We start from the raw sequence: 55,690 nt of genomic DNA, 5'->3' as shown, positions 1-55,690 counted from the left end.
CTGCACCGCGTTGCACTGTTTGGGTGGGCCGCGGGTTTTGTGCTGCTCGGATTTGTTCTCGGTTCGGCTGGGCGCGGGATTGAAAGCCTCTTCGCGGACAATCCCGCACTTCACCAGGCGCTGGAGCGTCTCGGCGGGACCCAGACGGTCGTCGATGCGTATTTCGCGGGGATCATGGGCTTCCTGGGGCTGCTTGCCTCCGGTTACGCGATCGCGGGCGTACTGAAGCTGCGGGGTGAGGAAACCTCGTTGCGCGCGGAATTGCTGCTGAACGCTCCAGTGAGCCGGATTCGATGGGCGCTGGGACACATCGGCATTTCGCTTGTCGGCGCCGTGGTGCTTTTGATTCTCGGCGGGTCGGCGATGGGAGTTGCACACGGTATCAGCGTCGGCGACCTCTCCGGCCAGGTGCCCAGGTTAGCGGGCGCTGCGCTGGTTCAGCTTGCCGCGGTTATTGTGCTGGCAGCGATCGCCGTGGCCGCGTTCGGTTTGCTGCCCAGGTTCGCCTACTCGGTGAGCTGGACAGCCCTAGCTGCTGTTTTCCTGATCGGCCAGGTGGGTGCCGTGCTGGAACTCGGACAATGGGCCCTGAATGTGTCGCCATTCACCCATTTGCCACGACTGCCTGGCGGGGCTTTCGAGGGACTACCGCTGCTGGTGATGGCTCTGCTGGCCTTTTCGGTGACAACCGCAGGACTGGCCGCGTGGCGGCGCCGTGATATGACTGGTGCCGGGTAGTCGTTAGGCGTCGGCCGGTTTGTGCTGCGGGCGCGGCTGAGCTCGCGCAGCGGGAGTTGAACCGAAAGCGGCCTGGCTGTACAGCCATACGTAGAAGACCAGGGTCACCAGCCAGAGGATCAAAACTACGGTGTAGCCCACTGTCCACAGCCAGCCAGGAACATAGTCTTTGGTTTCGCGCTGCAGGAACTCGGGTTCGTAGATGAACTCGTAACGCTCGCCGGAGGTAGCCACGATCTGCCTACCGATGTCAGTCGTGATCTCCGGGTCGTCAGGGGCGTAAAGCGGCAGGTTGAGCATGATTGTGGGCGCCTGGTGCAGGCGGATCTGTGTCTTCCCGCCGCCATACATGGGCATCTCGTATTCGGAGCGGAACTGGCCGGGCTCGCCGGTCGGCAGCATCGCCACCCGCATTATCCCGGGAGCGCCGCTCGCCGGATCGGTGGGGAGCTCACCTTCGGTGCCGACCTTGCCCTGCCAGTAATAAGCATGCAGCCAAATCGCCCTATCGGATTCCGCGGGGTCCATCGTAATTGTCACGAAAGCACTGCAGATAGTGTCGCCGTCGCAGTCCTGACTCAACTCGACATCTGCGAACACGCCGTCCTTCATTGACGGGGGTGCGAACGCCGTCATGAGAGCGAGGAAAATGACGCCGCCCACAGCTACGTATCCGTTGCGCTGCCAGTAGTTCGGCGATCCGCCGATGGCCGGTGTCGGGGTTTGGTTTCGCAGCCAGTAGCTGTAGCAAGTCTGCAGTGGCCGGGATGCGAAGGTGATGTCCTGCAGCCGAGAGGTCACGTTTCCGCGTGCCTCGACCCGCTGCAGTTGCTGAGCGTGCCAATGCCCGATGAGTGCCCCGCCAATCGCGGCAGCCGTTCCTACCGACAACATCAGCGGCAACGTGTGCGACGGCAGCGGCTGCGGAATTGGCATATAGACGTGCGTCCAGAGCCATTCTGCGTAGAGACCGACGGTTCCGATCAGTGCCCCGCACACGAGTCCGAACACGATCCCGCGGGCGGGCGGAATCACCAGTGCGACTAGTTCAACGATGATCGCGGCGGGCAAGAACAGCAGCATCTGAGATACCAGCACGCCGGGTATCAGGCTGACCGTCACGATCAGGAACAGTTGTGCGACGAGATAGAAGGCCCACGCGAACAGTGCGCCACCGGGGCCGAAGTACCGGCGGCACGCGGTAAAGATCCACGCCGTAAGCAGACCCGCAAGGATGAACTGCGTGGCGGCGGGGAACTGCGGCAGCCCTAATTCGAACTCCGCTAGAAAGTAGAACGGGATGATGCAGGTCGCCAGCAGGAAGACCCCGCGAATCCGCCCGCCTAACCCCAGCGTTCCGGGTGCCCCAATTTGGCGCGCCTCCGAATGGAGCAGAACGCCACCAAGAACGCAGGTGACCGCTCCGCCAATCATCATCGTGTGGGTTGGCCCCCACTGCGTCACGTCCTGGCCGAAAAGACGGTGCCACAGATCGTCGAGAGGAAAGCCAAGGAGCGCAATGAGGCCTGCAGCCACGATCACCATGCTCCCCATCGGGGCGTGCCAGTCGTCGCGGATCCGGAAGGTGCGCGCGGGAAGATGCTTCGACACGAGCGTCATGCTGATCACGCCTGCGACGAAGAAGCCGACGATGCCGAAGAAAATGAAGTAGTGGGCTGGGTTTGCCAAGGGGCCGTCGTCCCGGCCATCCTGCATATGGATTGGAATGTCCCATGCGACACCGAATCCCGCAGACAGCAGCGCAGCGATCATCACGTACACCGGAAGACTGAACCAGCGCGGCATTCCTTCTTTTTTCGCTATCCAGTCAGCAGCTCGCCCGATGGCGGTGCGATGTCCGCTACGTTCCCGCAGCACGAACCACACCAGGGGCGTGAAGATAACGGCGTTTGCGATGAGCACGATGATGATCTGGTCCACCGCGGCTCCGCCAGCTCCAGGTAATGCCTCCTGAGCGAGGCTAAGAGCCGAGATTCGCTGCGACATGGCGTCCTCTTCTCCTGCGCGCCGATCCACCTCGTGGCGGGTTTTCCTCAGTATGACGCCGTGATGTCGGACTTGTGAGGCTTGTCACAATCTTTGCCACAAGGCGGCAAAACGTCAACGAAGTCGATCTCGGTGCACCGCGTCGCTCAGTGGCCGCCGGGACCGCCAGCCGAAACGCTCGAGATCCGGGGTGTGCTGGAATCCCGTTACGGGGCCAACACAGAGCCAGGCGACTGGACGCACTGGCGCGGACGCGCCTACGAAATCGGCAAGGAATTCCTCGTCGTAGAAAGACACCCACCCGACGCCCACTCTTTCAGCGACAGCCGCGAGCCACAGGTTCTGAATAGCGAGAACGGTGGAGAACAGCCCGGTGTCCTCGACAGTATGCCTGCCGAGAACGTGCGGCCCGCCGCGATCAGGATCGTAGGTAACCACGATTCCGGTACCGCTTTCCTGAATTCCTTCGATCTTGATCGGGTTGAACACATCACGCTGTTCCGGTGGCAGGGAAGCGGCAAATCGGTCCCGCCGGTGTTCGACGTGCGCTGCGAACTCGCGGAGCCGGCTGGGATCCTGCACGATCACGAAATCCCAAGGCTGGGTGTTGCCTACGCTGGGGGCCCGGTGCGCCGCGTCCAGGATCCGTGTCAGTGCCGCATCGCCGATCGTTTCTCCAGAGAATTCCGCGCGAACATCGCGCCGCAGGCGGATCGCGTCGTACACCGTCATGGTAGGAGCCATACGGCTATTCGAGCATGCGTGCGTGCGGTGTCTTACCCCCAGTTGACTCCTTCGCCCCGGTACGTGGGGACCGTACGCCACAGAGCTGCGCTACTGCTGTGCACCAGGTGGTATTCGTTAAACCTCTCGGCCAGTTCGCCGGCCTTGGCGTGGCGCATCCACACGCGGTCGCCGATGGCGAGGTCGCCCGCTCCGAATACGGGTGTCTGGACTTCACCCGCACCCTCCATGATGCCGAGGCGGAGTCCTTCCGGAAGCCATGGAACGGGGAGCCGGGAGCCGTCCGCGGCGCCGGACGCGAGGTAGCCGCCGGCGAAAAGTGTGGCGATATCATGACGCGGCTTTCGCACGACCGGCAGGGCGTACAGTAGCGCGGGCTGCGGCGTGAACCGTGTGTAGTGGTCGAACAACGCGGGGCCAACGAGGCCTGAGCCTGCGGCGATCTCGGTGACGGAGGGGTCTTGTCGCGTTGTTTCGACGCTGCCTGTACCGCCGCCGTTGACGAACTCGAGGTCAGCGAACGCTCGGACACGCTCGACTGCGGCACTGCGACGCTCGGCTAGTTCCAGAGCGGACGCCGATTGAATGCGGCGCAGCGCGAGCGACTTGAGGCCAGCATCCTTGTCGCCGACGCCGGCGATCTGGCCTTCGTACCCCATGACGCCGACGAGCGCATAGCCAGTCCTGGACGTGATCGTGGCAGCAAGTGCCGCGGCTGCGCCGGGCGTGTGAATCGGTGAGCGGCGGGCGCCGAGATGGAGGCCTTTCAGCGGTCGCCACGAAACATCCAGTTCGAGAGCAACCCGAATCACAGGGTGCCCGGGGTTCAGAACATCCTCGATGAAGTTGAGGTGTTCGCCCGAGTCCACCATCAGCGTGATGTGTGCCCGAGCCGCGTCGTCCGCTGCAAGACGAGCAAGTGCACTCCGGTCTACCGTCGGGTAAGCAACCAGGATGTCGTCGCTGGCGCTGTGTTCGTGCAGCCACAGCGCCTCGCGTAGGGAATATGCGAGAACTCCGCGCACACCAGGGTGATCGAGGGCCCGGGCGAGGAGGGTGCGGCAGCGCAGTGACTTGCTCGCTACGCGAATCGGGAGGCCCTCGGCGCGGCGCGTGAGATCCTGCAGGTTCATGTCGAATGCGTCGAGATCGACGATCGCGCAAGGTGGATCGATGTTGCGAGTGGCCGAGTCGTACGCGGCTCTGAGTTCGGCGCGGCTGCGGTTGTTTCGCGTCACAATTGGTTACCGTACGCGGAACACGGTGCGGTGAGGGAGATGTGCAGTGGTGACGCAGTGGCAGAACTGGGCCCGAACAGTGACGGCGTACCCGGCCCGTGTGCTGCGTCCGCGATCAGTTGAGGAACTGCGTGAGATCGTGCGGAGCGCGGCAGACGCAGGGACGACGGTGCGTGCCTGGGGAAGCGGGCATTCGTTCACGGCGACTGCGGCGACTGCGGACTGGGCTCTCGACCTCTCTGAATTTCGCGGGTTCACCGACGTCGATCTGCCGCGTCGGCAGGTGACAGTCAAGTCCGGTACGTGCCTGCAGGAACTCAACAACTCATTGCACGTACTTGGCTTGGCGCTTGCGAATCTGGGGGATATCGATACGCAGACGATCGCGGGTGCAATTTCGACGGGAACCCATGGGACAGGAGCGCGGTTGGGCGGCCTGGCAACGCAGGTTGTGGGCCTGGAACTCGTGCAAACCAGCGGGGAAATCCTGCGATGTTCGGCGGAGGTCAATCGTGAAACGTTTGATGCCGCACGGGTGAGTCTCGGCGCGCTTGGGGTGATCAGCACTCTCACATTGCAGTGCGTGCCACGCTTCGTGCTCGCAGCTGACGAACGCCCCGAACTGCTGGACACGGTGCTTGAGTCGATCGAGTACGAGGTGGAGAGCAACGATCACTTCGAGTTCTTCATGTTTCCTTACGGGCGCCGCGCGTTGGTGAAACGCAACAACCAGACCGATGCTGCAACCCGCCCGCTGTCCCGGGCGGCCGAATTCATCAGTTACGAACTTGTAGAAAACCGTGCTTTCGGTGCGATATGCCGATTGGGCCGTGCGCTCCCTGCTGTCGCGCAGCCGACGGGGCGGGTCATCGATGCTGTGCTGTCGCCGCGTATGTATCGGGACTGGTCATACCGGGTATTCGCGACGCCACGGCGGGTGCGGATGGTTGAGTCTGAGTACGCCATCCCCCGAGCGGCGCTAGCCGGTGTGCTCGCTGAGTTGCGGGCGTTGTATTCCCGGTTGGCCGAGCCGGTGATGTTCCCGGTCGAAGTGCGGTTTTCCGCTGCCGACGACGTTTGGCTTTCGCCCGCGTATGGGCGTGAGACCGCCTATGTGGCAGTGCACCAGTTTGACGGCATGCCGTATGAGAAGTACTTCCACGAGTTCGAGGCCATCGTGCGGGGCGCTGATGGGCGCCCGCACTGGGGCAAGATGCATTCGCTCGGTCGTGAGGCCCTGGCTGACCTGTATCCACGATTCCGCGACTTCACGCGCATTCGGGACGTTGTTGATCCGGACCGCATATTTCGTAACGTCTACACCGATCAAGTGCTGGGTTGAGATAAAGAAGCCGTAACGGTTACCGCCTTTCCGAAAGATTAAAGTGCCAGCTCAGTGGCTATTTTTAACATTTTCGTGCGCGTAATCACATTAATTAACAGCTGTCTCAGTGAAACACTGGTGTCACATCCCTCGATATCCGATGCGGAAGCGCTGCTGCCCGACTGGGCTGAGCGTGACGAGGGAACAGACCCGGGGGCGAAATGAAAGGGAGACAGTTGAAGACACGAAATCTGGCCATGGTTGTACCTGCTGCTGGCGCGGCACTGGCACTCGGAATGACGGGAGTGGCAGGAGCTGCCGTCATCCAGAACGCACCAGAAGTAGTTCCTGCCGTCGTTCTCGACGACCAGGGCGACACGCAGATTGAGCCGGAGTCGATCATGCTCGCTCCCGCGGACGGCAACGACGCGGTCAACTTCATCACCTGGCTGGTGTGGAATGACGGCATTGCTGTCGGCACAGGTGTGGAGCAGGTCAACACATGCGAACCCACCTGTGCGGAGGGCACCACCCTCAGCAAGCCTGTCGTGATCGTGCTGGACAATGTCGAGCCCCTCGACGACAGCGACGACGTGCACTTCACCGAAGCTCGCATTTCCGGTGTTGACGGATCACGAACGGTCGAATTGAGCTCCGTCGCGATCCTCCCGATCGACGACGCTGCCTAATCGGCGTCCGAGTCCCAACGCCCGGCCAGCACCACGGCCGGGCGTTTGTGCGTTCGCGTGACGATCCTGTAAGCGATTCCGCGGCACGCGCGTCAATTCCTACCGGATCGCGAGTGCTGGGCTACACCTGGTCCAACGGGATCTCGCTATCCTCGAGACGGGCAACGTCTATCGATCGTCCCGACCTGATCAGCGATGTGATTGCGTCGGTGACGTCCCAGACATTGACGTTCATGCCGGCGAGCACCCGATCCGCGCTATCAAGCCAGAACGCGACGAACTCGTGGGTGCTCAGATCCCCGCGGACACTGACTCGCGAGTACTCACCGCGTGGTGCGAAGCCCACGTACTCCATGCCTAAGTCGTATTGGTCGGTGAAGAAATAGGGCAGGTTGTCGTAGGTGGCGGGGTGCTCAGTGAGCGTCGCCGCCGCGACCCGCGGCTGATTGAGCGCGGTCGCCCAGTGTTCGACACGGATCCTCCTGCCCAGCAGCGGATGATCATGCTCCGCGATGTCACCGACCGCGACGATGTCAGGGTCGGAGGTTTGGAGGGCGCCGTCGACCAGGACGCCCTCGTTGACGTCGAGGCCGGCGTCTTTGGCAAGGCCAATGTTCGGCTGGGCACCGACCGCGATCAGTACCGCATCGGCGGGGATTGTGTCGCCTGCGGTCAGCCGAACACCGCTGGCCGATCCCTCCGATGTTGTTATCTCTTCCACACCACTGTCGAGGCGCAGATCCACGCCGTGTTCGCGATGCAACTCGGCGAAGACGGTCCCCATCTCTGGGCCGAGTGCACCAAGCAATGGAAGTTCAGCGGCTTCGACAACGCTGACGGCGACGTCCTTGGCTCGTGCCGCGGCGGCGATTTCGAGCCCGATCCACCCTGCTCCGATAATTACGAGACGCCCGCCCGCTCCGAGGACGCGAATGAGTTCCTCCGACTGTTCCACCGTGCGGAGGTAGTGCACACCGTCCGCATCCGCGCCGGGGACGGAAAGGCGACGTGGTGCGGAGCCAGTGGCGAGTGCCAGCCTTGCATACTCCAGCGTTGACCCGTCGGGAAGTGTCAGGGTTTTCGCCGACCGATCTATGCTGGTCACCTCAGTTCCCAGCATGAGCTCAACATGGTGGTCGCGGTACCACTGTGGCGGCAGCAGCGTGATGTCGTCGGTCGTTTTCTTCCCCTGGACGAACCCCTTCGACAAGGGTGGCCGGTCATAGGGGAGGTGCTCTTCAGCGCCGATCAGCACGATGCGACCGGGGTAGTCGCGGTCGCGCAGCGCTTCTGCAACTTTGGCGCCTGCTAGTCCGGCGCCGACTATGGCGATGGGAGGTTGAGTTGTCATGTCAGGCCTCGATCTCGTGGTGGCAGTCTCGTCAATGCCGACACTCCGACCCTACCGTGAGGGAGATCACTTCCGGCGTGTGAGTTCCCAGGAGGGGACGCCCAAAAACGCTGACGAAACGAGCGCGATCATCGTGTCTGACAGCCGGAGCAGGTCTGCGAGCCGCTCCTCTTCCGCAGCTTGCACGATGAGTTCGGTCAGCCCGCCGGTGACGGCGGTAGCCATTTCAGGAGAAAGCTCCCGGACCGCGGGATTTCGCTGGTATGCGCGCTCGGCGAGGCTGATCAGGAGTGCGACGAAGCTGCGCTGCATTTCTCGGCGTGCCTCGCGCGCTCGGGGCCCGGCACCGAGGGTCTCCACAAAATGTGTTTTTGTTGCAGCCGGGGAGTCGCTGAGCACCTGCAAAAGCGCTGTGATTGTTGATTCGATGCGTTCAGCCGTAGTTTCGCCGATTTCTGATGCCTTGCTGACAGTGGCGATGACGTCCGCGCGGAATTCCTCGTGACTTGCGAGGAGTGCGCTTTCTTTGTCGGCGAAGTGTTCATAAAAAGTACGGCGGGAAACATGAGCGAGCGCCACGACATCGGCGATTGTGGTGGCAGCGTAGCCCTTGGTCGCGACCGATTCGGTAAAGGCGGCGAGGACCCGGGTGCGCGCGGCATCACCTTTGCCGTTGGCAGCTGCTGCAGGCATAGGTTGCGCCTTCCTGTCGGGACCGGGGTTGGTATTTGATCGTACCAACCGGCCAGCGATCGAGTGGTGGAGAAGCCCTCCGAGCTGGGCATTCTTTGCCAGTTTGAAGACTGTGTGCAGCGTCACTTGCCAAGCGGTACTGTCACGTACCATACTGTGATTCGTAGCGGTACGAAGAAGTACCAGTGAAGCTGATCCTCATCCCAGGGCATTGTGGCCCAGATCTCAAACCCCACGCACCACAGGAGTAACACCCATGGCAACTCTCGCCCTCCCGTCGCAGATCTCCCCGGCCGCCCTCAGTGCCCTAGTCGAGCATGCGGTCCTGCCGCAAGCGCTAGCAGTCACAACCGCCGCACGCCGGGTACTTGTCGGCACGGACCTTCCACTCGAGGGGCGCAATGTCGTCATCACCGGCGGATCATCGGGTATCGGTGCTGCCGCCGCACTGAAAGTTGCCGAAGCAGGCGGCACCGTCATCCTCGTCGCCCGCAGCATTGACAAGCTCGACGCCGTCAAGCAGGAAATTGAAACTGCTGGAGGACGTGCCTACACGTATTCCTGCGACGTCACCGACAACGAGTCCGTCGATGCTCTTGTCGAACAGCTCGTGGCCGACCACGGCGAAATCCACATGCTCGTCAACAACGCAGGGCGCTCGATCCGTCGTTCGATCGCATTGTCCTACGACCGCTTCCACGACTTCGAGCGCACCATGTCGCTCAACTACTTCGCGGCGGTCCGGTTGATCCTCCGCCTGCTGCCGCACATGTCCGAGAACAATTTCGGCCACATCGTCAACATCTCGTCGATCGGTGCGCAAACCAACCCGCCTCGCTTCTCTGCGTACGTCGCGTCGAAGGCTGCACTTGACGCTTTCAGCCGAGTCGTCGCCAGCGAAGTGGTCGGCAAAGGGGTCGGCTTCACCACCGTCCACATGCCGCTCGTACGTACACCGATGATTGCCCCGACGTCGATGTACGACGCTTTCCCCACGCTTTCACCGGAAGAAGCAGCCGACATGGTGCTCCGGGCACTCGTGAAGCGTCCCAAAGAGATCGGTACTCCGATGGGCACATTTGGCGAACTCGCCTACACGCTCGCGCCGGGCCTCGTCGACAAGATCCTCCACCAGGCCTACAAGGTCTTCCCGGACTCACTGGCGGCTAAGGGCGAACTCGACGAAAGCCCAGAACGGCAGGGTCTTAGCCGCAGCGGCCAGATGCTTGCCAGGGCATCGATCCTCGTCCAGGATCAGCCGCTCTCCCGCGCTGCCAAGACCATGATGCGCCTGCTTCCCGGCATCCACTGGTGAAACTTCCCCTACTGCTGACAAAGGAAACAAACATGAAGACTGTCGAAAACAAAAAGGTCCTGATCACCGGCGCCGCAATGGGCATGGGAAAGCTGTATGCGCAGCTCGCGGCGAAGGAAAATGCGTCCGCGATAGTGCTGTGGGACATCAACGAGGTCGCGCTCAAGCAGACCACCGACGAACTGCGCGCGAACGGCGCGACGGTGCATCCCTACGTGGTCGATGTATCTAGCCAGGAAGCAATCGAGGAAGCCGCGGCACAGGTTCGTGACGAAGTGGGCGACATCGAGGTGCTCTTCAACAACGCCGGCGTGGTGCGCGGCAACGCCTATTTCTGGGAGACTGACAGCACCCGCGACACCGCATTCACCATGAAGATCAACGCTCTTGCGCCGATGATCATCACGCGGGAGTTTTTGCCTGGCATGGTCGCAGCTGAAGGTGAGTGCCGCGTCATTAACGTGGCGTCGGCAGCAGGCCTGACCGCGAACCCGCGCATGGCCTCCTACTGCGGATCCAAATGGGCGGCCGTCGGCTGGTCCGACTCTGTGCGCCTGGAACTTGAGCAAGCCGGCCATCGGCACGTCAAGGTCACCACTGTGTGCCCGTACTACATCAGCACTGGCATGTTCGACGGCGCGAAAGCTGCGCCGCTGCTCCCAATCCTCGAACCCGAAGCGGTTGTCACAGAGGTGTGGAAGCAGATGAAGAAGGGCGCACCCTTCGTGATCCTGCCGAAGACTGTGCTGCTCAGCGAGGCCTTCAAGGGGATCCTTCCCACGTCCATCCGCGACTTCGTCGCCGGCCGGGTACTCGGTGTCTACAAGACGATGGAGCATTTCACCGGCCGTGACCCGCAGAAGGTGTAACTCGATGACACTTCTGATGCCCCTCCCGGTAACTCCTGCACGGCTGCCTGCAGCCGCCGCGAACCTGAGCCACAAGGTGCTCTACCACGGGCTCGCCGACTTGCGGCCGATGCCGCGCGTGCTTATCAGCAGCGGCCCACAGCGTGCCGTATACCGGTATCTCCCTGCACCAGGAACCAGCGAGAGTACAGGCGCTCCAGTGCTTCTCGTCCCGCCGCTGGCGGTCCCAGATTCATGTTTCGATTTGCGGCGCGGTTGCAGCCTCGCGGAGCATCTCGTCGAATCCGGCCGACGTACCTACGTCGTCGACTATGGCCAGATCGGCTTCGGTGAACGAAATCTTGGCATCGAGCACTGGATCCACGACGTGCTCCCGCAGGCCATCCGCGCCGCGAGCAAAGACGCCGGGGGAGCGCCTGTGCACCTTGTCAGCTGGAGCCTCGGAGGTGTGTTCTGCCTGCTTACGGCTGCGGATCTGCCGAATCTCCCAGTCGCGTCCATCACGCCGATCGCCAGCCCGATCGACTTTGCCGCAGTGCCGCTCGTCAAGCCGATGCGGCCCCTCGTGGCGCTTACCCGTGGGCTGGTTCTCACCCAACTCGCTCGGACGCTTGGTGGGGCACCGAAGCCACTGGTAAAACGCGCCTTTCAAGTCAGCAGCCTGACGAAAAACGTCATCAAGCCCTTCACGATGCTGTCGAAGCTCGATGACCGCGAGTTCCTCGCGCAACTCGAAGCTGTTGATGCATTCACCGACCATATGACGGCGTATCCCGGCCGTACCTTCTCACAGCTCTACCATCTGCTGTTCCGCAAGAACAGCCTCGTCAACGGGCATCTGGATGTCGCTGACCGGTGCATCGACTTCGCCCGGATCCGTGTGCCGGTCATGGTGGTCGCAGGCAGCTGCGACGCGATCGCGCCGAGGAAGTCTGTCGAGAAGCTCGCGTCACTGCTGCCCGGTTCGCGGTATGTGCGGACCGAGGTCGCTCCGGGAGGCCACCTCGGAGTGCTCACTGGCCGCAACGCTCGGACCACCACATGGCCAGCACTCACGGACTTCCTGCGACAGGCCGACGAGATTCGCGCGCTGCGCTTCGATACAAACCCCTCGATGGCCGAGCTCCGATCAGCCATCGAATCGATCACCACTACTTCCCGTAAGGAGCCCGCATGCGTGAGCTGACGGTACCCGCGCGCGCACACATCGCCCGGCGCGAAAACTTGACCGACATGATTGTCCGCAACGCGCAGGACGAGCCGCAGTCCGTCTCGTTCCGACGGAAGGTCGGCAGTGACTGGCACGATGTGACCGCGGCCCAGTTCCTCACCGAGGTCGACGCGATGGCCAAGGGGCTGATCGCGAGCGGCGTGAACCCCGGCGATCGCGTTGCCATCCTCTCCCGCACGCGATACGAGTGGACGCTGCTCGACTTCGCGATCTGGAGCGCTGGCGCGATCACGGTCCCGATTTATGAGACGTCGTCCCCGGAGCAAGTGCACTGGATTCTGTCGGACTCCCGAGCCGTCGCGTGCATCGCGGAAACAGCCGCGCACGCCGAGATGGTTTCAGGGCTGATGGGGGACGTGCCGTCGCTCGAGCATTTATTCCAGATCGAAGGTGAGCTCGCCGCGGCCGCAGAAGGCCTGTTCGTGTTGGGCAGCCGTAGTGAAGGCATCGCGGACGTTGTTGTGCAGGCACGCAGGGATTCGCTCAACGCCGAATCGCTCGCCACGCTGATCTACACGTCCGGAACCACCGGACGGCCGAAGGGGTGCACGCTCACCCACGCGAACTTCCTCTCGGAAGTCGCCAATGTGACGATGCAGCTCGATGATCTCTTTGGGCGCCGTGACTGTGCGACGCTGCTGTTCCTGCCGCTGGCGCACGTTTTTGCGCGGGTGATCCAGCTAGGTTGTGTGTATCAGCGCGTCACGCTGGGGCACACCGCGGATGTGCGGGACCTCCTGGACGACCTCGCGGGGTTCCGGCCGACCTTCATTCTGGCGGTTCCGCGCGTCTTCGAGAAGGTGTACAACACCGCCGTTCAGAAGGCTGATGCCGCGGGCAAAGGCAAGATCTTCAACCGTGCCGCCGCCATCGCGATCCAATACAGCGAAGCACTCGATACAGGTGTTGTACCAGTTGGACTGCGAACCCGCCGTGCTCTGTACAACGCGCTCGTTTACCGGAAGCTGCGCAAATCCCTCGGCGGCCGGGCGACACATGCCATCTCCGGAGGCTCTGCCTTGGGCAGCCGTCTTGGTCACTTCTATCGCGGCATCGGCCTCACCGTCCTCGAAGGGTACGGGCTGACCGAGACAACCGCTGCGATCACGGTGAACCCGCCGCGTTACGCGAAGATGGGCACCGTGGGATTACCTGTCCCGGGGGCTGTCGTACGCATTGCGGACGACGGCGAGGTGCTTGTCCAGGGCCCCATGGTGTTCGGCGGCTACTGGCGCAACGAGGACGCGACCGGAGAGGCAATCGATAATGACGGCTGGTTCCACACCGGCGACATCGGCACGCTCGACGAACAGGGCTACCTTGCCATCACCGGACGGAAGAAAGAAATCATCGTCACTGCGGGCGGAAAGAACGTGGCGCCTGCCGTGATCGAGGACCGCATTCGTGCTCATCCGCTGGTCAGCCAGGTCATGGTCGTGGGCGATAACGAGCCGTTTATCGGAGCCCTCGTCACCCTCGACGCCGAAGCGCTCACCCCGTGGAGCGAGAAGCACGGCAAATCAGGGTCCGTCACCGAACTCGCCACGGACCCCGATCTAGTCGCTGCAATTCAGAGTGCTGTGGACGAGGGAAACAGGGCAGTCTCGAAGGCCGAGTCGGTGCGGAAGTTCCAGATCCTCCCCATCGACTGGACTGTGGAGGACGGGCAGCTCACGCCGTCGATGAAACTCAAGAGGGCCGTCGTGATGAAAGAACACGAGACCGACGTTGATGCGCTCTACGGCCGCGCCTGACGTCATGTCATGAGTGGGCGGTTATGTGCGAAATCTGAGAGGATATTTCGTACGTAACCGCCCATTCGTCAGGAGCGGTGAGACTTCAGGATCTCGAGTGCCTTGTCGGCGTGGACGTTGGCGCTCAATTCTCCGCTCACCACACCGAGGATCGTCCGGTCCGTATCGATAACGAATGTTCTGCGTTTCACCGGTGCAAGCTTGCCGAGCAAACCACGCTTCACTCCGAACTCAGCGGCGACCCCGCCATCCTTGTCCGAGAGCAGGGGGTAGTCGAGATTCTTCTGCGATGCGAACCCGGCCTGAGTGGCAACCGAGTCCGTGCTGATGCCGACTCGAGTGGCACCAACTTCGGTGAACTCAGCGGCGAGGTCGCGGAAGTGACACGCCTCACCCGTGCAAACGGGAGTGTTCGCCCCGGGGTAGAAGAAGAGAACGACCGGGCCCTTGTCGAGTAGGTCAACAAGTGAACGAACGGTGCCGTCCTGGTCTTCAAGCTTGAAATCTGGTGCTAAGTCGCCTTTGTCCACAGTTCGTCACCTTACGGGAAAACACTACTCAACGACGATCAGCCCGGTTTTCTGGGGATGCTCTGAACACACGTACTCGTACTCGCCAGCGTCGTCGAAGGTGTATGACCACGTGTCGAGCGCGATCATGGGGCTCGCGAAGTCAGGCGGGGCGTTGTCGCCAGTGCCGATAACGTTGTGCGCCACCGGGCCGTCGTCGAACACCCATTCCACCGTGTCACCCGCCTGAATAACGACGGTCTTCGGAGTGAAATCCATGTTGGTGGCTTGCACCACGGCCGGTCCGTCGCCGGCATGGACGTAGGGCGGTGGTTCATTCTCCGCACCGCAGCCCGACAATCCTGTGACGATGACGGTTGCGAGCGTCAGTGCCGTGACGGTTGGTAAACGAATCGAGGGCCTCCTTCGCGTCAGCCAGCGACCTGCTGGACTGTCTGATTCAGGTTATCGACCAGCATGTCGACGATCCCGTCCACCGGCATCACGTCGGGGGTCGCTTCGACCGCAATCTCTTCCGCCATCGCGAGCCAGCCTCGAACAACGAGCCGAAGTTGCGGGCTGGGTTCGGCGATACCCATCGCGTCGATCACACGGTCGGCGATGCGGGCTCGGATGCTAGAAAACACCTCGAGCACCCGTTCATCTCCGCCCGCGCCCGCACGCACCAGTGCCACATAGTTTTCTCGGCGCCGCTGAATGAACTGTACGAAACCGTCGACGATACCGCGGACCCGCTCAGCCGTGGTCCCCTCGTCGGGTGCGCGAGCGTGCAGCAGGAGCCGATTGCCGGCCGCCTGGACCACTGCGATGTAGTACTCGCGCTTAGTGGGGAAGTAATGGAAAAGCAGGCCCCGCGAGATGCCGGCCTCCGCAGCTACCTCGTCGATCGCGAGCTCGTGGATGGGACGGCTCACGAGGAGGCGCAGCCCGATACCGATCAGCTGTCTGCGCCGGTCTTCCGCAGACAAGCGTGTACGCACGGTCGGGACTGTCATGTCGGCACTGTAACACCGGAGATCCAGCGCCGGATCTGGCGTGGGCCGCAGTGTTGAGCGCTGCTCAACGCGTGATCTTCCCTGCTCCCGAGACAGATTGTGTGTCACAGCCTGGCGTGTCCCGCTATGGTCGTGGAAGCGCGGTTGCTACCGAGGATTTCACCAGGAAGTGGGCGGAGTGGAATATGGGAGCTGAAGTCACTTCGATCAGGTTCACTCATGAAGACCGCCGCCAGTTTCGGCGCAAGGTCCACGAGTGCACCGAAGCTCTCGAACGGATGCTGCGTGACGGCGCGTTCGAGCGCTTGCGCGCGGTGCCGCTTCTCGGGATGGAAGTCGAGTTAAATCTCGTCGACGATCAAATGGAACCCGCGAAAGCGAATGACACTGTCCTCGAAGCAATCGCAGATACCGATTATCAGACGGAACTCGGCCGCTTCAACATCGAGCTCAACGTCGCGCCAGCACCGCTTTCCGGGAATTCGATCGCCCAGGTAGAAAGCAAACTGCGCAGCTCGCTCGAGCACGCTGACGATGTCGCTGCGCGGAACCATGCTCGGCTCGTTCTCACCGGCATGCTGCCCACGCTGCGAACGGAGCACTTCGACGCGGCGTGGATCACTGACAATCCGCGCTACGCCCTCCTCAACGATCAGATCTTCGCCGCGCGAGGTGAGGACATCGAGATCGATATCAGTGGAACAGGACTCGACGGGCGTCCCGAACGGCTGCGTATCGACTGCACGTCCGTGCTGCCGGAAGCGGCGTGTACATCCGTGCAGCTGCACCTCGCGGTCGATCCCGAAATGTTCGCCAGCTACTGGAACGCGGCACAGTGCATTGCGGGCGTACAGGTAGCGCTGGGAGCCAACTCACCTTTTCTGGCCCAAACGTCGCTGTGGCACGAAAGCCGTATACCGGTGTTCGAGCAAGCAATAGACACGAGATCCTGGGAGCTGAAAAATCAGGGCGTACGCCCGCGGGTCTGGTTCGGTGAACGCTGGATCACGTCGATCTTCGACCTGTTCGACGAGAATGCTCGCTACTTCCCTGCACTCCTGCCCGAGGTTGACGAGGAAGACCCACTGTCCCTCCTCGACAGTGGGCGTGTGCCCAAGTTAGCTGAACTCGCAATGCACAACGGGACAATTTACCGGTGGAACCGCCCCGTGTACGCGGTGGTTGATGGCGAGCCCCAGATGCGCGTGGAGAACAGAGTCCTCCCGGGCGGTCCCACGGTCGTTGACACGATCGCGAACGCGGCGTTCTACTACGGCACGGTGCACGCGCTTGCCAATGCGGAGCGCCCGCTGTGGAGCCAGATGTCGTTCGGTGCCGCCGCGGCCAATCTGAAAGCTGGTGCGCAGCACGGCATGGATGCCCGCTTCTATTGGCCCGCTTTCGGAGAGGTGGGCCCCGACGAGCTAGTTCTGCGCTGGCTGCTCCCGCTAGCCGATCAGGGCCTCGCTGACTACGGCGCGTCGCAAGAAGTGAGAGACCGGTACCTGGGCATCATCGAGGAAAGGTGCCTGTCGGGCCGTAACGGTGCGGCGTGGCAGCGCGCGACGGTCGCGCGCCTGGAAGCGAAGGGAAAGACGCGCGGGGAAGCCCTCACCGAAATGCTCGCGGAGTACGCGGAGCACATGAGGGTAGGTGCACCAGTCCACACGTGGCCATGGTGACTGTAGGGATGGCCTGAAAAGGAGTCGATCTATCCGGTCCGGCTGAGGATGAGCTGCGCGGTTTCCTCCGGCTGATCCCACACAGGGAAATGGCCGCAGCGCCGGAACCAGTGCAGTCGAGCATCTGGGAACTTCTCCTGCGCGCGTGCGGCCTGGCGGGGAAACGTGACGCGGTCCTGCTTTCCCCAGCCGATGGTGACCCGGCCTGGCGGCGTCCCCGCCGGGGCCCCCTCCTGAAGAGGCCCGCTGACCAAAGCGCTGAGCGTCCTCTTCAGGGCGGTCGCTTGTGCGAAGGCTCGTAGTTCGCGAACTGTGAACTCTTTGGTAAGTCTCCACGGCGCTGCCGAGAACTGGATGAGCAGCGCTGTGCGACCGGCAGGGTTTCCTAGCAACGCAGGCAGCAGCGGTTGCAGCCTCAAAATTAGGGGAATTGATGCCTTGAGTGAAGCGCTAAAGATGCGGCGTTCACCCTCGCTCCAGAAACCGCCAGGATCGAGGGCTACAGTATCACCGCCGATTCCGCGTCTCGCCAGTTCGAGAACTATGCGGGCGCCCATTGAACTCCCGACGGTATCAATTCCTTCGAGCCCCTCGGACCTGATAAATTCTTCGACCGAGTCTGTGAGTGCTGCGATACTGGGTTCACCTTCGAGTGGCGCACTGTCCCCGAACCCGGGAAGGTCAATGGCGATGACGTCACGAGATCGCGAAAGATCATTCATTATCGGTCGCCACGTCTCCCAGGTCGCTCCGAGACCGTGTATCAGCAGGAGCGGTTTCCCGGTCCCTTGCCGCGACGCATTGAGCTGGCTGCTGGTGGACATGAAGCTTCCTTCCGGCCGTCCTTCCGGTGCCCTTCCGAGACTACGGAATTTCGAGACGCGGTGAGGTCTCAGCTGGTGAGGGCTGCTTCGCGCGGCGCGTCAGCGGTGATCGACTCGAAAACGAAGTCGCTGGCGTTGACGCGTCGGGTGCGCGACCAGTACTGGAAGGTAAATCCCGGCCAGATCGTGCGATTAAGACCCTGCGAGTCGAGATACCAGCTAGTGCACCCGCCGGTACTCCACACACCAGTCGTAAGTTTGCTCTGGATCTCGTTCGTGAACTCGCGCTGTGCTGCTGCGCTGACCTCGATGACACCGCGCTTTGTGTCGGCAAGCTTCATCGCAGACAGGATGTAACCGATCTGCTGCTCGATCATGAACACCACCGAGTTGTGGCCGAGCGCGGTGTTCGGGCCAAGCAGGAAGAAGGCATTCGGGAATCCGGCGATGGTAATGCCGAGGTGGGTTTCCATCCCCGCGCGAGCCCACTGCTCTTTGAGCTTCACACCGTCACGGCCCGTGAGATCGATGCTGTCGAAGCCGTCTGTCACGTGGAATCCGGTGCCGTAGATGACGACATCGACTTCACGCTCAGTGCCGTCGTTGGCGATGATTCCGGTGGGCGTGAACTCGCGGATCCCTTCGGTGATGACCTCCGAGTGTTCGCGCGCGAGTGCAGGGTAGTAGGTACTCGACCCGAGGATCCGCTTGCAGCCGATCCGGTAGTCCGGGGTGAGCTTGCGCCGAAGCTCTGGATCCGGCACTGAGCGGTCGATGTTCCATTTCGCGAGTCGTTCTATCGGCTGCATCATATTCGAGTTGCCGTTGAGGCCGAGTGCGAGACTTTCACTGGCCCAATAAATCACGTTGCGCACAGCACGCCTGGCTAGAGGTACTTTCGTGAGCGCGGTTTGCGCGACGCCGGGGATCGGCACATTCGTCCGGGGGAGTACCCACGCAGGGGTCCGCTGGTAGAGGTGCAGTTCTTTTACTTGATCGACGATTTCTGGAACGAACTGGATCGCGCTCGCTCCTGTGCCGATTACCGCGACTCTTTTGCCGCGCAGGTCAATTTCGTGGTTCCACTGCGCGGAGTGGAAGCGTTCGCCCCTGAATGTGTCGTCACCTTGGAAGCGCGGGACACTCGGGATGTGCAGACCACCGATGCCGGAGACCAGGTACTGCGCTTCATAACTGACGCCTTCGGCAGTGCGAACGGTCCAGCGTTGCGTGGTGTCGTCCCATGCGGCCCCGGTGAACGTCCGGCCGAAGTGGGTGTAGCTCTTCAGGTCGTGCTTCTCGGCCACCGCCCGCATGTACTCGAAGATTTCCGGCTGACGAGCCCACAGCTTCGTCCAGCGCGCATTCGGCTCGAAGGAGAAGGAGTACATGTGGGAGGGCACGTCACAGGCACAGCCAGGGTACGTGTTTTCACGCCACGTGCCGCCGAAATCATGGGCTTTGTCGATGATGATGAAGTCGGGCTGCTTATTGCGCAGCAGCTGTATCGCCATACCCATGCCGGAGAAGCCGGTGCCGATGATGAGAGTGCGCGTCGTGTGGGTGGACGCAGCAGTTCCGGCATTGGATAGCGACATTGGTACCCCTTCAGATCAGCTCAGTCGGGCGCCTCCACGGAAGACGACCGCACCGCCGCGACGTTGCGGCAGATATCTGTGTGGGTCAAGGTGTACCGGATAGGACGAATTAGTGTCAATGACCGTTGTCACAGTCTGGGTCAGGTTTGCAGTCGGGTAGTCATTGGTTGGCCTTGAAGAGGCCGTTCAGAAACCCGACCGAAGCCCGGGCGTCCGCGATAGGCCCTTCGTCTTCCGGCTCGCCGTCGAGGATCATGTCCTGTTCGAGGACATACCAGCCGTTGAAGCCACTGACCTCAAGCGTGTTGATAACGGTGGCGATGTCGATGTCGCCCTGGCCCAGGGGGCGGAACATCCCGCGCCGAACACCGTCGGTAAACGCGATGTCTCCCTTGCGGACCTGATCCGCAAGCGCCGCATCAACATCCTTGAGGTGGACGTGTGCGATCCGGTCGGGGGCTGTACGTGTCAGCTCCACGGGGTCACAACCCCCGATGAGCAGATGTCCGGTGTCGAGACACAGCGCAATCGAAGAGCCGGACAGCACGCGCTGGACCTCCTCCTCGTTCTCGACCATGGTTCCGACATGGGGGTGAAGCACGGCGAGCACACCTCGGGAGGCGGCATAGGAGGCGAGCTGGTCGAGATTGGTGAGCAATGTGTCCCAGCCTTGCCTGTCAAGCTCGGGGCGCGAGTCGTAACCGTCGATGCCGGTCGCTGCGGCCAGGACAAGGACTGTCGCGCCTGCGGCAGTGAACCAGTCGAGAACTCTGGCGATCTCCTGCTGGGGGTCCTGTGCCGGGTCGTGGAGGACGACCGGTGCAAACCCGCCAACCGCCGCCAGTTCGTGCTCCTTCAGTGCCGCGGCGCGGGCAGCAGGCTCCTCCGGGAGGAAGTCCGCGGGGCCGAATTCAGTCGCCGTGAGGCCCAGGCTGTTCATTTCGCTGAGCACGCGGGCAGGGCTGAGTTGGTGCCCCCATCCGGGGACCTCGCATACTCCCCACGAAATAGGCGCGCCGGCAACGCGTTCGGCGGCTGGTATCCGCGGCGCGGACGATAGCGGCGATCCTGAGGGCGAGTATGCGCTAGTCATTGATGAGTCCTTGCTGAACGGCGTCGTGAGTGCCCGGAGGTTTCCGGGCCGCGAGAGCTTATGTCTCTAGTCTTGCGGGGACTAGACTGGCATTCAACCTCACAGAACCATCAAAAAGACATCAGGAACCGTAGTGGTCCATCGATTCAAAGTCAGAGAAATTGCCCAGCAAAGCGGACTCAGTGAAGCGACCGTCGACCGGGTCCTCCACGAGCGTCCCGGTGTGCGAGAAAGCACCAGGATGGAAGTGCAGCAGGCGATCGCTGACCTGGACCGGCAGCGTTCACAGTTGCGGCTCGAAGGCCGCAAGTTCCTCTTCGATGTGGTGATGCACGCACCGCGGCGCTTCGTAACTGAGGTGCGCGAAGCCCTCGAAGCCGAGATACCTGCCATGCAGCCAGCAGTGATCCGGTGCCGCTTCCATCATCGGGAAACCGGGCCCTCTGAAGTGCTCGTGGAAACCCTCGACCGCATCGCTAAGCGCGGCTCACAGGGTGTGCTGCTGAAGGCTCCGGATGTGCCTGAGATCGTCGAGGCGATCGAACGGCTCAATACCGCAGGCATTCCCGTCGTCACCATGTTCACTGACGTTGCTCGAAGCGCACGAGCAGGCTACGTCGGCATCGATGACCGCGCGGCCGGGTCCACCGCTGCGTATCTGATGAGCCAATGGCTGCGTCGCGAGCAGGGAAACATTCTCATCAGCCTGACTCAGAACTTCTTCCGGAACGAGGAAGAACGAGAGGCGGGATTTCGCGTAACGATGCGCTCCCTGAATCCCGAGCGTCGACTTATCGAGATTCCTGACACCGACGGAGTTGACGACACAGTGCGACGGCGCGCCGTCGATGCACTGAACCGGGACCCGTCGATCATGGCCGCCTACTCCATCGGAGGAGGTAACCGGGCTCTGCTTGCAGCATTTGAGCAGGCAGGCAGAACGTGCCACGCGTTCATTGCTCACGACCTCGACGACGACAACACCCAACTACTGCGGGAAGGCCGTGTCTCCGCAGTGCTGCACCATGACCTTCATGCTGACGTCCGCCACGCTTGCAGGTTGCTGCTGCAGGCGCGCGGCGCGCTCGATGGGGTGCCGCCGTCGCTCAGCACGATTCATATCGCTACCCCGCACAACATTCCACGGTGACGTCACCCGCACTCAGCTGGCCTCCTTGTCCGGATTGAGAACTGAAACGACGGAAGACGCGGAGAACGCTGTCCAGGCGTGTTTATCAATAGACGCATCAGAACTCGCCGCGAACGCGACCGTTCCGGCAAGGGTGACGCTCGACGCGGCGGCGAGAATGGCGGCGCGCCGAACGCGAGTTGCGGTCCTTGGACGCATGAAAGCTCCTTTTGTGCACTGCACTTAGCAACCGGGCCTCAGCCACAGTTGGTTGTCGCAATGATCGTTAAGCACACGGCGCCTCGGCGCATTCGGATTAGACAAGCAGTTAGCCGGCTGTGACCGTCGCGTGTCTGTTGTTGCGTTCGTCGCACTTTTTGTCACTACGTGTTAACCAATTGGAGTCCTCGGTAACCTCGATTTCGGCGCTCAACCCGGTGCCGGATCCTCGAAGTGCGAACATCACGACAGGTATCTGATAGTGACCAAGCCGATCACTGTAGCGGGGGTGTGCTTCCTCAAAAATCGGGAGCACATCCTGCTAGTCCGTAAGCAGGGCACCGAGCATTTCATGCTCCCTGGTGGCAAACCGGACCTGTCCGAATCGATTTACGCCGCGGCGGTCCGCGAATGCCACGAAGAGATTAACGTTCAGCTAAACGAGGAATCGCTGCGCTTCCTTGGACGGTGGACCGCGCCCGCCGCCAACGAAACAGGCCGCATCATCGATGCGACCGTGTTCGTGTGCGAGGCGGCAGAAGCCGTCGGGGCTTCGTCGGGCGCGGAAATTGCTGAGGTCCGCTGGGTGAGCATCAAGCGCGCGCAAGCTAGCGTGCTCCTTGCTCCTCTCGTGACGGATAACGTCATCCCTGCGCTATCGTCCGCGCGCAAGGTTCCCGCCTGAATCAGCCCCGCCTGAATCAGCCTGGCAGCCCCGGAGGGTAGTGGGCGCCGGAAAACTCCGGCGGCCCCTGAATCCCCAGCATTTGCAGCAGGGTACGGCAATCTTCGGCGTTTGTGCTGCGGGTTGCGACTGCGCGCTGTGCTTTGCGCCAGATCTCTGGGTCAATGGGCCCCGGCCCGCGTGACGACATGTCGGACATTCGGATTATCTTACCTCTAGGCGAACGACAGTACGAACTGGCTGTAAACGAGCGGTGGGTGCCTCCCTGAGTTCCAGAGAGGCACCCACCGCACTGCGTATTTCCTCAGCGCGCGAAAAGCAATGCGCGCTTTACTTCCTGGATGGCCTGCGTCACCTGAATCCCGCGTGGGCATGACTCAGTACAGTTGAACGTCGTGCGGCAGCGCCAAACGCCGTCCATGTCATTGAGGATCTCGAGCCGCTCGGCAGCGCCCTCGTCGCGGCTGTCGAAGATAAACCGGTGAGCGTTGACGATCGCTGCTGGGCCGAAGTATGACCCGTCATGCCAGAAGACCGGGCACGAGGTCGTGCAGCATGCGCACAGGATGCACTTCGTTGTGTCGTCGAACCGGGCACGGTCTGACTGCGACTGGATCCGTTCGCGCGTCGGTTCCTGGCCGTAGTTGATGAGGAACGGCTTTACGGCGCGGAACGCGTCGAAGAAGGGCTCCATGTCGACGATGAGGTCCTTTTCTACCGGCAGCCCACGAATAGGCTCCACGGTGATGGTGACGGACTTCCCATCTTTGGCCAGCATGTCCTTCATCAGAATCTTGCAGGCTAGACGGTTGACACCGTTGATCCGCATCGCATCCGAACCGCAGATTCCGTGTGCACAAGAGCGCCGAAAGGTCAGCGTGCCATCGAGATACCACTTCACGTAATGCAGCAGGTTAAGAAGCCGGTCCGAGGGCAGCGCCGGAACCTCAAACTCCTGGAAGCCCTGAGCATCCGGGTCTTCCGGGTTGAACCGGCGAATCCGGAGCGTCACCATGACGGCGCCCTCGGGAACCGGGGGGAGTGAACGCTCGCCTGTTTCAGATTCAACTGTCGCAGTCATCAGTACTTGCGCTCCATCGGCTCGTAGCGGGTGAAGGTCACTGGCTTGTAATCCAGTTTGATGTCGGCGATCAGTGGGGGCTGGCCGTCTGCCGGAACCTCCTTGTACGCCATGGTGTGGCGCAAGTAGTTCACGTCGTCACGATCTGGGTAATCCTCACGTGCGTGCCCGCCGCGGGATTCCTTCCGGTTAAGTGCACCGGCAACCGTGACCTCCGCGAGTTCAAGCAGGAAGCCCAGTTCCACGGCTTCGAGAAGGTCGCTGTTGTAGCGCTTGCCTTTGTCGTGCACCTGCACGCGGCCGTACCGCTCTTTCAGAGAGTTGATGTCCTTGAGCGCTTGCTTCAGCGTTTCCTCGGTCCGGAACACTGAGGCGTTCCGGTCCATCGTTTCCTGCAGCGCGATCCGGATATCAGCGACGCGCTCGTTGCCCTCGCCGGAAAGCATGCTGTCCATCCAGTCCTGCACCATTTGTGCGGGAGTGTCCGGGAGCGGCTCGTATTCCGAACCTAATGCGTGCTCCGCAGCAGCGATGCCAGCACGGCGGCCGAACACGTTGATGTCGAGCAGCGAGTTGGTGCCCAGGCGGTTCGCGCCATGGACGGAGACGCATGCGCATTCGCCAGCGGCGTAGAGACCATGGACGATCTCGTCGTTGTTAAGCAGCACTTCGCCACTGATGCGCGTGGGGATACCGCCCATTACGTAGTGACACGTTGGGAACACCGGCACGAGCTCCTTCACCGGGTCTACGCCGAGGTAGGTACGCGAGAACTCGGTGATGTCTGGCAGTTTCTCTTCCAGAACATCCTCGCCGAGGTGGGTGACGTCAATGTAGACGTAATCCTTGTCAGGCCCGGCGCCGCGCCCTTCGAGAACTTCGAGCACCATCGAGCGGGCGACGATGTCGCGCGGTGCGAGGTCCTTGATAGTGGGGGCGTAGCGCTCCATGAAACGCTCGCCATCGGCGTTACGGAGGATTCCGCCTTCGCCGCGGACAGCCTCGGAGATGAGGATTCCCAGGCCTGCGAGGCCTGTCGGATGGAACTGGTGAAACTCCATGTCTTCGAGCGGCAATCCCTTGCGGAATACGATGGCCATGCCATCGCCAGTCAAGGTGTGCGCGTTCGAGGTCGTCTTGTACATGCGGCCCGAGCCGCCGGTCGCGAAGACGATCGACTTCGCATGGAACACGTGGATCTCACCAGTTGCGAGCTCATAGGCGATGACACCCGTAGCTGCGGTGCCCTGCGAGGTCTCGGTCAGACACAGATCGAGTACGTAGAACTCGTTGAAGAACTCGACGCCATGCTTGACGCAGTTCTGGTACAGAGTCTGCAGAATCATGTGGCCCGTGCGGTCTGCGGCATAGCAGGCACGTCGCACTGGAGCCTTGCCGTGGTCGCGCGTGTGGCCACCGAAACGACGCTGGTCGATTTTGCCTTCGGGCGTGCGGTTGAACGGCAGCCCCATCTTCTCGAGGTCGAGAACTGCGTCGATCGCTTCTTTCGCCATGGTTTCAGCGGCGTCCTGGTCAACCAGGTAGTCGCCACCCTTCACGGTATCGAAGGTGTGCCACTCCCAGTTGTCCTCTTCGACGTTGGCCAGCGCGGCACACATGCCACCCTGCGCCGCACCCGTATGAGAACGCGTGGGGTAGAGCTTTGTCAGCACTGCGGTACGGACGCGGGGGCCGGCTTCGATAGCGGCACGCATCCCGGCGCCACCAGCGCCGACGATGATCACGTCGTAACGGTGTTCTTGCATGTACGCCTCGCTCAGCCGGTGATGTTGGGATCGAACGTGAAGATGACATAGCTGCCCAGGCCCGTGATCAGGACGATCGAGATCACGAGGAGTGTAGTCAGCCAGAACCGCGTCGAATCCTTGCGTGCATAGTCATTGATGACGGTGCGAAGGCCGTTGCCGCCGTGAAGTTGAGCAAGCCACAGCATCGACAGATCCCAGATCTGCCAGAACGGGCTTGCCCAGCGGCCTGCAACGAACGCGAAATTGATGCGGTGCACGCCGTCGTCGAGAAGCAGCATGATCGAAATGTGCCCGATGACGAGGAACATGAGCAGCAGGCCGGAGATGCGCATGAAGAGCCATGACCACATCTCGAAGTTGTTTCCGCTGCGCCGCCGCGGGGTCCGTGGCAATGACAAGGACGCGGGGCGGTCATATGAGGTAGCGATGGGCTGCGCGATGCGAGGATCTGAACTCGTCATGATTAGCTCCCGAACATCAGGTAGACGATACGGCCAGATGCCGGGATCATGATGGCGACCGAGATTGCCATGACGATCCAGAACATGAGTCGCTGATACTTCGGGCCCTTGGACCAGAAGTCGATCAGAATGACTCGAACGCCGTTGAACGCGTGGTAGATGACGGCCGCGAGCAAGCCAATTTCGAGTGCCCCCACCACGGGGTTCTTGTACGTTTCGATGACAGCGTCGTATGCCTCGGGGCTCACCCGGACCAGCGCAGTGTCAAGCACGTGGACGAACAAGAAGAAGAACAGGGTGACGCCAGTGATCCGGTGTAGAACCCAGGACCACATGCCGGGATCACCCCGGTATATCGATCGGGTGCGCACCACCTGTCCAGTGGCGTCTGTTGTGCTGGTCATTGCGAGCTCTGCCTCCAGTGTCATCGGTGGGCGCACGCCGGTAGTGAATGGATGCACCCTACAAAATGGGTTCGCGAGGGCGCAGCACAACAGTGGTCCCGGCGAGAACCTAAGCTGACAGTTAGAACTTTAGACCCATCCCAAATCGTGGGTTGCAGCGGGATATTGTGTTTCGACCTGCGGGTTTGGGTTAGGTTTGCCTTGCCATAGCGCGGTGGATTACCTCGCCGCTGCACCCTGGAGGCGGTGTAAATGGAAGAAATTGACTGGAAAAGCCTGCATAAACGGGCCAAAGAGGTCATGCGTACGGCCTACGCGCCGTACTCGAACTTCCCGGTAGGCGCAGCCGCGGTGACCACCGACGGGAGGCATCTCAGCGGTTGCAATGTGGAAAATCTCTCATTTGGTTTGACACTCTGCGCGGAGTGTTCAGTGGTCTCCATGCTCCACTCCACCGGCGGTGGACGGCTGCGCGCCCTCGTATGCGTCGACAGCCGCGGCGAAATCCTCATGCCCTGCGGACGCTGCCGTCAAGTGCTCTATGAACACGGGGGACCTGACATGTTGATTTCTTCCGCAAACGGGCCGGTCCCGCTCAGTGCGCTTCTCCCCGCAGCCTTTGGGCCCGACGACTACGCCGCAGGAAGGGAACAGTCATGATTCACCACCACGACGCTGTATCCGTCATTCGCGCGAAACGCGATGGCCACGCCCTGTCTGATGCTCAAATCGATTGGGTGATCGACGCATACACGCGTGGTGACGTCGCGGACGAACAAATGTCAGCACTCGCGATGGCGATTCTGCTCCGCGGAATGAACCGGGACGAGATTTCACGGTGGACAGCGGCCATGATTGCCTCCGGTGAACGCATGAATTTCAGCGGGCTTGGGCGTCCGACGGTGGACAAGCACTCCACCGGAGGAATCGGCGACAAAATCACCTTGCCGCTCGCACCGCTCGTCGCGGCGTGCGGCGCCGTCGTGCCGCAACTGGCCGGCCGCGGTCTCGGATATACCGGGGGCACACTCGACAAAATGGAGGCGGTGCCTGGCTGGCGCGCGGCACTATCAAACGACGAACTGCTCAAACAACTCGACTCGGTTGGCGCGGCTATCTGCGCGGCGGGGGCTGGGCTCGCCCCAGCTGACAAGAAGCTCTACGCCCTGCGTGACGTCACAGGGACCGTCGAATCGATCGCACTGATCGCTAGTTCGATCATGTCCAAGAAAATCGCCGAAGGAACATCCGCGCTGGTCCTCGACGTAAAATGCGGCTCAGGGGCCTTCATGACGGGCGCGGAAGACGCACGCGAACTCGCTCGCACCATGGTCGACTTGGGTAACGACTCCGGCGTGCACACCGTCGCACTACTCACCGATATGGATACTCCCCTTGGCTTGACAGCCGGTAACGCACTGGAGGTCCGCGAATCAGTGGAAGTTCTCGCAGGCGGCGGCCCGCCAGATGTCGTCGAGCTGACGCTCGAACTGGCGCGGGAAATGCTGTCGGCAGTTGGGATCACCGGGGTAGACCCCGCCGATGCCCTCGCAGACGGTCGCGCGATGGACGTCTGGCGCCGAATGATCGCGGCGCAAGGGGGAGATCCTGCTGCCGAATTGCCTGCGGCCACGGAGACCGAGATCGTCATCGCTCCGGAATCCGGTGTGCTCTCCCGGCTCGATGCCTTGGCAGTAGGGATCGCGGCGTGGCGGCTCGGCGCGGGGCGGCAGCGGCAGGGTGAGCCGGTGCAGCCCGGCTCCGGTGTGCAATGGCACGCGAAGGTGGGGGACCGCGTGACAAAGGGGCAAACACTCTTCACCTTGCACACCGACACCCCGGAGCGGATCCCAGCTTCGCTCGCCGCCCTGAACGGCAGCTGGGAGATTGGCGACTCGTTTGAGCCGCGGCCGCTGGTGATGGATCGCATCGGGTGATCGGCGCACCGTGCGGCGAGTCCGCGAGCATTCGTATCGATTTTCGCCTGTGAACTGGCACTATCGCTCGCGACCGATGTGGCGTCTTGTGGGTGCAGATCGGCACGAATACGCGCGTCGCCGCTGTCGAAGGTGGCTAAACCTACGCGCTGAACGGCACCGTCGCCTCCTCCACAGCACCCAACCGGTGCGGGTGCCGCCACAACCCGCGCTGTTCCAAACGGGGGAGCACTCCCTCACCGAACCAGTACGCCTCCTCGAGATGGGGATACCCTGAGAGAACGAAGTGGTTCAGGCCGAGGTCCGCGTATTCCTCGATACGGTCAGCCACCTCGTCATGTGAACCGACGAGCGCTGTGCCAGCACCCCCGCGAACAAGTCCGACGCCTGCCCACAGGTTGGGGGAGACTACGAGGTCGTCCGTCCGACCGCGGTGGAGTTCTTGCATGCGCCGCTGCCCCTCAGACTGGCTGCGCGCGAGACTCTGCTGGATCCGTTCGACTTCTAGCTGGTCGAGTGCGTTCAGGAGACGGTCCGCGACAGCCCAGGCTTCTGCTGAGGTGTCCCGGCTTATGACGTGCAGGCGGATTCCGAATTCCAGTTCTCGGCCTTGCCCCGCAGCTAGCGCGCGTATCCATTCTAGTTTCTGATGTACCGCCGCGGGTGGCTCGCCCCAGGTGAGGTACACATCGGCGTGTCGTGCTGCGACGTCGCCTGCGGCACCGGATGAGCCACCGAAGAACACTGGTGGCACAGGCGCGGGCCGTCGGCCCAGTGCCGCATCCGTCACCGAAATGTGGTGTCCACGGAAGCTGAATGGCTGCGGGACCTGCCATAACTTGCGCACGACGTCGAGGAATTCACCGCACCGCTCATATCGGGCTGTTTTGTCGAGGAAGTCACCGTAGGCGCGCTGCTCGTGGTCCTCGCCGCCGGTGACAACGTTGAGGTAGAGCCGCCCACCCGAGTGCCGCTGGAAAGTTGTGGCCATCTGCGCGGCCAGCGTGGGGCTGATCAATCCGGGTCGGAATGCGACGAGGAACTTCAGGTGCTCGGTGGCTTCGACGAGCATCGCGGTGGTGAGCCAGGCGTCCTCGCACCATGCGCCTGTGGGCGTGAGGACCGCCTCAAACCCGTTTGTTTCAGCTGCGGCGGTGATTTGGCGAAGGTAATGCAGGGATGCGGGTCGATCCCCGTGCATCGAGGTTCCATGACCGCCGGCGATGAGTGAGCGCGAGTCGCCATAGGTGGGCAGAAACCAGTGGAAGTGCAGCACAGAGACTCCTTCTAGAACACGCCATGGTGTGGCGGGGCATACCCGAGTAAAGACCGCCCGATGTGGTGGTATTTCCAGCGCACCGGGTCGTGGAGGGTGTGGGTGCGAGCGTTGCGCCAATGCCGGTCGAGGCCAAGTGACGCGTCGGCGGAGCGGGTGCCGCTGAGTTCGAACACGGCGTTTGTCGCCGACAGCGATGCGCGATCCGCGGCGGCTTTCGCGGTAGCGACGGCGAGGGACGCTTCCGCTGCGTTGTCCGCTGACGGCTGGGCAAGAACTGTATCGACGGCGTTACCTGCCGTCGCGAGGAGCGATTCGGCAGCGGCGACGTCCACCGCGACCTCGCCGAATCGGTACGCGGTCAGTGGATCCTCGCGGGCTTCCTCCACACCGGCCTCGAACCAGGGCCGTGACTTCGCGCGAACGAACTCTGCGGCGTCGTCGAGTGCGTTCCTAGCCACACCGGCGTCGATAGCCGCGTGCAGGAGCTGAGCGAACGCCCCGTATCCCGATGACGCCTGCAGCGCGGCCGCACGCGGCACCACCCACGCCTGGTCCACCGGAACCCCTTGCAGGTGCACGGTGCCGCTCGCTGTGGTGCGCTGACCAAGCCCGTTCCAGTCGTCGGTGATGGAGAGGCCAGGACTCCCCGTCGGGACGAAAGCAAGGTACTCGGCCTCATCAAGCACCGCGAGCACGGGTATCCAATCAGCGAAAAGTGTTCCCGTGCAGTAGTACTTGGTGCCAAATAGCACGTACCCGGTGCTCGACCGTTCAAGCCGCGTGGCAACAGAAGCGATCGTCCGTCCCCCGCGTTCCGACTGCGCATTCGCGAGCCGCGCGCCGTCGAGTATCTGGTTGAAGAAGTACTGTTTTTGCCTATCGGTGGCGGCGGCTTTCAGGAAGTTGACGTACACGAAGTGGCTATGCGGTATCTGAGCTATGTTGGGATCGGCGCTCGCCAGCAGCCGAATGATTTCCGCGAGGACCGACGCTGGTGCGTCCGGGCCACCATATTCGCGCGGCACGGTCAGGGCAAAGACACCTGCGGTCGAAAGTTGCTCGACTTCGGCGTGGGGCAGGATGCGGTCGCGGTCACGTTCCCAGGCTGTTTCCCGGAAACTGTCCGCCAGCTTCGCGGCGAGGGGGAGCGCGTTGTCCCAGCTCATGCGGACAACAACTCTCGTTCCCGATCAGCTTGCTCGATCTCACGCACGAGCGGCAGCACGTTGGCGCCAAAGTACTCGATCTCTTCCTGGAAATGCAGGAATCCACCGAGGATGAGGTCGACGCCACGGCGGCGGTATGCGGCGATGCGCTCGGCGATCTGTTCGGGAGTACCGATGAGCTTCGTGCGGAAGCCGTCGTTGTACTGGACGAGGTCGTCGAACGTGGAGTCGGCCCACATTCCGCGTTTGTCGGAGGTCGAAGCGCCCGCCTGCTGGACAGCGCTCCGGAACCCCTCGACCGCGGGTCTATTAGCTTTATCAATAATTTCGCGCAGGGTGTCTTGCGCTTCCTTTTCGGTATCGCGAGCGATGATGAATCCGTTGAGACCGAACTTGACCTCTCGGTTCGCCTTGCGTGCGTGGCTGCGAATGTCATTCAGTTGATCGGTGACGCCGTCGAAGTCTTTTCCGTTGGAGAAGTACCAATCGGCGAAGTGGCCGCCGTTGAAGCGTGCAGCGGAGGAGTTGCCGCCCTGGAAGAGTTCGGGGTTCGGCCGGTCGGCGGAGTTCAGCGGCTTGGGTTTTAGTGTGAAATCGTGAATCCGGTAGAAGTCGCCCCGGAAATCCACGTTGTCTTCGGTCCAAATTTTGCGCAGCACCTGGAGGAACTCGGCGCTGCGGCGGTAGCGCTCGTCATGTTCAAGCCAGGGCTCGCCTAGGTGGGTGAACTCGTCTTTGAACCAGCCGCTCACGACGTTGACCGCGAAACGTCCGCCGGACAATTGGTCAGCGGTTGCTCCGAACTTTGCGAGCACCGCAGGCTGCCACAGTCCTGGGTGCACTGCGGCGATGACTTTGAGTCGCTCAGTCGCCAGAAGCAGGGCGAGGCTGAATGACGTTGACTCGTGCTGGAACTCAGCGCCGTAGCTGGCCTCATACCGAACTTGGCTGAGCGCGTAATCGAATCCATTGTTCTCTGCGGTGCGCGCGAGTTTCGCGTTGTACTCATAGTCCCAGCTGGTGCGCTGTTCGATATCACTTGTCACCAAACCGCCACTGACGTTCGGCACCCAATAGGCGAACTTGATGTGGTCGGACACATTCTCAGTTGTCATGAGGCCAAATCTGGCAGCGTGGGACGCACGGGAGAACACTTAAAACCACTGTGAATTCAAACCTTGGAAGTGCGCTGCGGTACCTGTGTCCTTAATGACATGAGTGGACCCAGTGTCGCAATCGAGTTCGGCGCGAAGGCGCCTCGGCCGCCGTGGCTTGACGTGGATAGCCCCGCGCCAGCCTCCGCCGGGACGTGGTGTGAACTCACGGCGCGTCCAGTAATGGGCACGCTGATCCGCCTGCGTGCGCGAGACCTTGGAGAGGCGCGACGCCGATACGAGGGTATCCGTCGAAGTGACCCACGCGCGGTTGTCCTGCTCGATCTCTACGCGTACACGGCGGATACGTGGGAGCGTGCTCATGCTGAGTACGAGCGCATAAACCCATACTGGCAGCCAGGCCGCGTGCTCGACACCGTCACTTACGTGGGGACGCACAAAGGCTTGACGAGCCTGATCAGTGACATCAGTGCAGCTGGTGTCGCAGATGGCGCGACCGTGCAGGGGCCAGACAGTTGGCTGCGTTACGTTCAGCACGACGTACTTGCACCGTGGCTGGCTGGTGCGGCCAAGGCTGACACGGCATTGGCGGTGAGCAGGTGACGACGGTTGTGGTGGTGGGTAACCCGCGGAGGAATTCGCGGACCCGGGACGCGGCCGTTTCTGTCGCCGAGAAACTCACTGGAGCGCCGCCGGACGCAGTGCTAGAACTCGGCGAGATTGGCCCTGCGCTGCTCGACGGGCAAAGCGAGGCAGTGCAAGAAGCCGTTGACACGGTAAAGCGTGCTGCGGTCGTGGTCGTTGCCAGTCCCACGTATAAGGCAGCCTATACGGGCTTACTCAAACTGTTTCTCGATCTCTTACCCACTGGAGAGGGGTTGCGCGGAAAGGTCGTCATCCCCGTAATGCTGGGCGGGGGGCTTGCCCACGCACTCGTGGCTGACTTGGTGCTCAAGCCGGTGCTCGTGGAGTTGGGGGCAACCACGCCAGCGCCCGGTCTGTTTCTCTTGGACAGCTCGTATCAATCTGACGGACGCGTTGACGAGTACGCAGAGAGATGGAAGGACGTGGTGACGTCATGACCGGCACTGCTATTCCCGTCGCGCTCGACCCACAGGCCCTGCGCGGCGCCTTCGCATTGCACCCAAGCGGGGTGGTTGCGGTGTGTGCGATCGCTGCGGGCGAACGCGTGGGCATGGCAGTCAGCAGCTTTGTCCCCGTGTCACTTGAGCCGGCACTCGTCGCTATCTGCATTCACAACACTTCGTCAACCTGGCCAAAGCTGCTCTGCTCGGAAGAACTCGGCATCAGCGTTCTCGGTGCGGGTCATGCGGGCGCGGCGCGCACACTGGCGAGTAGGTCCAGTGATCGGTTCGATGGGGTGGAAACCGAGCCTGGCCCAGCTGGCGCACTGTTTATCGCTGGCTCACCGATGACCCTGCAGGTGTCGGTGCACGACATTGTCGCCGCCGGTGACCACCAGCTGGTTTTGCTGGCGGTCCGGGACGCCACGGTTCGTGATGGACACGCTCCGCTCGTTTTTCATCGGAGCGAGTTACGGCCGCTTGCCCGATGACAACTCGACCTCGCTGATCAGTTCGTAGGACCGCACCGGCCGTGCTTCCGTGCTCGCCGCGATGGCGCGGGCATACACGTCTTGCACAGTGTGGGTGAGTGGTGGTGCTACGCCAGCGTCGTTACTGGTATCGATGACGTGTTGCGCTCCAGCATGCATCATCCTGAGGCTCGCAACGTCACCCCAGCCGCCGTTCTTCGCCTCGGCCGTGAAGTAGTCCATGAAGTCCTTAATCGAGTCCATGAATCTGCGCGCGTAAGGGGTGAATCGGTCGACGTCGCCACCAGATTGTCCGATGGTGGCAAGAGCCTGCTCATACGCCAGCACGAAAGGGTGAAAGATCGTCAGAAGTCCCTGGTAATACAGCTGTGCCAGACCATAGTCCGCACCGAGATATTCAGCTGGGCTCAAGGGAATCAGCAGGTCCATCACGGCGCGGAAAACCTCGTCAGGCCCGCTGTAGAAGACATAGGAGAGCGGATGGGTAATGTCGTCGCCCTGTGACATGAACGCGCCCGTCAAGAAGGAGCCGCCGTGGTCGAGCACCCATCGGGCTCCCGCGCGCGTCTTCTGCGGTGAATCTGAGCTCAGGTTGACGATGGTCTTGCCGGAGAGATGCCCGGCCGCGTGGCTTAAGACGTCGTACATCGCCTGGTAGTGGGTAAGGCTGAGGATTGCCACGTCGTTCGCGTCGAGCGCTTCGGCGACCGTCTCGGCACGTTTCGCGCCGAGGGCTGCCATTCCGTCTGCCTTGCGGGGTGTGCGGTTCCACACGGTAACGGCGGTGCCCGCGTTGAGCAGTGCTTGCGTGATCGCCTGGCCCATCGGTCCGAGGCCGATGACGGTGACAGATGGAGCGGTACTAGGCATGTGAATCCTTGTGGTTGGTCGTCTTTCAGGAAGTCGATCGCGGCGCTGGTTCTCATCGTCGATCGAGTTCGCAACCTCCACAAGACCGCACTTTGTGGTGCGGGACTTACCTTGAGGTACGCATTACGGTCAGCGCAGTAATCCCTCGTGCAGGGCGCGGAGTACGGCGTTGGTGCGGTCGCGGGCCCCGAGCTTGACCAGGATTGTCGAAACGTGGTTTTTTACCGTGCCTTCGGCAAGGTGCAACGCCCCTGCGATCTCGCGGTTGTTCAAACCCTCTGCGACGAGCCGCAGGACTTCTACCTCCCGCGCGGTCAGGTCCGCAGGAGGGAAGGTGTCGCCGGTAGGAGCGGGACCGGACCGAATTGCGCGCAGCAGTCTGTCAGTGATGGAGGGTGCGATGAGCGTGCCACCGGCTGCGAGCGTGTGAACCGCGGTTTTGAGTTGCTCCAGTGTGACGTCTTTAAGGAGGTAACCCTGTGCGCCGTGGCGCAGAGCTTCGAGCACAAGAGTGTCGTCATTGAAGGTGGTGAGCACCAGCACCGGCACCTCAAGTTCGCGCAGTCGCAGGTTTTCGAGCGTCCAGAGGCCGTCATACCTGGGCATTCGCAGGTCGAGCAAGACGACGTCTGGGTTAGTTGCCGCAATCACATCAATCGCGGCGGCACCATCGCTCGCCTCGCCAATCACCCTGATATCGGCGAGTTCCAGAAGGCTGCGAATGCCGTGGCGCACCAGGTTCTGGTCGTCGACGATTACGACCGACAGCGGGTTAGTCATGAGGCGGGAACCCGGGCCGTGATGGTGAGGCCGCGCCCCGCGCCGAGTCCGCCGATGCGCACGTTGCCGCCAATCTCTTCGAACCTTTCCTTCATTCCGCGCAAACCATTGCCCAGCACCAGGCTGTCTGCGCCGCGGCCGTCATCGGCAGCGGTCAGAACGGTTGCACCGGTGGGGTCGCGGGCGATCTCGATCCACAGCTCGCGTGCGCTCGCGTGCCGGATCGTGTTGGTGATGATCTCCTGCACCGCCAGAATCAGTGCTGTGCTCTCGTCTTCTCCCACCTCGACGGCGGGTTCGACCTCCACAGAAATATTCAATCCGGGCAGGTCTTTCACGATCTCGCTGAGGGTCGCTGCGAGATCGGCGGAGCCGTTTCGCAGCTCGCCTACGGTGCTGCGGACGTCGCGGAGGAGATCGCGTGCGACGGACTGTGCTCGCTCGACGTGTTCGCGCGCGCGACTGCCCTCACGGTGCCGCGCCGCTTCGAGTTCCAGGCTGAGGACGGTGAGCTGATGGCCGATGGTGTCATGCAGATCCCTGGAGATGCGTAACCGTTCTGAGGTTCGCGCGGACTCAGCCAGCAGTGCGGTTGCAGCCCTCAGCTCGACGTGCGCTTCCGTCAACTGGCGCCGTAACTGCTGCTCACGGGTGATGGCGAGCGACGACAGCACTGACATGGCTTGCAGTGCCAGGTAGAGGCCAGTAACGATGGCAGCTTCCTGCAGTGAGTCGCTGTAGCGGACTGCGATTGCCCCAATCACCAGCGTGTTCAGCATCACGATGAACGCCGTGCCCGCAAGTCGCGTCGTGTACACACTGAGTGCGGCCATGGCGATCAGCAGGATTGGCAAGAAGCCCAGGCTAGGTGCACCAGCGACGACGATCCACGATGCAGCGACCGCGGTTCCGAGAGCGAGATGCCGAGGGCCCGTGCGGTGTTCGAACGCGAACGCAGCGAGGGCGGCTCCGAGCATTGCTGCGAACGCCACGACCCACCAGAGTCGCGGGATAGCGGTGTCGACCAGTCCGATCAGTGCGGGAGCGCCAAGGCCGACGACGACGGCAAGCAATACGATGCCAGCCCACGTCTCAGGATCCACACGGCGCATTAACTCAGCCTAGAGGCCAGGCGAGTGCCGGGGAGGTGCCGATAGTCATGGGTACGAATAATGACTGTCGGCACAAGCGCGCGCCGGCACCGCGAACCTACCGTCGTTCACATGAATTCGTCAGTACTCGCTATCGAAGTCGAGCAGCTTCACAAGCGTTACCGTTCCAAGGTCGCTGTCGACGATGTATCACTAAGTGTCGAACAGGGGCAGGTCATCGGCATCCTCGGCGCTAACGGCGCCGGGAAAACAACTACTGTCGAGACGATCGCTGGTCTGCGCAAACCCGATCGCGGCACAGTGCGGGTCCTCGGTCTCGATCCGCGTCGTGACCGGGCGAAACTACGCCAGGTCCTCGGTGTGCAATTGCAGAACGCGTACCTTCATCACGCGCTCACGGCTGCGGAACTCGTCGAGTTGTACCGCAGCTTCTATCCCAATCCGCGCGGCGCGGACGAGACACTGGATCTCGTCGAGTTGTCGGAGCACCGCGGCACACAGTTCGAGAAACTCTCGGGTGGTCAGCAACAGCGCCTGTCAGTTGCGCTGGCTCTCATCGGACGACCACGTGTGGTGATCCTCGATGAACTCACCACCGGGCTTGATCCACGCGCCCGCCGCCGGATGTGGGCGGCGATCGAGAGACTGCGTGACGAGGGCGTCACGGTGGTCCTCGTTAGCCATGCCATGGACGAGGTGAGCCGCTTGTGCGACACGATCGCGCTGTTAGACACAGGCCGGGTTATCGCGCAGGGAGCACCGGCTCAAGTCACCGGGGAAGCGGGGGCGGCCGACCTCGAAGAAGCTTTTGTTCGGCTGACAGGACACGAGGTCCACGACGAAATGGAGGCGGATCGATGACCACAACGATCGAGGCCCACCGTCCGGGGCCGCGAGCCTGGGCCACACTCGCCAAGTGCGAGGCAAAGATGGTGATTCGCGATACTGCCGGGCTAGTAGTGCCCATTGGTTTGCCCTTGCTGATTCTCGTCATGAGCGCGTCGGCAGCTGGCTCCGAGGCCGCCGGTGATACCGGACTGACGGGTCTGGAAGTGTATGTGCTGCCATTGGTGTTCGGAATGGTCATCGCGGCGATTGGCATCATCAACATGCCAAGCTTCCTCGCCTACTACCGGCGCACAGGGATCCTGCGACGTCTGTCTGTGACGCCCGCGTCACCCGCAATGGTTCTGGTGGCGCAGGCGGTGGTGAGCCTGATCCAGGCGGTAATTGGCATCAGCGCTGCCCTCGCGGTCGCGGTGCTGGTGTTCGGTGCGCAGTTCCCGGCTGCACCGTTGGCAGCCCTCGGCGTCGCCCTGCTGGGTTTGGCCGCGATGTACGGCGTGGGCATGATTGTTGCAGCGGTGGCGCCTACCCCGAATTCGGCGGTGGCGATAGGTCTGATTACCTTCTTCGCCATCGGAGCGCTCGGCGGCTTGTTCGGCGGTCCTGGGTCGCTGCCCGAGGGACTGGCGAGAGTCGGAGAGCATTTGCCGTTCGGTGCGACGATGCAGGCGCTGGGTGCAGCGTGGGCCGGCAGCGGCATTGATCCCGCCCACCTAGTGAGCCTGGGCGCGGCGGTGCTGGTCGGTGGAATCGTGGCGGCGGCGCTGTTCCGATGGGATTAGGCGTCCGATGGGATTAGCCGCGGTGATTTCGGCAGTCGCCGCAATCACTTTCATCGTGGTTTTCATGTGTGACGGGTGGACGCGGCCGGGATACAACCCGGTCCGCCACGCAGTGAGCGCATTGGCGCTCGGTTATCGCGGATGGATCCAGACTTCGAATTTCCTTGTCTGTGGTGTGGCGATTGCGGCCGGCGGAGTCGCGGTCGCCGGTGTCACGTGGCCACTCGGCGCGGTGATCAGTGTTTTCGGTCTCGCACTGGTCGCGTCGGGCGTGTTCCCGATGGACGCAATGCGCGCGTATCCCCCCGGTACTCCAGACACGACACCGGCAACCTTGTCGCGCCGTCACCGTTGGCATGACCGCGCTGGTGCGGTCGCGTTCATGTGTATGCCTGTGATGCCGGCGATTGCGGCGTTCAGCAGCGCCTTTGGCTGGGAGGTGCGCGGGTACTCCGCAGTCACCGCGGTGGCGGCAACGGTCCTGGTCAGCCGTTTTGGAAGTGCCTGGGAGAAGGACGATGACCGAACCGGCGTCTGGCAACGTGCGGCCCTCATCGCTGCGCTGGTATGGCTTGCGATCATCAGCACGGTGGTCGCTGTTCGCTAGTTGTGAGGCGCGCACGTGTCAGAGCACGCGAGTATTCTTCCTGGAGGATCGCCGGGACAGTTTGGGAGGCGAACGCTGGTGGAGTCACAGGACCTTGCTCACATGTGCGGTATGAGCGTTGCCATCGAGGTGGTGGGCGGAAAATGGAAGTTGCACATCATGTGGGTGCTCGGTGACGGCCCGCAACGCTTCGGACAGATTCGGCGGATGCTCGGCGGTGTCAGCGAGAAGGTGCTGACGGAGCAGCTGCGCCAGATGGAGGCCGACGGCGTTGTGCACCGTGAGTTCTTTCCGGAGATCCCCCCGCGCGTTGAGTATTCGCTCACCGCGCTCGGTGAAGAACTGAAAGTCGCGCTGAAGTCTCTTGAGGATTGGGGAGAGAAGCGGCGCGGAGATCTGCTCGCTGAAGCCTCTTCGGCGTGACAGCGCAGATGCTCGCCGCGGTTCTCGCCGCGGTGGCGATAGGGACTGTGCTGCAGCGTGTTTCTGGAACAGGTGTCGGGCTGGTTGTGGCACCGACGCTGGCGGTTCTGCTGGGCCCGGTGCAGGGGATCTTGGCCACGAACATCATTACGTCGATGTCCGGCGCGCTGATCACGCTGTACGTCTGGAAGTACGTGGATTGGCGGCGCTACGCGGTGCTTGCCCCAGCGGCCGTGATCGGGGCAGTCCCCGGCGCTCTGGTGGTGCGTGCTGTGCCCGCCTCCTGGCTGCAGATCAGTATCGGGGGGCTCGTGTTGCTGACCCTGGCGATCACGTACCTTGTGCGGACCTTGCCACACCTGGAGGGTCCGGCCGCCACCGGGCTCGCTGGGACAGCCGGGGGATTCTTCAACACAACGGCGGGTATCGCGGCACCCGCGATGGTCGTGTATGCCCTCGTGTCCCGCTGGGACCAGCGCGCCTTCGCCGCCACCATGAACCCAGTGTTCATGACGATGGGGCTCGTGTCTTTTCTGGTCAAAGTTGCGTTCGGAGCGACAGGGCAGGAAGGGCTGCCACCATGGTGGATGCTCCTAGCGGTGGCTGCGACGGTTGTGGTTGCGACCTTCGGTGGTGGACTTGTCGCCCGCCGCGTCTCGCCGGGCATGGCGCGCGCGCTCGCACTGTCGCTAGCGGGAGCGGGTGCCGTGGTGGCGATCGTTAGGGGAACGCTCGCCTTGGCCGGTTAGACAGCGCCGACTGTGTGGGCAGTCTGGGCGAGGTGTGCTTTTTGCAGCGCTGCGAGCGGATCAGCATGGAGCACACTGAGTGCGACAGCCGCTGCAGCATGTTCTTGGACTCGGTTTCCGAATCCAGTCACCAGCACGTTTCTGCCCAGGAGTGCGGTGTTGCGGGCGAAAGACTGTGCGAAAGCAGGCATCGCTTCAGGAAACTGCGTGAAGGCCTGGCCGCCGAGTATCACGTCATCCGGGTTGAACAGATCGCGCAGCATCGCGACGATCTGTCCGAGAACCTCGGCACGTTCTGTCAGGATCGCTGTTGCTGACGGATCTCCCGCGCGCGCTTTATGGTGCAGCTCAGTGATTGACGCCGTATCGGGAGAGAGCACACCGCGCTCGATCCCTCGGTCGATCATGGCCTGATCGCTCACTGTGGCCTCGAGGCAACCGTTTCGGCCACACGGGCACGCCACACTCGACCCGGTAGGGAAGTGCGAGATGGAGCCTGGACCGCTGTTCGGTGTATGTACCCGTCCATCAAGGGTCAGCGCGGTGCCGACCGTTTCGCGTGCATAGAAGTACAAGCTGCTTCGCTCATTCGCGGAGGCCGCATCTTGCGTGGGTGTGAAGAGCAACTCCGCGGCGGCCATCGCTTCAACGTGGGGGGAGACCGATACGGGGACTCCCAGCGCTTCACCGATTACCTCGCCGACGGGTGCGTCAAGCCAGTCGAGCCTGGGATGAGTTGCGGTGCCGGACCGTGGATCCACCCGCCCGCCGAGTGCGATTCCGGCCCAGAGGAATTGCCTCCGGAACCGCGCGGTGAACGATGCTGCGCTCTGCGCAATGGATGCGAGTGCGGTCAGCTGGTGGCCGAGCGGTGTTGCTATCCGTATGCCGCCAAGGAGCTTGCCGCGTATGTCACTCGCAACCAATGTGGTTACCGCCGCCCCGATGTGGATGCCGAGTGTGGCGAACGGTTCGTGATTCGTTTCGAAGGGCACGCGCGGCCGCCCAACGGCGCCAGACGCGGAGAGGTCGGCTCGTTCCCGCAGCAGGCCTGCCGAAAGGAGGGCGGACACGTGGCGATTCACGGTGGCGATGCTGGAACCGGTCAGCTGCGCCGCTCGCTCCCGCGCGAGCGGCCCCTCTTGTACGGCGACACGCAGTATCGCGGCAGGGGGGCTTTCCGACCGCTCGAACCGGGGCGACGCCACGATTACCGGTGCGGATGGGACGTGGCGAGCAGAAATAGGCGTAACAGTCACAGGGAGTCACTCTCTTGTGCCGAAAATGCGAATCCAGGAAGGGGAGCGGCGCGGGTTCAGTTCAGAACCTCACGCCCTCAATGACATCCGAATCGGATATCGAGGGATCAGCAACAGTGCAGACAGTACATTCGGCACATTTCCGACGTCAGGGCCGATGCCGCAGCCATCGAGGCGTGCTCAGGGCGTGACGTGGAACGAGACATGCCCATCAAGATAGCACCCGATCGGGACCGGAACCAGGTGATCGTGACCACTCCTCGTTCCGGGGCCTGTCTGGCATTCGTATCGAACCGGTTGCACGCACGTTGATTTGAATCCTTGTCGGGTGCCGGGCTTGCCCGATTAAGTGAGAGAACCAAATCCCGACGCTTTCATTAAACGAGGTCTGAAACATGTCTCACCCAGCTCGTCTAGCCTCCAGAGGGCGATTTCGTATCGGCGCAATTGGCGCCGTACTGAGCGCAGCAGCTCTTCTAACCGGATGCGGTGCTTTTCCTGAGGCTTCCGGGGCTTCAGAATCACCAGGCAGCGATGAGACAACCACTGTCCGCTATCAGGGCTGGGCAAGCCAGGTCGGCTTTAATGAGCTAGCAGAAGACCTCGGATATTTCGACAATGTCGAGCTCGAGTGGGTTGGCAACACCATCAGCGGACCGCAAGATATCCAGTCCGTCGCGACCAATCAGATTGATGTGGGTGGCGCGTTCAACGGTGCGGTTGTCAAGCTCGCGGCCACCGGGGCGCCTATTACGCCGGTGATAGCCTATTACGGAGCCGATAGCGAAAACTACCACGGCTACTATGTGCTCGAAGGCAGCCCGATTCGTTCCGCGCGCGATCTCATCGGGAAAAAGATCGGCGTGAACACGCTTGGTGCGCATCACGAATTCATCATTCGGGAATGGCTTGCTCAGCAGGGTCTGACGAAGGACGAGATCGCACAGGTCGAACTGGTCGTCGTCCCGCCGGTGAATACTGAACAGGCGCTGCGACAGGGACAGATCGATGCCGGAACCCTGGGAAGCGTTTTCCGGGATACCGCGCTCGACCGCGGCGGAATTCGGCCACTTTTCACAGACGAGTCGCTATTCGGTTCCTTCAGTTACGGCACGCAGATCTTCCGCAACGATTTCATCGAACAGAACCCTGAAGCGGTAGCCGACTATGTGCAGGGAGTGTCTCGTGCGATCCGGTGGGCCCAAACGACGCCGCGGGAGGAGGTAATCGAGAAGTTCCGGGAGATCATCGAATCTCGTGGCCGCAATGAAAGTACTGAATTCATTGAGCACTGGAAGAGCACAGGTGTAGGGAACTCCGGTGGCGTGATTGACGAGAAAGAAATCCAGATCTGGATCGACTGGCTCGTCCGTAACGGGGAACTGGCTGAAGGCCAGCTGACCGCATCTGACGTGTTTACTAACGAGTTTGTGCCGTATGCAAACGGGACGCTTGATCCGGCGAGTGGTCCAAATGGTGAAGAGGTCGAGGCACGCTAATGGCAGCGAAACTGAGCATCCAAAACGTCAGCAAAGAATTCAGCGTTCGCGACCGCACAGCGTTGCGCGGGAAGCACAAGAACTTCGCGGCGGTACGTGACGTCAGCCTCGATGTTGCTACTGGTGAGTTTCTGGTGCTTGTCGGTCCGAGCGGTTGCGGCAAATCAACACTGCTGGATCTGCTTGGTGGACTCACATCGCCAACCTCGGGGCGGATCCTTCTCGACGCCGCGGAAATCACAGGGCCGGGGCTCGATCGCGGCGTTGTGTTTCAGCAGTACGCACTGCTTCCATGGCGAACCGCGAAAGAGAATATCGAGTTCGGGCTCGAGGCAAAGGGCACCGGCAGGCAGGAGCGGTCACGCATAGCGGACCACTTTCTTGAATTAGTGGGTCTCACGGGCTTCGCCGATCGCTATCCCCATGAACTCTCGGGCGGCATGAAACAGCGCGTGGCAATCGCACGCAGCCTGGCGTTTGATCCGGAGGTGCTCCTCATGGACGAACCTTTCGCGGCGCTTGACGCCCAGACACGCGAAACACTCCAGGACGAGTTGCTGAGAATCTGGCAGAAGACGGGCAAGACGATCATATTCATCACGCATGGGATCGACGAGGCTGTGTACCTCGGTCAGCGAGTCGCCGTGATGACATCGCGACCCGGTCGCATCAAAACAATCGTGGACGTCGATCTCGACCCAACCGAATCAGAAGATATTCGCTCTGACCCCCGATTCGGCGCATACCGTCACCGCATTTGGACGCAATTGCATGACGAAGTCGCGCAGGCTCAGGCGCAGGAACTTGCGAGCGAGCCATCGCCTAACGAAAACGGTCACAACCCAGTGAAGGAAACAGCCCGTGTCTAGCGTTCTCTCACCGCCACGAAACTCGGCTACGGACAGCACGCTAGCCGGCACAACCGCTCACGTCGTGGCCGAACGGCAACCCCAGGGAAGGAGGAAGGCCAAAGATCTGGCACTGAAGACGTCAAATCTGACGCGCGCACTCGTGGCAAGATCGGCGGTCATTCTGGGATTCCTCGCAGTATGGGAGTTCGCTCCGCGGACCGGGCTTGTCGATCCAGTGTTTCTGGTGCCGTTCTCCGATGTTGTCACTGCGCTTAAGAACCTCATCGCGTCTGGGGAGCTTTCTCAGCACCTTTCCGCGAGTCTATCCCGCGCACTCTTCGGATTCGCGATCGCTATCGCAGTGGCGATACCGCTCGGCGTGGCGGTTGCCTGGTATAAGCCGGTATCCAATGCACTGAATCCAATACTGGAACTTTTTCGGAACACCGCGGCGCTAGCGCTCTTGCCCGTATTCGTGCTGCTGCTGGGAATCGGAGAGGCCTCCAAGGTCGCACTCGTCATCTACGCCTGCACCTTTCCGATTCTGTTGAACACTATTTCCGGTGTGCGCACCGTTGATCCGCTGCTCATCAAGTCGGCGACCTCTCTTGGTTTTTCGCAGTTCCAGCTGTTCCGGAAGGTTGTCCTCCCTGCCGCAGTCCCGACAATCTTCACGGGTATCCGCCTTTCCGGCGCGGCATCGATTCTGGTACTCGTCGCCGCCGAAATGGTCGGTGCGCGAGCTGGACTCGGCTACCTCATCACCGCTTCTCAACTCAACTTCCAGATTCCCAACATGTACGCCGGGATCGTGGTCATCGCCATTGTCGGTGTGGCCCTGAACGCGATTCTCGTCGCGCTTGAACGGCGCTTCTCCCGCTGGCGCACCACCTAGTCAAGGACTTCTAGCACAATGGCAGACGAACAACAGCACAAGCAGTTGCACCTCAACGCATTCTTGATGGGGGTTGGGCATCACGAAGCGGCCTGGCGGCACCCGCGAACCAGGGCACAAAGTGTTCTCGATGTGAGGCACTTTCAGGCGCTCGGGCAGATCGCTGAACGAGGTCGGCTCGACTCGGTGTTCTTTGCCGACGGGCTTGCCGTGGGACCGCGTATAGCGCGAAATACCCTCGCGGTTTTCGAACCGATCACGCTCCTAAGTGCCATAGCAGCGGTAACTGAGCGTATCGGGCTTATTGCCACAGCATCGACCACCTACAACGATCCGTACACACTGGCCCGGAAGTTCGCGTCCCTGGACCACATCAGCGGGGGACGCGCAGGATGGAACATTGTTACTTCCGCGGGTGTCGATGAAGCAGCGAACTATGGCCTTGATGTGAGGCCGGAGCACGAAAAGCGATATGCGAGGGCAAGCGAATTCGTTGACGTCGCAGTGAAACTCTGGCAGAGCTGGGAATCTGGATCCGTTTTGCTCGACGAAGACCTGGGTGTTTTCGCTGACCCGAAGAAAGTGCACGCAATTCACCATGAAGGCGCGCACTTCCGTGTACGAGGACCTCTCAACTCGCCGCGCAGCCCACAAGGCCGACCTCTTCTAGTGCAAGCGGGGTCTTCCGAAGCTGGTAAAGAATTTGCCGCGCGATTTGCCGAAGCGGTTTTTACTGCGCAGCAGTCACTGGAAGATGGGATTGACTTCTATACAGATCTCAAGCGCCGACTGCCGAGGTACGGTCGGCGCGCCGAGGGGCTCAAGGTATTGCCGGGAGTCGTGCCGTTCATAGGTGGAACCGAGGCAGAAGCGCGTGCGCTGGAGTCAGAGTTCACCGAGCTCATTTCACCGGATTACGCCCTGCGCCAGCTTTCCACCATGCTTGGCATCGACCTGACTGAGCACGCGCTGGATGCACCGCTTCCGCCGTTGCCGCCGATCCACGCGATCGAGGGGAACAAGAGCCGGTACCAACTGGTAAAAGACCTGGCTGAAAAGGACAGCCTCACTGTTCGGGAGCTAATCGGCCGACTCGGCGGGGGGCGCGGGCATCGGACATTTGCGGGTACCCCTGAGCAGCTTGCCGACGAGCTGCAGTTGTGGTTTGAGGCAGGCGCAGCGGATGGATTTAATATCATGCCGCCGTATTTGCCGGGAGGCTTGGAAGACTTCGTCACCGAGGTGGTGCCGCTGCTGCAGAAACGTGGAATATTCCGCGAAGAGTACGAAGGGCTCACGCTTCGCGACCATTACCGGCTTGAACCTGTCGATGGTGGATCCGATGGGCAGGAATGGCAAGCGGCGCAATGATTTTTCGTCATCTCGTGCTGCCGTTCGCTTACCGGGCGCGGGCGATGGCGAGCTTTGCCCTCATGATGCGGCTGGGGATGTTTCTTGGCCCCCTGATCAGTGCCGCCGCGATCCACGTGAGCAACGTCCGAGGCGGTTTTGTGGTTCAGTTGGCGGCAACTGTGCTGGCCGGCTGGCTCATGGCGAGGTTGCCCGACCCTCCCCGGAACGGGCAACGCATGCACGCACAGACGCCCCACGTTCTCCGCCTTGCGTAGACACATCGACGCATGCTCGCCACGCTCGGCGCGGGTGCAGTCGTGATGGGTGCGGCGCGGGCATCGATTCCAGTGGTGATCCCCTTGTGGGCAGACCACATTGGACTCAGCGCCGCGCAAGCGAACCTGATATTCGCCGCGGCGGCAGCGATCGACGTGACGTTCTCCTATCCCGCCGGCTACCTGATGGACCGATTTTCGCGTCGCTTCATCGCAGTTCCCTCGCTTATCGTGCTCGGCGCAGGTTACGTGCTGCTGCCGATCTCGGATTCAGCGTTGAGCCTTATTGTGGCAGCGCTAGTGCTCGGCGCCGGTAACGGTCTCGGGAATGGCGTGACCATGACGATAGGTGCTGACACCGCCCCGCCGGACACGCGCGCCGAGTTTCTCGCTGTGTGGCGGTTGATGCACGACGTGGGCTTCTTCGCCGGGCCTCTCACAGTGAGCGGAGTGGCAGTACTCGTATCGCTGGCGGCGGCTGTGGCCTCAATGTCAGCACTCAGCGCAGTGGGAGCGGCGATCTTCGCTCGCTATCTGCCAACTCCGCCGCTCACTGAGGATTGTCCCCAGTTTCAGATCATTCAGATCTTGTCTCCTCACACCAGGAAAAACCATGAGAAATGCGGGTAGTACACCAGCAGCGAAGATCGTGACGGATGACGGATGTGTTCGTTGTCGGGGGTCGCCCAGCGGGCACTTGGGCAGCGCTAAAAGCGGCGGAATCCGGAGCACGCGTCGTACTGGCTGACAAGGGATTTGCGGGGTAAGCGGCGCCACGGCGGCTGCGGGGACCGGTGTCTGGTACGTCTCGCCGCAACGCGAGGCCCGAGAGACGGCCATGGCGAGTAGCGAAGCGCTGGGGGCTATCTCGCCGACCGGCGCTGGATGGAGCGAGTGCTCGACGAAACATATGCGGGGATGAACGAGCTTGCGTATGCAGGTCGCTATTCTTTCCCGACTGGTGCTTGACACAGATGCCATGGGGACCTGCTTCCCATCGCGCGAATTTCGGACGCCCGAATCGTATGCAGGTTTTGCGCAGTGTCCCGCGCGGTGCGCGGCGGACTGACATGCCTAACCAGTCATTGCGCCACTACTGGCAGGTGAATCTCGCTGCGCAGCGTCGCTTTCGGGCGAATTGCGCCACTTGAGTAGCGACATATGAGGTTTCGATCATCCTGATTTTTGTCTCTTGGTGAAGCTGAACAGCCCATAGCCGGGTCAAGGTCTCTTAGGTTTTGCTCTAGCCGAGTAGAAGTCGTGCCTTTTGACTCCACCTCCGCCATCGTTGTGCCGATCGCATCGCCTACCTGAGGAGTGATAGTGGGGAGTACAACGATTCGCGCAGCCGCGCAGCCCACCGAGCAGGAACTGAAGAACCATTTTCAGCCGATATTCGACCAGATAGCGGAGGGAGCAATCCAGCGCGAAAGGGATCGGCGGCTGCTGTTCGACGAGGTCGAACTGTTGCGCAGTGCACGCTTCGGCGCACTGCGGGTGCCCGTGGAGTTGGGCGGCTTTGGCGCGACCGTCAGACAATTGTTCTCACTACTTATTGATTTGGCTGCGGCGGAATCGAATCTGCCGCAGGCGTTGCGAGTGCATTGGTCGTTCGTCGAGGATCAGCGCCTTTCGGGTGACGTCCAGGCGCAGGTCTGGCTCGATGCCGTCGCAGCTGGCGCGCTAGTGGGCAACGCGATCACTGAGCCAGGAATCGGGGCGGCGGACAGGTATCAGACGGCGCTCACGCGAGACGGCGACAGATGGATACTCAACGGCACCAAGTACTACAGCACGGGAAGTCTGTATTCGGACTACATCCTGGCCGCAGCGGACCAGGAGGGCGAGCGTGTATCGGTCTTAGTGGATGCCCAGCAGTCGGGTGTTGAGCAGACCGATAACTGGGACGGTTTCGGTCAGCAACTCACAGTGAGCGGAACTACCACGTTCACCGATGTTGTCGTGCCGGAAGACCGGATACTCGGCCCGGGCTATGGGACACCCGGCCGCACCTACGTCACCGCTTACCTCCAGCTGGTTCAACTAGCTGTTCTCGCGGGAATCGCACAGCGCGCGGAAGCGGAGACTGTGGAGTGGGTGCGTCAGCGAACCCGGACGTTCACCCATGCGGCAGCTGATGTGCCGCGCCATGATCCGCTGGTTCAGCAGGTCATCGGCAAGCTCGCGGCAGCGACTTTTGGGGCTCGTGCCGCGGTGCTCGCTGTCGCAGATGACCTCGATGTCTTGCTCGAGGCTGGCGGTGACGACCCCCAGTTGCTGGACCAGGCCGAAGCAGCGGCCGCGCAGGCCCAGTCGGTGGTTATCGGCCTCGTCCTCGACGCGACATCGCGGCTGTTCGAGGTGGGCGGCGCCTCGATCACATCGTCGGGTCCCGCTCTGGATCGCCACTGGCGCAACGCGCGAACGATCTCGGCGCATAACCCACTTATTTTCAAGGAACAAGCGCTGGGTGCGTACCTGCTGAATGGCGATGCGCTGCCATACGCCTGGAGCGCCGGTCGCTTCTCGAAGCAGTCAGCATGACCAGGCAGGTTCGTTTCAACGCGTTCGACATGAACTGCGTCGCTCACCAGTCACCCGGCCTGTGGCGGCACCCAGCGGACCAGTCTCAGCGATACACCGAGATTGAATACTGGACTGGACTAGCCAAGCTATTGGAGCGGGGTGTGTTTGACGGGCTGTTCATCGCGGACGTTTTGGGCACCTATGACGTGTACGGCGGCACCGACGAGGCCGCGTTGCGGGAGGGTGCTCAAATACCGGTGGCTGATCCTCTTCTGCTCGTCTCCGCTATGGCTGCTGTAACGCAGCACCTGGGCTTCGGTATCACCACAGGCACAGGATTCGAGCATCCCTACCCCTTTGCACGCCGACTATCAACTCTTGATCACCTCACCAAAGGGCGTATCGGATGGAATGTCGTCACGGGATACCTGCCGTCTGCGGCGCGGAACTTCGGCGCTGCGGATCAGCTTGACCACGATGACCGCTACGACCATGCCGACGAATACCTGGAAGTGTTGTACAAACTCTGGGAGGGGTCATGGGAAGATGACGCGGTCGTACGAGACCGTGAGCGCGGCGTATACGTCGACGCGGACAAGGTGCACCACGTTGGGCACCGGGGTAAGCACTTTTCTGTTCCGGGCATTCACCTGTCCGAACCATCCCCACAGCGCACACCGGTCATCTACCAGGCCGGTGCCTCACCACGGGGGGTTCGTTTTGCCTCAGAACACGCAGAGGCAATTTTCGTGGCGGCACCGTCGAAACGGGTGCTGAAGGAGACGGTGCGCCGGATTCGCAGCGGCCTTGTGGCGGCGGGCCGCGCACCATACTCTGCACGGATTTACGCGCTCGCGACCATCATCACGGACAGATCAGATGCGGCGGCCGCAGCCAAGCATGAGGAATTCAAGCGGTACGCAAGTCTCGAAGGCGGACTTGTCTTTACATCTGGGTGGATGGGTATCGACCTTTCGCGCTACGACCTCGATGAGCCAATCGGAAATGTCGAGAGCAATGCGATTCGCTCGGCTGTCGCCGCGTTCCAGGAGTCGGGAGATGACGGTCGCGAATGGCTGGTGCGTGACATTGCTGAGTGGGCCAGCATCGGTGGGCTCGGGCCACGATTCGTTGGGTCAGGCAACACCGTGGCGGACCACATTCAGAATTGGGTAACAGAGACCGACGTCGACGGCTTCAACCTCGCCTACGCGATAACCCCGGGCTCCTTTGAAGACGTCATTACCCATGTAGTGCCCGTGTTGCAGGAACGCGGCGCGTATCCGGCCACGTACTCGCAAGGATCTTTGCGGGAAAAGCTTTTCGGCAATGGAGCGAGGCTCCCAGACGACCATCGTGGAGCCCGATACCGCTTAGGCGGAGACCTCTCCACCATCACAGCGCGCTATCGCGCCTATGCCAGTTGACAACGAGAATTGGGAGTAAAGGTGACTGAACAGCAACGACGTTCCGCAGCAGTGATCGGCGCAGGCCTTGCGGGATCCTCCGCGGCACTTGGGTTCCTGGATGCTGGGTTCGGTGTGACCCTGTACAGCGACAAGGATCGAGCGGCCCTTCGCGACGATGTGCCTCCAACCGGCAGTGCCGTGTATTTCGGAAAGTCCCGGGAAGCCGATGCGCGCATCATCGAAGACCTCTATGGCGAAGAATCGCTGACGACCGGGCTCAGCACTCGCCTGCACACGGGTTACGGTGACGATCGCGGCGAAATTCTCGAGTTCGACCCCGAATTCGGCTACTTCGCACAGGCTGTGGACGTCCGGCTGCGAGCTGCCGACCGGATTGACCGCTTCGTCGACCGCGGTGGAGTCTTCGAAGTTCGCAAAGTGACGGTAGACGACGTGGATGCGATTGCCGCCAAGCACGACCTGACACTTGTGGCGACGGGGAAGGGCGGTCTCGTGTCGCTGTTCCCCGTGGACGAGGAGCGTACCGTCTACCGAACGCCGCAGCGTTCCCTCCTGCTGGTGACGCTGCATGCAAAAAGCGACAGGCCCGATTTCGCGTATCGAACGCAGAACGGCCGCCTTCACAACCTGTTCAACCTGCACACCGACTTCGGTGAGGCTTGGCTTGGGCCCTTCCTGCACAAGGATGCCGGACCGTCCTGGAGTTTCCTGGGGTTCGCCAAGCCGGGCTCCCCTTGGGAGGAGCGTTTCGCTAAAGCTACCGACGCCCGCAGCGCACGCAACGTCGTCGTCGATTTCTACCGCGAGTTCTTCCCCAACGAGGCTCCTGAGATAGAAAAACTCGAATCGATCGATGCAGACCCGTATTCGTGGCTGCGCGGAGCTGTGACTCCCACGGTCCGGACAGCTGTAGGTATCACGAAGAGTGGCCACCCAGTAGCAGCTATTGGCGACGCTGCCATCACGTTCGATCCACTCGCTGGGCAGGGCGCTCAGAACGCCATTGTGCAGGTTGCTGCGTTGGTTGCGGCCGCAGAATCACAGAAGGGCGAGTTCGATACCGACTGGCTGCGGGAGCAATTCGACAGGCACTGGGAGGCGCGAGGCAATGCTGCGGCTGAAGTCACCAGGCTCTTCCTCGGCGATCCAAAGTACGCGACTCATGCGGAATTGCTCTTCCCCGCCGCAGCCGTGAGTGAGGCTGTCGCGGCAGCGCTATTTGGCTTCTTGTCGGAGCCTGAGAAGCTGCTTGGTCTCAGCTCTCGGGAGGATGTACTGGCGTTCATTTCCGGTATTGCTGGGGAAGCCGCTGAAGACGTACTTTCGCGGTTCAATCTCAGCAGTGGCTTTACTGCATCACCCCTCGCTCCGGCCCGCGTGTAAGCCACCTGTGCACGCGAAACACGCCCCCACACGGAATCTGCTGTGCGGGGGCGTGTTTCCTGGGATCATCGCGAGATTCAGCTAGCTAGAGGCTGTGGCTGATCGAGATCTGAGAAGTGCGAAGCGTCACCAGCGATCAGTCTGCTACGTTCACCGTTAACGCTCACCGGAACGTCCCCTGCAAGGGTGATGCGAGTCAGTCGGCGGCGCTGGTTGCCGTAGTCAGCGACAGCATAGTGCTGGGTTGCACGGTTATCCCAGATTGCGACGTCACCGGGCTGCCAGTTCCAGCGAGCCGTGTACTCCAGTTTCGTGACGCGAGCTTGGAGCAGCTGGAAGAGCGTGTGTGATTCCGTGCTGCCGAAGCCGACGAATTCCCTGACGAAATGTCCAAGCAGTAGTGCGCGTTCACCGGTTTCCGGATGCACACGGACTACGGGATGCTCGGTTTCGTAGGACGTCGACTGAAACTCCTTGCGGTATTCGGCTGAGTTGGGTCCGGCCGCGTCGTCGGTTTTTGTCGCCGCATAGTCGTAGAGATTGGTATGTCGTGCCCACAATGTGTCGACTAGCGCGCGCAGCGGAGCAGGCAAGCCTTCGTACGCTGCGACGGTTGACGCCCACGTCGTCGAACCACCGTAGGACGGGAGGACTTCAGGTCGGAGAATCGATGCTTTTGGGATCCGGTCGACGAACGTTACGTCAGTGTGCCAGGAGTTTGCGCGGCCATTCTCGGAATCGATCGGTAATACTCGTTCGCCGAACGATGTGACTGTCGGATGGGCTGTAGTCGGTGTGCCCAGCAGTTGGGCGAAATCGTATTGGCCGGACTCGTCGAGATGATGCTGACCGCGGAAGAAGATTACCTTGTGTGCGAGCAGCGCCCGCCGAATGGCGTCAGCTTGATCGGGGGAGAGGTCGCCACCTAGTCGCACCCCGTGGATCACGGCCCCGATGTGCTCGCCCAGGCGCTGGACGGTTAGCGCCTGGCCGTGGTCGGGGGCGGAGTGTGACAGGTGAACGGTATCAGTCGTCATGTTCTTTCCTTCCGAAAACGATGGGTGGTGGATGGTGAGGAGAACAAAACCACGGGCACGCGGATAAAGACAGGGTTATCGTCAGCTTGATCGATATCCCGCGCATCCAATCAGTGGGAAAGCTTTCCGCATAGTTTGTGGAAAGCTTTCCCACGTGCATATGCTTCCCACTCATGAAAATGAGTCGGAAAGGTGGCCGCTGGTCGGTCACCGCACGGTTGGTCGCTGTAGTCCTCGGTCTTGGGCTTGCCGTCTCCGGCTGTGCCGGTGCGGGTCAAAACGATGAGGCTGGCCCCTCAATCGTCCGCGTCGGTATGTTCCCGAACGTCACGCACGCCCCAGCGTTGGTGGGGGTGGAACAAGGGCTGCTGCAAGAGGCGCTCGGGGATGATGTGGAACTGGAAGTCCACTACTTCAACGCCGGCGGCGAGGCTGCTCAGGCCCTGCTAGCAGGTGCGATTGATCTCACCTACATCGGACCAAATCCGGCCATCAACGCATTTCAGCGCTCCAATGGTGAAGCGGTACGCCTGATCTCGGGCTCCACATCAGGGGGAGCCTTCTTCGTCGTTCGTGATGGTATCGACAGTGCTGATGACCTTCGGGGCGCGACGCTGGCGTCCCCGCAGCCCATCGGCAACACTCAGGACGTCGCGATGCGGGCGTGGCTGTCGGAACAGGGGTTCGAAACCGACACGCGAGGCGGCGGCGACGTGGAAATTCGGTCGATGGCGAACGCTGACGTCCTCCAGGCCTTCCAGCAAGGCGATCTTGATGGTGCGTGGGTTCCCGAGCCGTGGGCAACACGTCTTATTAATGAGGGTGGCGGACAGATTCTGGTCGACGAGCGTGACATTTGGCCGAACGGTCAGTACGTCACGACACATATCCTGGCATCCACGGCGTTCCTCGACGCCAGCCCAGATATCATCCGCGCAATACTGTCTGCCCACCTCGACGCGCTCGACTTCGTCAATTCGAGCCCCGAGGAAGCGCAGGCAACAACCCTGGATGGAATCGAGAACGCGATTCACACGCGCCTCTCCGCCGAGCTGATCGCTGCGGCGTGGCAGAACCTCGAATTCACGCCCGACCCGATTGCCTCTTCGCTGCAGGAGTCCGCTGACGATGCGGTTGCTGCGGGACTCCTCGAACCCGTTGACCTCAATGGGATCTACGATCTGACGATTCTGAATGAACTCCTGCGCGAGCGGGGGGTAGCGGAGGTGTCAGACTCATGAGTGTCCTGGAGTCCGAATCCCGAGCAGAGCTTGTGAAGTCGGGAACTGCCGTGGAGCTGGACAGCGATCGAACAGCTGCGTGACGGGGGGGGGGGTCACGCTGGTGCTTGTCAGCCACGCTATGGATGAGGTTAACCGTTTGTGTGACGCCGTTGTGCTCCTCGACGCGGGCCGGGTCATCGCCGAGGGGACACCGTCTGAAATCACCGCGCAAGCGAGGGCCGCGGACCTCGAGGAAGCGTTCGTGTGTTTGACCGGGCGTGCCCTGCAAGACGACATGGAGGAGAACTGATGACCGCGGCCATCGAAGCGCACCGTCCAGGGCTTCGTTCGTGGGTGACACTGATCAAGTGCGAGGCCAAAATGGTGGTTCGTGACACCGCCAGCCTAGTGGTACCCATCGGGCTTCCCTTGCTCATCCTGATCATGAGCGCATCTGCTGCTGGCTCGGAAGCTGCTGGCGACACCGGGCTGACAGGCCCGGAGATATATGTTCTCCCGCTGGTTTTCGCGATGGTCATCGCGTCGATTGGGATCATCTACATGCCGAGCTTCCTCACCTACTACCGGCAGCGGCATTTTGCGTCGTCTCGCGGTCACGCCCGCCTCGCCCGCGATGGTGCTCGTTGCTCAGGCAGTGGTGAGCCTTTTGCAGGCAGTGTTAGGTGTGGGCGTTGCCTTCGCGGTTGCTGTTCTGGTTTTCGGCGCGGAGTTCCCGCTAAATCCTGTGATGGCTGTCGCCGTGGCGCTGCTGGGACTGGCGGCCATGTATGGAGTGGGGATGATCGTCGCTGCTGTCGCCCCAACACCCAACACTGCAGTCGCCATCGGCCTGATCGCGTTCTTCGCGGTCGCGGCACTCGGCGGGCTGTTCGGTGCGCAATCCCTGCCCGAGGAGCTAGCCAGGGTGGGAGAGCACCTGCCCTTCGGCGCGACCATGCACGCTCTCGCGGACGCGTGGGCTGGTACGCCGGTTGATTCAGCGCACATCCTCAGCCTGGTGGCCGCGGTACTTGTCGGCGGGTTCGTTGCGGCGGTGTTCTTCCGGTGGGAGTGATTCCCGCCTTTCCTGCAACCGTGCTCACCGCAATCGGTGCGGTGGGCACGGTTGGCTTCGCCGTGGTGTTCCTGGTCGACGGGTGGACACGGACTGGCTACCGCTGGCTGCGCCATCCCGTCAGCGCGCTAGCACTTGGTGACCGAGGATGGGTCCAGACCACGAACTTCGCGGTGAGTGGCGCAATGATCGCAGCCGGTGGCGTTGGGGCACTTGGCGTGTCGGTTCTGCTCGGCGGGTCGATCACGCTTTTGGGCCTGGCGCTGATCGCGTCTGGCATCTTTCCGATGGACGCGATGCGTGGCTATCCGCCGGGCACTACAGACACAACGCCGACGACGTTCACCCGTCGGCACCTGTGGCACGACCGGGCCGGAGCGGTCGTATTTCTGTTACTTCCAGTGTTGCCAGCTATTGCGGCGGTCACAGCCGACTTCGGATGGGCTGTACGTACGTACTCCGCGCTCACGTCGGTGCTCGCGGTTGTACTGGTTCACAGGTTCACTACAGCCTGGGAGAGTGATGCCCCACGGACCGGTTTATGGCAAAGGGCGGCGCTCATCTTGGTCTTGAGCTGGCTGGCGGCAGTGTGCGTCGCCGTCGGCCGCAACCTCGTGTGCGCATCGAAAACGACTGGTCTTCAGCGCACCGAGTAGGCTGCATGACGTATCGCTAGGTGGGCGCTTACGCCATCATTGTGCCCGCTGCTGTGATAGGCGCTGTACCGGGCGCGATGGTGGTGCGCGCGGTGCCCGCCGCGTGGCTACAGATCAGTATCGGGGTGCTCGTAGTCGTCACACTGATCGTCACGTACATGGTGCGGACGCTGGTATCTGCTGAGCAGGTTCGCCATCGTCTCGTGGTAGCGAACGACGTTGTTGGCCTTGATTTGTTCGTATCCGCGCACCATGTCGGGCAGGTCGGCGATCTCCACGGCCGCCGTGAGGGTGTCGGGGGTGAGTCCGGCGAGCAGGCGTTCGACGACTTCGCGGTACTCGGTGATGAGCTGACGTTCCATCTTTCGAATGTGGTGGTAGCCAAAGATGTCGAGCTTGGTGCCGCGCACGCGCCGCATGCGATAGAGCGTGCGGAACGCCGGGTAGGACCAAGAGCCCAGCGAGATCTTGTTTTTCATTCCGAGTGCTCGCAGCATCGGGGGGTGGAGTCGGATGGAGCGCTTTGCGTCCTTGCCGAAGGCTTCGGTGGCGGCAGCGTCGAA

At 61.8% G+C, this 55,690-nt stretch carries 59 protein-coding genes and 1 pseudogene (2 of these 60 cut by a window edge); 34 read left to right on the top strand and 26 right to left on the bottom strand.

Annotation, left to right across the window (positions count from 1 at the left end; all coding sequences use genetic code 11):
• On the top strand, positions 1-738 hold the final stretch of the coding sequence (locus tag AS9A_RS18875; RefSeq protein ID WP_013808731.1) for an ABC transporter permease. It extends 876 nt beyond the left edge of the window; the window shows 738 of its 1,614 coding nt (coding positions 877-1,614); its start codon lies beyond the left edge, outside the window; the stop codon is at positions 736-738.
• A 3-nt stretch (positions 739-741) separates the two neighbouring features.
• Here the strand turns inward: AS9A_RS18875 and AS9A_RS18870 are convergent, their stop codons facing one another.
• From AS9A_RS18870 to AS9A_RS18860, 3 genes are all read right to left on the bottom strand, one after another.
• The gene (locus AS9A_RS18870) at positions 742-2,745 is read right to left on the bottom strand and encodes a hypothetical protein (RefSeq protein WP_013808730.1); all 2,004 of its coding nucleotides are present in this window, start codon (positions 2,743-2,745) and stop codon (positions 742-744) included.
• A gap of 114 nt (positions 2,746-2,859) precedes the next feature.
• The gene (bluB, locus tag AS9A_RS18865; RefSeq protein WP_041451215.1) at positions 2,860-3,489 is read right to left on the bottom strand and encodes a 5,6-dimethylbenzimidazole synthase; all 630 of its coding nucleotides are present in this window, start codon (positions 3,487-3,489) and stop codon (positions 2,860-2,862) included.
• Positions 3,490-3,521: 32 nt separating this feature from the next.
• The gene (locus AS9A_RS18860; RefSeq protein WP_013808728.1) at positions 3,522-4,727 is read right to left on the bottom strand and encodes an amino acid deaminase/aldolase; all 1,206 of its coding nucleotides are present in this window, start codon (positions 4,725-4,727) and stop codon (positions 3,522-3,524) included.
• Positions 4,728-4,776: 49 nt separating this feature from the next.
• On the opposite strand from AS9A_RS18860, the gene AS9A_RS18855 reads away from it, so the two are divergent.
• Together AS9A_RS18855 and AS9A_RS22905 are read left to right on the top strand one after the other, a co-directional pair.
• Positions 4,777-6,069, top strand: a complete 1,293-nt coding sequence (locus AS9A_RS18855) for a D-arabinono-1,4-lactone oxidase (protein ID WP_041452224.1) — start codon at positions 4,777-4,779, stop codon at positions 6,067-6,069.
• A 218-nt stretch (positions 6,070-6,287) separates the two neighbouring features.
• Positions 6,288-6,740, top strand: coding sequence for a hypothetical protein (locus AS9A_RS22905; protein WP_148262508.1), 453 nt, complete (start codon positions 6,288-6,290; stop codon positions 6,738-6,740).
• Positions 6,741-6,861: 121 nt separating this feature from the next.
• Here the strand turns inward: AS9A_RS22905 and AS9A_RS18845 are convergent, their stop codons facing one another.
• Positions 6,862-8,091 (bottom strand): NAD(P)/FAD-dependent oxidoreductase, encoded by a 1,230-nt coding sequence (locus AS9A_RS18845; RefSeq protein WP_013808724.1) that lies wholly within the window; start codon positions 8,089-8,091, stop codon positions 6,862-6,864.
• A 66-nt stretch (positions 8,092-8,157) separates the two neighbouring features.
• Entirely contained in the window at positions 8,158-8,784 is a 627-nt protein-coding gene (locus AS9A_RS18840; RefSeq protein WP_013808723.1) for a TetR/AcrR family transcriptional regulator, read from the bottom strand.
• 256 nt (positions 8,785-9,040) lie between these two features.
• Here AS9A_RS18840 and AS9A_RS18835 point away from each other — a divergent pair, with 256 nt between their 5' ends.
• Genes AS9A_RS18835 through AS9A_RS18820 form a run of 4 tightly spaced genes read left to right on the top strand, consistent with a single transcriptional unit; the run spans position 9,041 to position 13,953 of the window.
• On the top strand, positions 9,041-10,099 hold the full coding sequence (locus tag AS9A_RS18835; RefSeq protein ID WP_013808721.1) for an SDR family NAD(P)-dependent oxidoreductase: 1,059 nt from the start codon (positions 9,041-9,043) through the stop codon (positions 10,097-10,099).
• Between the two features lie 32 nt (positions 10,100-10,131).
• A complete protein-coding gene (locus tag AS9A_RS18830; protein WP_013808720.1) occupies positions 10,132-10,968 on the top strand; it encodes an SDR family oxidoreductase in 837 nt (278 codons plus the stop codon).
• Positions 10,969-10,972: 4 nt separating this feature from the next.
• Positions 10,973-12,154, top strand: a complete 1,182-nt coding sequence (locus tag AS9A_RS18825; protein ID WP_013808719.1) for an alpha/beta fold hydrolase — start codon at positions 10,973-10,975, stop codon at positions 12,152-12,154.
• The gene (locus AS9A_RS18820; protein WP_013808718.1) at positions 12,142-13,953 is read left to right on the top strand and encodes an AMP-dependent synthetase/ligase; all 1,812 of its coding nucleotides are present in this window, start codon (positions 12,142-12,144) and stop codon (positions 13,951-13,953) included. Before AS9A_RS18825 ends, AS9A_RS18820 begins: the two co-directional genes overlap by 13 nt.
• Positions 13,954-14,021: 68 nt before the next feature.
• Here the strand turns inward: AS9A_RS18820 and AS9A_RS18815 are convergent, their stop codons facing one another.
• The 3 genes from AS9A_RS18815 to AS9A_RS18805 all read right to left on the bottom strand — a co-directional run bounded on the left by AS9A_RS18815 (position 14,022) and on the right by AS9A_RS18805 (position 15,478).
• Positions 14,022-14,483: a peroxiredoxin gene (locus AS9A_RS18815; RefSeq protein ID WP_013808717.1), complete on the bottom strand. Its 462-nt coding sequence runs from the start codon at positions 14,481-14,483 to the stop codon at positions 14,022-14,024.
• Between the two features lie 24 nt (positions 14,484-14,507).
• Positions 14,508-14,759: a cupredoxin domain-containing protein gene (locus AS9A_RS18810; protein WP_013808716.1), complete on the bottom strand. Its 252-nt coding sequence runs from the start codon at positions 14,757-14,759 to the stop codon at positions 14,508-14,510.
• Positions 14,760-14,893: 134 nt separating this feature from the next.
• Positions 14,894-15,478, bottom strand: a complete 585-nt coding sequence (locus AS9A_RS18805; protein WP_041451213.1) for a TetR/AcrR family transcriptional regulator — start codon at positions 15,476-15,478, stop codon at positions 14,894-14,896.
• A gap of 185 nt (positions 15,479-15,663) precedes the next feature.
• Between AS9A_RS18805 and AS9A_RS18800 the strand changes: the two genes are divergently transcribed.
• A complete protein-coding gene (locus AS9A_RS18800) occupies positions 15,664-17,160 on the top strand; it encodes a glutamate--cysteine ligase family protein (protein WP_013808714.1) in 1,497 nt (498 codons plus the stop codon).
• 29 nt (positions 17,161-17,189) lie between these two features.
• On the opposite strand, the gene AS9A_RS18795 is transcribed toward AS9A_RS18800, so the two are convergent.
• The 3 genes from AS9A_RS18795 to AS9A_RS18785 form a co-directional block, all read right to left on the bottom strand.
• Positions 17,190-17,984 carry an alpha/beta fold hydrolase gene (locus tag AS9A_RS18795; protein ID WP_013808713.1) on the bottom strand — a complete coding sequence of 265 codons (795 nt, stop codon included), beginning with the start codon at positions 17,982-17,984 and terminating at the stop codon, positions 17,190-17,192.
• A gap of 68 nt (positions 17,985-18,052) precedes the next feature.
• Positions 18,053-19,582, bottom strand: coding sequence for a flavin-containing monooxygenase (locus tag AS9A_RS18790; RefSeq protein ID WP_013808712.1), 1,530 nt, complete (start codon positions 19,580-19,582; stop codon positions 18,053-18,055).
• A 160-nt stretch (positions 19,583-19,742) separates the two neighbouring features.
• Positions 19,743-20,675 (bottom strand): TIM barrel protein, encoded by a 933-nt coding sequence (locus AS9A_RS18785; protein ID WP_013808710.1) that lies wholly within the window; start codon positions 20,673-20,675, stop codon positions 19,743-19,745.
• Positions 20,676-20,808: 133 nt separating this feature from the next.
• Here AS9A_RS18785 and AS9A_RS18780 point away from each other — a divergent pair, with 133 nt between their 5' ends.
• Positions 20,809-21,825, top strand: a complete 1,017-nt coding sequence (locus AS9A_RS18780) for a LacI family DNA-binding transcriptional regulator (RefSeq protein ID WP_013808709.1) — start codon at positions 20,809-20,811, stop codon at positions 21,823-21,825.
• Between the two features lie 12 nt (positions 21,826-21,837).
• Here AS9A_RS18780 and AS9A_RS18775 read toward each other — a convergent pair whose 3' ends face one another.
• On the bottom strand, positions 21,838-22,023 hold the full coding sequence (locus tag AS9A_RS18775) for a hypothetical protein (protein WP_013808708.1): 186 nt from the start codon (positions 22,021-22,023) through the stop codon (positions 21,838-21,840).
• 262 nt (positions 22,024-22,285) lie between these two features.
• Here AS9A_RS18775 and AS9A_RS18770 point away from each other — a divergent pair, with 262 nt between their 5' ends.
• Entirely contained in the window at positions 22,286-22,708 is a 423-nt protein-coding gene (locus AS9A_RS18770; protein ID WP_013808707.1) for an NUDIX hydrolase, read from the top strand.
• A gap of 16 nt (positions 22,709-22,724) precedes the next feature.
• On the opposite strand, the gene AS9A_RS23930 is transcribed toward AS9A_RS18770, so the two are convergent.
• From AS9A_RS23930 to sdhC, 5 genes are all read right to left on the bottom strand, one after another.
• Entirely contained in the window at positions 22,725-22,907 is a 183-nt protein-coding gene (locus AS9A_RS23930; protein ID WP_013808706.1) for a hypothetical protein, read from the bottom strand.
• Between the two features lie 105 nt (positions 22,908-23,012).
• Positions 23,013-23,789 carry a succinate dehydrogenase iron-sulfur subunit gene (locus tag AS9A_RS18765; protein ID WP_013808705.1) on the bottom strand — a complete coding sequence of 259 codons (777 nt, stop codon included), beginning with the start codon at positions 23,787-23,789 and terminating at the stop codon, positions 23,013-23,015.
• On the bottom strand, positions 23,789-25,555 hold the full coding sequence (gene sdhA / locus AS9A_RS18760) for a succinate dehydrogenase flavoprotein subunit (RefSeq protein WP_013808704.1): 1,767 nt from the start codon (positions 25,553-25,555) through the stop codon (positions 23,789-23,791). Before sdhA ends, AS9A_RS18765 begins: the two co-directional genes overlap by 1 nt.
• Positions 25,556-25,566: 11 nt before the next feature.
• Complete coding sequence (locus tag AS9A_RS18755; RefSeq protein ID WP_041451212.1) at positions 25,567-26,019, bottom strand: succinate dehydrogenase hydrophobic membrane anchor subunit; 453 nt, start codon at positions 26,017-26,019, stop codon at positions 25,567-25,569.
• 2 nt (positions 26,020-26,021) lie between these two features.
• Positions 26,022-26,423, bottom strand: coding sequence for a succinate dehydrogenase, cytochrome b556 subunit (gene sdhC / locus AS9A_RS18750; protein WP_013808702.1), 402 nt, complete (start codon positions 26,421-26,423; stop codon positions 26,022-26,024).
• 252 nt (positions 26,424-26,675) lie between these two features.
• Here sdhC and AS9A_RS18745 point away from each other — a divergent pair, with 252 nt between their 5' ends.
• Both AS9A_RS18745 and AS9A_RS18740 read left to right on the top strand, forming a co-directional pair.
• Positions 26,676-27,083, top strand: coding sequence for a cytidine deaminase (locus AS9A_RS18745; protein ID WP_013808701.1), 408 nt, complete (start codon positions 26,676-26,678; stop codon positions 27,081-27,083).
• The gene (locus AS9A_RS18740; RefSeq protein WP_013808700.1) at positions 27,080-28,360 is read left to right on the top strand and encodes a thymidine phosphorylase; all 1,281 of its coding nucleotides are present in this window, start codon (positions 27,080-27,082) and stop codon (positions 28,358-28,360) included. The genes AS9A_RS18745 and AS9A_RS18740 overlap by 4 nt, the downstream gene beginning before the upstream one ends.
• A 142-nt stretch (positions 28,361-28,502) precedes the next feature.
• Here AS9A_RS18740 and AS9A_RS18735 read toward each other — a convergent pair whose 3' ends face one another.
• From AS9A_RS18735 to sfnG, 3 genes are read right to left on the bottom strand one after another with little or no spacing between them, the layout of a single operon-like run.
• A complete protein-coding gene (locus AS9A_RS18735) occupies positions 28,503-29,636 on the bottom strand; it encodes an LLM class flavin-dependent oxidoreductase (protein WP_013808699.1) in 1,134 nt (377 codons plus the stop codon).
• Between the two features lie 11 nt (positions 29,637-29,647).
• Complete coding sequence (locus tag AS9A_RS18730; RefSeq protein WP_013808698.1) at positions 29,648-30,805, bottom strand: SfnB family sulfur acquisition oxidoreductase; 1,158 nt, start codon at positions 30,803-30,805, stop codon at positions 29,648-29,650.
• Positions 30,802-31,920 (bottom strand): dimethylsulfone monooxygenase SfnG, encoded by a 1,119-nt coding sequence (gene sfnG / locus AS9A_RS18725; RefSeq protein ID WP_041451211.1) that lies wholly within the window; start codon positions 31,918-31,920, stop codon positions 30,802-30,804. Before sfnG ends, AS9A_RS18730 begins: the two co-directional genes overlap by 4 nt.
• Positions 31,921-32,019: 99 nt before the next feature.
• Between sfnG and AS9A_RS22900 the strand changes: the two genes are divergently transcribed.
• The 3 genes from AS9A_RS22900 to AS9A_RS18710 are packed head-to-tail and all read left to right on the top strand — an operon-like array spanning position 32,020 to position 33,496.
• Positions 32,020-32,523: a hypothetical protein gene (locus AS9A_RS22900; protein ID WP_013808696.1), complete on the top strand. Its 504-nt coding sequence runs from the start codon at positions 32,020-32,022 to the stop codon at positions 32,521-32,523.
• The gene (locus AS9A_RS18715) at positions 32,520-33,002 is read left to right on the top strand and encodes an NAD(P)H-dependent oxidoreductase (RefSeq protein ID WP_041451210.1); all 483 of its coding nucleotides are present in this window, start codon (positions 32,520-32,522) and stop codon (positions 33,000-33,002) included. Before AS9A_RS22900 ends, AS9A_RS18715 begins: the two co-directional genes overlap by 4 nt.
• Positions 32,999-33,496, top strand: coding sequence for a flavin reductase family protein (locus AS9A_RS18710; protein ID WP_041452215.1), 498 nt, complete (start codon positions 32,999-33,001; stop codon positions 33,494-33,496). The genes AS9A_RS18715 and AS9A_RS18710 overlap by 4 nt, the downstream gene beginning before the upstream one ends.
• Here AS9A_RS18710 and AS9A_RS18705 read toward each other — a convergent pair.
• The 3 genes from AS9A_RS18705 to AS9A_RS18695 all read right to left on the bottom strand — a co-directional run bounded on the left by AS9A_RS18705 (position 33,476) and on the right by AS9A_RS18695 (position 36,258).
• Positions 33,476-34,366 carry an NAD(P)-dependent oxidoreductase gene (locus tag AS9A_RS18705; RefSeq protein ID WP_041452214.1) on the bottom strand — a complete coding sequence of 297 codons (891 nt, stop codon included), beginning with the start codon at positions 34,364-34,366 and terminating at the stop codon, positions 33,476-33,478. The two genes, AS9A_RS18710 and AS9A_RS18705, sit on opposite strands and share 21 nt — an antisense overlap.
• 129 nt (positions 34,367-34,495) lie before the next feature.
• Positions 34,496-35,146: a response regulator gene (locus AS9A_RS18700; protein ID WP_013808692.1), complete on the bottom strand. Its 651-nt coding sequence runs from the start codon at positions 35,144-35,146 to the stop codon at positions 34,496-34,498.
• Positions 35,143-36,258 carry a sensor histidine kinase gene (locus AS9A_RS18695; protein WP_041451209.1) on the bottom strand — a complete coding sequence of 372 codons (1,116 nt, stop codon included), beginning with the start codon at positions 36,256-36,258 and terminating at the stop codon, positions 35,143-35,145. The genes AS9A_RS18700 and AS9A_RS18695 overlap by 4 nt, the downstream gene beginning before the upstream one ends.
• A gap of 111 nt (positions 36,259-36,369) precedes the next feature.
• Here AS9A_RS18695 and AS9A_RS18690 point away from each other — a divergent pair, with 111 nt between their 5' ends.
• The 5 genes from AS9A_RS18690 to AS9A_RS18670 all read left to right on the top strand — a co-directional run bounded on the left by AS9A_RS18690 (position 36,370) and on the right by AS9A_RS18670 (position 39,665).
• Positions 36,370-37,119, top strand: coding sequence for an ABC transporter ATP-binding protein (locus AS9A_RS18690; RefSeq protein WP_041452213.1), 750 nt, complete (start codon positions 36,370-36,372; stop codon positions 37,117-37,119).
• Positions 37,116-37,886, top strand: a complete 771-nt coding sequence (locus tag AS9A_RS18685) for an ABC transporter permease (RefSeq protein ID WP_013808689.1) — start codon at positions 37,116-37,118, stop codon at positions 37,884-37,886. The genes AS9A_RS18690 and AS9A_RS18685 overlap by 4 nt, the downstream gene beginning before the upstream one ends.
• A 7-nt stretch (positions 37,887-37,893) precedes the next feature.
• A complete protein-coding gene (locus tag AS9A_RS18680; protein ID WP_013808688.1) occupies positions 37,894-38,493 on the top strand; it encodes a DUF998 domain-containing protein in 600 nt (199 codons plus the stop codon).
• Positions 38,494-38,568: 75 nt separating this feature from the next.
• On the top strand, positions 38,569-38,916 hold the full coding sequence (locus tag AS9A_RS18675) for a winged helix-turn-helix transcriptional regulator (protein ID WP_407636579.1): 348 nt from the start codon (positions 38,569-38,571) through the stop codon (positions 38,914-38,916).
• On the top strand, positions 38,913-39,665 hold the full coding sequence (locus AS9A_RS18670) for a sulfite exporter TauE/SafE family protein (protein WP_013808686.1): 753 nt from the start codon (positions 38,913-38,915) through the stop codon (positions 39,663-39,665). The genes AS9A_RS18675 and AS9A_RS18670 overlap by 4 nt, the downstream gene beginning before the upstream one ends.
• On the opposite strand, the gene AS9A_RS18665 is transcribed toward AS9A_RS18670, so the two are convergent.
• Positions 39,662-40,924 carry an ROK family transcriptional regulator gene (locus tag AS9A_RS18665; protein ID WP_013808685.1) on the bottom strand — a complete coding sequence of 421 codons (1,263 nt, stop codon included), beginning with the start codon at positions 40,922-40,924 and terminating at the stop codon, positions 39,662-39,664. The two genes, AS9A_RS18670 and AS9A_RS18665, sit on opposite strands and share 4 nt — an antisense overlap.
• A gap of 395 nt (positions 40,925-41,319) precedes the next feature.
• Between AS9A_RS18665 and AS9A_RS18660 the strand changes: the two genes are divergently transcribed.
• The 10 genes and pseudogenes from AS9A_RS18660 (at position 41,320) to AS9A_RS18625 (ending at position 51,136) form a co-directional block, all read left to right on the top strand.
• A complete protein-coding gene (locus tag AS9A_RS18660) occupies positions 41,320-42,423 on the top strand; it encodes an ABC transporter substrate-binding protein (protein ID WP_013808683.1) in 1,104 nt (367 codons plus the stop codon).
• Positions 42,423-43,292 carry an ABC transporter ATP-binding protein gene (locus AS9A_RS18655; RefSeq protein ID WP_013808682.1) on the top strand — a complete coding sequence of 290 codons (870 nt, stop codon included), beginning with the start codon at positions 42,423-42,425 and terminating at the stop codon, positions 43,290-43,292. Before AS9A_RS18660 ends, AS9A_RS18655 begins: the two co-directional genes overlap by 1 nt.
• Before the next feature lie 112 nt (positions 43,293-43,404).
• Positions 43,405-44,169, top strand: coding sequence for an ABC transporter permease (locus AS9A_RS18650; protein ID WP_237707974.1), 765 nt, complete (start codon positions 43,405-43,407; stop codon positions 44,167-44,169).
• Positions 44,170-44,187: 18 nt separating this feature from the next.
• Positions 44,188-45,540, top strand: a complete 1,353-nt coding sequence (locus tag AS9A_RS18645) for an LLM class flavin-dependent oxidoreductase (protein WP_013808680.1) — start codon at positions 44,188-44,190, stop codon at positions 45,538-45,540.
• Positions 45,537-45,797 carry a hypothetical protein gene (locus tag AS9A_RS22895; protein ID WP_049793787.1) on the top strand — a complete coding sequence of 87 codons (261 nt, stop codon included), beginning with the start codon at positions 45,537-45,539 and terminating at the stop codon, positions 45,795-45,797. The genes AS9A_RS18645 and AS9A_RS22895 overlap by 4 nt, the downstream gene beginning before the upstream one ends.
• 12 nt (positions 45,798-45,809) lie before the next feature.
• Complete coding sequence (locus AS9A_RS22890) at positions 45,810-46,427, top strand: MFS transporter (RefSeq protein WP_049793786.1); 618 nt, start codon at positions 45,810-45,812, stop codon at positions 46,425-46,427.
• 26 nt (positions 46,428-46,453) lie between these two features.
• Positions 46,454-46,754: pseudogene (locus tag AS9A_RS23925) on the top strand (FAD-binding protein); the annotation flags it as partial.
• Between the two features lie 366 nt (positions 46,755-47,120).
• Positions 47,121-48,341, top strand: coding sequence for an acyl-CoA dehydrogenase family protein (locus AS9A_RS18635; RefSeq protein WP_013808678.1), 1,221 nt, complete (start codon positions 47,121-47,123; stop codon positions 48,339-48,341).
• Entirely contained in the window at positions 48,338-49,750 is a 1,413-nt protein-coding gene (locus AS9A_RS18630; RefSeq protein ID WP_013808677.1) for an LLM class flavin-dependent oxidoreductase, read from the top strand. The genes AS9A_RS18635 and AS9A_RS18630 overlap by 4 nt, the downstream gene beginning before the upstream one ends.
• Positions 49,751-49,771: 21 nt before the next feature.
• Positions 49,772-51,136, top strand: coding sequence for a styrene monooxygenase/indole monooxygenase family protein (locus tag AS9A_RS18625; protein WP_013808676.1), 1,365 nt, complete (start codon positions 49,772-49,774; stop codon positions 51,134-51,136).
• 77 nt (positions 51,137-51,213) lie between these two features.
• Here AS9A_RS18625 and AS9A_RS18620 read toward each other — a convergent pair whose 3' ends face one another.
• On the bottom strand, positions 51,214-52,173 hold the full coding sequence (locus tag AS9A_RS18620) for a TauD/TfdA dioxygenase family protein (protein ID WP_013808675.1): 960 nt from the start codon (positions 52,171-52,173) through the stop codon (positions 51,214-51,216).
• 173 nt (positions 52,174-52,346) lie between these two features.
• Between AS9A_RS18620 and AS9A_RS18615 the strand changes: the two genes are divergently transcribed.
• The 4 genes from AS9A_RS18615 (at position 52,347) to AS9A_RS18600 (ending at position 55,127) form a co-directional block, all read left to right on the top strand.
• Positions 52,347-53,414 (top strand): ABC transporter substrate-binding protein, encoded by a 1,068-nt coding sequence (locus tag AS9A_RS18615; RefSeq protein ID WP_013808673.1) that lies wholly within the window; start codon positions 52,347-52,349, stop codon positions 53,412-53,414.
• Between the two features lie 103 nt (positions 53,415-53,517).
• Entirely contained in the window at positions 53,518-53,706 is a 189-nt protein-coding gene (locus AS9A_RS18610) for an ATP-binding cassette domain-containing protein (RefSeq protein ID WP_013808672.1), read from the top strand.
• Between the two features lie 237 nt (positions 53,707-53,943).
• Complete coding sequence (locus AS9A_RS18605; RefSeq protein ID WP_237707840.1) at positions 53,944-54,471, top strand: ABC transporter permease; 528 nt, start codon at positions 53,944-53,946, stop codon at positions 54,469-54,471.
• On the top strand, positions 54,462-55,127 hold the full coding sequence (locus AS9A_RS18600; protein WP_013808670.1) for a DUF998 domain-containing protein: 666 nt from the start codon (positions 54,462-54,464) through the stop codon (positions 55,125-55,127). Before AS9A_RS18605 ends, AS9A_RS18600 begins: the two co-directional genes overlap by 10 nt.
• A 107-nt stretch (positions 55,128-55,234) precedes the next feature.
• Here the strand turns inward: AS9A_RS18600 and AS9A_RS18595 are convergent, their stop codons facing one another.
• Positions 55,235-55,690 carry the 3' end of an indolepyruvate ferredoxin oxidoreductase family protein gene (locus AS9A_RS18595; protein ID WP_013808669.1) on the bottom strand. The gene runs 3,144 nt beyond the window's last position, so 456 of the gene's 3,600 nt are visible here — the last part of the coding sequence; the start codon falls outside the window, past its right edge; it ends in the stop codon at positions 55,235-55,237.

The organism is Hoyosella subflava DQS3-9A1 (genome assembly GCF_000214175.1).
In the GTDB taxonomy this organism is placed as follows: Bacteria; Actinomycetota; Actinomycetes; order Mycobacteriales; family Mycobacteriaceae; genus Hoyosella; species Hoyosella subflava.
This window is presented reverse-complemented; position numbering and strand designations above follow the sequence as displayed.

Coding starts and splice junctions, on each gene's coding strand:
- AS9A_RS18870 (WP_013808730.1), bottom strand. CDS start 2,745: ATGTCGCAGCGAATCTCGGCTCTTAGCCTCGCTCAGGAGGCATTACCT.
- bluB (WP_041451215.1), bottom strand. CDS start 3,489: ATGGCTCCTACCATGACGGTGTACGACGCGATCCGCCTGCGGCGCGAT.
- AS9A_RS18845 (WP_013808724.1), bottom strand. CDS start 8,091: ATGACAACTCAACCTCCCATCGCCATAGTCGGCGCCGGACTAGCAGGC.
- AS9A_RS18840 (WP_013808723.1), bottom strand. CDS start 8,784: ATGCCTGCAGCAGCTGCCAACGGCAAAGGTGATGCCGCGCGCACCCGG.
- AS9A_RS18835 (WP_013808721.1), top strand. CDS start 9,041: ATGGCAACTCTCGCCCTCCCGTCGCAGATCTCCCCGGCCGCCCTCAGT.
- AS9A_RS18830 (WP_013808720.1), top strand. CDS start 10,132: ATGAAGACTGTCGAAAACAAAAAGGTCCTGATCACCGGCGCCGCAATG.
- AS9A_RS18825 (WP_013808719.1), top strand. CDS start 10,973: ATGACACTTCTGATGCCCCTCCCGGTAACTCCTGCACGGCTGCCTGCA.
- AS9A_RS18820 (WP_013808718.1), top strand. CDS start 12,142: ATGCGTGAGCTGACGGTACCCGCGCGCGCACACATCGCCCGGCGCGAA.
- AS9A_RS18805 (WP_041451213.1), bottom strand. CDS start 15,478: ATGACAGTCCCGACCGTGCGTACACGCTTGTCTGCGGAAGACCGGCGC.
- AS9A_RS18800 (WP_013808714.1), top strand. CDS start 15,664: ATGGGAGCTGAAGTCACTTCGATCAGGTTCACTCATGAAGACCGCCGC.
- AS9A_RS18795 (WP_013808713.1), bottom strand. CDS start 17,984: ATGTCCACCAGCAGCCAGCTCAATGCGTCGCGGCAAGGGACCGGGAAA.
- AS9A_RS18790 (WP_013808712.1), bottom strand. CDS start 19,582: ATGTCGCTATCCAATGCCGGAACTGCTGCGTCCACCCACACGACGCGC.
- AS9A_RS18785 (WP_013808710.1), bottom strand. CDS start 20,675: ATGACTAGCGCATACTCGCCCTCAGGATCGCCGCTATCGTCCGCGCCG.
- AS9A_RS18775 (WP_013808708.1), bottom strand. CDS start 22,023: ATGCGTCCAAGGACCGCAACTCGCGTTCGGCGCGCCGCCATTCTCGCC.
- AS9A_RS23930 (WP_013808706.1), bottom strand. CDS start 22,907: ATGTCCGACATGTCGTCACGCGGGCCGGGGCCCATTGACCCAGAGATC.
- AS9A_RS18765 (WP_013808705.1), bottom strand. CDS start 23,789: ATGACTGCGACAGTTGAATCTGAAACAGGCGAGCGTTCACTCCCCCCG.
- sdhA (WP_013808704.1), bottom strand. CDS start 25,555: ATGCAAGAACACCGTTACGACGTGATCATCGTCGGCGCTGGTGGCGCC.
- AS9A_RS18755 (WP_041451212.1), bottom strand. CDS start 26,019: ATGACGAGTTCAGATCCTCGCATCGCGCAGCCCATCGCTACCTCATAT.
- sdhC (WP_013808702.1), bottom strand. CDS start 26,423: ATGACCAGCACAACAGACGCCACTGGACAGGTGGTGCGCACCCGATCG.
- AS9A_RS18745 (WP_013808701.1), top strand. CDS start 26,676: ATGGAAGAAATTGACTGGAAAAGCCTGCATAAACGGGCCAAAGAGGTC.
- AS9A_RS18740 (WP_013808700.1), top strand. CDS start 27,080: ATGATTCACCACCACGACGCTGTATCCGTCATTCGCGCGAAACGCGAT.
- AS9A_RS18730 (WP_013808698.1), bottom strand. CDS start 30,805: ATGAGCTGGGACAACGCGCTCCCCCTCGCCGCGAAGCTGGCGGACAGT.
- sfnG (WP_041451211.1), bottom strand. CDS start 31,920: ATGACAACTGAGAATGTGTCCGACCACATCAAGTTCGCCTATTGGGTG.
- AS9A_RS22900 (WP_013808696.1), top strand. CDS start 32,020: ATGAGTGGACCCAGTGTCGCAATCGAGTTCGGCGCGAAGGCGCCTCGG.
- AS9A_RS18710 (WP_041452215.1), top strand. CDS start 32,999: ATGACCGGCACTGCTATTCCCGTCGCGCTCGACCCACAGGCCCTGCGC.
- AS9A_RS18705 (WP_041452214.1), bottom strand. CDS start 34,366: ATGCCTAGTACCGCTCCATCTGTCACCGTCATCGGCCTCGGACCGATG.
- AS9A_RS18700 (WP_013808692.1), bottom strand. CDS start 35,146: ATGACTAACCCGCTGTCGGTCGTAATCGTCGACGACCAGAACCTGGTG.
- AS9A_RS18695 (WP_041451209.1), bottom strand. CDS start 36,258: ATGCGCCGTGTGGATCCTGAGACGTGGGCTGGCATCGTATTGCTTGCC.
- AS9A_RS18690 (WP_041452213.1), top strand. CDS start 36,370: ATGAATTCGTCAGTACTCGCTATCGAAGTCGAGCAGCTTCACAAGCGT.
- AS9A_RS18685 (WP_013808689.1), top strand. CDS start 37,116: ATGACCACAACGATCGAGGCCCACCGTCCGGGGCCGCGAGCCTGGGCC.
- AS9A_RS18680 (WP_013808688.1), top strand. CDS start 37,894: ATGGGATTAGCCGCGGTGATTTCGGCAGTCGCCGCAATCACTTTCATC.
- AS9A_RS18660 (WP_013808683.1), top strand. CDS start 41,320: ATGTCTCACCCAGCTCGTCTAGCCTCCAGAGGGCGATTTCGTATCGGC.
- AS9A_RS18655 (WP_013808682.1), top strand. CDS start 42,423: ATGGCAGCGAAACTGAGCATCCAAAACGTCAGCAAAGAATTCAGCGTT.
- AS9A_RS18645 (WP_013808680.1), top strand. CDS start 44,188: ATGGCAGACGAACAACAGCACAAGCAGTTGCACCTCAACGCATTCTTG.
- AS9A_RS22895 (WP_049793787.1), top strand. CDS start 45,537: ATGATTTTTCGTCATCTCGTGCTGCCGTTCGCTTACCGGGCGCGGGCG.
- AS9A_RS22890 (WP_049793786.1), top strand. CDS start 45,810: ATGCTCGCCACGCTCGGCGCGGGTGCAGTCGTGATGGGTGCGGCGCGG.
- AS9A_RS18630 (WP_013808677.1), top strand. CDS start 48,338: ATGACCAGGCAGGTTCGTTTCAACGCGTTCGACATGAACTGCGTCGCT.
- AS9A_RS18620 (WP_013808675.1), bottom strand. CDS start 52,173: ATGACGACTGATACCGTTCACCTGTCACACTCCGCCCCCGACCACGGC.
- AS9A_RS18615 (WP_013808673.1), top strand. CDS start 52,347: ATGAAAATGAGTCGGAAAGGTGGCCGCTGGTCGGTCACCGCACGGTTG.